57 protein-coding genes and 1 pseudogene (1 of these 58 running past the window's edge) are annotated in these 55,124 nt (G+C 73.0%); 31 read left to right on the forward strand and 27 right to left on the reverse strand.

Features of this window, described 5'->3' with window-relative positions; genetic code table 11:
• Positions 1-107 precede the first annotated feature (107 nt).
• The 9 genes from ABZ576_RS27800 (at position 108) to ABZ576_RS27840 (ending at position 7,873) form a co-directional block, all read left to right on the forward strand.
• A complete protein-coding gene (locus tag ABZ576_RS27800; protein WP_360746467.1) occupies positions 108-752 on the forward strand; it encodes an HAD family hydrolase in 645 nt (214 codons plus the stop codon).
• A gap of 92 nt (positions 753-844) precedes the next feature.
• Entirely contained in the window at positions 845-1,555 is a 711-nt protein-coding gene (locus ABZ576_RS27805) for a VC0807 family protein (protein WP_360746470.1), read from the forward strand.
• A 169-nt stretch (positions 1,556-1,724) separates the two neighbouring features.
• On the forward strand, positions 1,725-2,945 hold the full coding sequence (locus tag ABZ576_RS27810) for an MFS transporter (protein ID WP_360746473.1): 1,221 nt from the start codon (positions 1,725-1,727) through the stop codon (positions 2,943-2,945).
• Positions 2,896-4,068, forward strand: a complete 1,173-nt coding sequence (locus tag ABZ576_RS27815; RefSeq protein WP_360746476.1) for an acetoin utilization protein AcuC — start codon at positions 2,896-2,898, stop codon at positions 4,066-4,068. The genes ABZ576_RS27810 and ABZ576_RS27815 overlap by 50 nt, the downstream gene beginning before the upstream one ends.
• 92 nt (positions 4,069-4,160) lie before the next feature.
• Positions 4,161-4,976 carry a phosphatase gene (locus tag ABZ576_RS27820; RefSeq protein WP_360746478.1) on the forward strand — a complete coding sequence of 272 codons (816 nt, stop codon included), beginning with the start codon at positions 4,161-4,163 and terminating at the stop codon, positions 4,974-4,976.
• Positions 4,977-5,105: 129 nt separating this feature from the next.
• Positions 5,106-5,318, forward strand: a complete 213-nt coding sequence (locus ABZ576_RS27825) for a helix-turn-helix domain-containing protein (RefSeq protein ID WP_157847082.1) — start codon at positions 5,106-5,108, stop codon at positions 5,316-5,318.
• A gap of 136 nt (positions 5,319-5,454) precedes the next feature.
• The gene (locus ABZ576_RS27830; RefSeq protein WP_003948845.1) at positions 5,455-5,553 is read left to right on the forward strand and encodes an AURKAIP1/COX24 domain-containing protein; all 99 of its coding nucleotides are present in this window, start codon (positions 5,455-5,457) and stop codon (positions 5,551-5,553) included.
• Positions 5,554-5,736: 183 nt separating this feature from the next.
• Positions 5,737-6,798 carry an NAD-dependent epimerase/dehydratase family protein gene (locus tag ABZ576_RS27835; protein ID WP_360746481.1) on the forward strand — a complete coding sequence of 354 codons (1,062 nt, stop codon included), beginning with the start codon at positions 5,737-5,739 and terminating at the stop codon, positions 6,796-6,798.
• A gap of 13 nt (positions 6,799-6,811) precedes the next feature.
• Complete coding sequence (locus ABZ576_RS27840) at positions 6,812-7,873, forward strand: lysophospholipid acyltransferase family protein (protein ID WP_360746484.1); 1,062 nt, start codon at positions 6,812-6,814, stop codon at positions 7,871-7,873.
• Between the two features lie 108 nt (positions 7,874-7,981).
• On the opposite strand, the gene ABZ576_RS27845 is transcribed toward ABZ576_RS27840, so the two are convergent.
• The 3 genes from ABZ576_RS27845 to ABZ576_RS27855 all read right to left on the reverse strand — a co-directional run bounded on the left by ABZ576_RS27845 (position 7,982) and on the right by ABZ576_RS27855 (position 11,647).
• Positions 7,982-9,214 carry a DUF5667 domain-containing protein gene (locus tag ABZ576_RS27845; protein WP_360746487.1) on the reverse strand — a complete coding sequence of 411 codons (1,233 nt, stop codon included), beginning with the start codon at positions 9,212-9,214 and terminating at the stop codon, positions 7,982-7,984.
• Positions 9,215-9,450: 236 nt separating this feature from the next.
• On the reverse strand, positions 9,451-10,230 hold the full coding sequence (locus ABZ576_RS27850) for an ECF subfamily RNA polymerase sigma factor, BldN family (protein ID WP_360746490.1): 780 nt from the start codon (positions 10,228-10,230) through the stop codon (positions 9,451-9,453).
• A gap of 496 nt (positions 10,231-10,726) precedes the next feature.
• Positions 10,727-11,647, reverse strand: a complete 921-nt coding sequence (locus ABZ576_RS27855) for an HAD-IB family hydrolase (protein ID WP_360746493.1) — start codon at positions 11,645-11,647, stop codon at positions 10,727-10,729.
• A 126-nt stretch (positions 11,648-11,773) separates the two neighbouring features.
• Here ABZ576_RS27855 and ABZ576_RS27860 point away from each other — a divergent pair, with 126 nt between their 5' ends.
• The 5 genes from ABZ576_RS27860 to ABZ576_RS27880 all read left to right on the forward strand — a co-directional run bounded on the left by ABZ576_RS27860 (position 11,774) and on the right by ABZ576_RS27880 (position 17,516).
• A complete protein-coding gene (locus ABZ576_RS27860; protein WP_360746496.1) occupies positions 11,774-12,046 on the forward strand; it encodes a glutaredoxin family protein in 273 nt (90 codons plus the stop codon).
• Between the two features lie 280 nt (positions 12,047-12,326).
• Complete coding sequence (locus tag ABZ576_RS27865; RefSeq protein WP_360746498.1) at positions 12,327-13,091, forward strand: redox-sensing transcriptional repressor Rex; 765 nt, start codon at positions 12,327-12,329, stop codon at positions 13,089-13,091.
• Positions 13,088-14,818, forward strand: a complete 1,731-nt coding sequence (locus ABZ576_RS27870; RefSeq protein WP_360746501.1) for a glutamyl-tRNA reductase — start codon at positions 13,088-13,090, stop codon at positions 14,816-14,818. Before ABZ576_RS27865 ends, ABZ576_RS27870 begins: the two co-directional genes overlap by 4 nt.
• Positions 14,815-15,810: a hydroxymethylbilane synthase gene (gene hemC / locus ABZ576_RS27875; protein WP_360746504.1), complete on the forward strand. Its 996-nt coding sequence runs from the start codon at positions 14,815-14,817 to the stop codon at positions 15,808-15,810. Before ABZ576_RS27870 ends, hemC begins: the two co-directional genes overlap by 4 nt.
• Positions 15,807-17,516 carry a bifunctional uroporphyrinogen-III C-methyltransferase/uroporphyrinogen-III synthase gene (locus ABZ576_RS27880; protein WP_360746507.1) on the forward strand — a complete coding sequence of 570 codons (1,710 nt, stop codon included), beginning with the start codon at positions 15,807-15,809 and terminating at the stop codon, positions 17,514-17,516. Before hemC ends, ABZ576_RS27880 begins: the two co-directional genes overlap by 4 nt.
• A gap of 137 nt (positions 17,517-17,653) precedes the next feature.
• Here ABZ576_RS27880 and ABZ576_RS27885 read toward each other — a convergent pair whose 3' ends face one another.
• Both ABZ576_RS27885 and ABZ576_RS27890 read right to left on the reverse strand, forming a co-directional pair.
• Positions 17,654-18,220 carry a hypothetical protein gene (locus tag ABZ576_RS27885; RefSeq protein WP_360746510.1) on the reverse strand — a complete coding sequence of 189 codons (567 nt, stop codon included), beginning with the start codon at positions 18,218-18,220 and terminating at the stop codon, positions 17,654-17,656.
• Positions 18,220-18,648: a hypothetical protein gene (locus ABZ576_RS27890; RefSeq protein ID WP_360746513.1), complete on the reverse strand. Its 429-nt coding sequence runs from the start codon at positions 18,646-18,648 to the stop codon at positions 18,220-18,222. Before ABZ576_RS27890 ends, ABZ576_RS27885 begins: the two co-directional genes overlap by 1 nt.
• Before the next feature lie 287 nt (positions 18,649-18,935).
• Here ABZ576_RS27890 and hemB point away from each other — a divergent pair, with 287 nt between their 5' ends.
• Positions 18,936-19,928 (forward strand): porphobilinogen synthase, encoded by a 993-nt coding sequence (gene hemB / locus ABZ576_RS27895; protein ID WP_360746517.1) that lies wholly within the window; start codon positions 18,936-18,938, stop codon positions 19,926-19,928.
• Positions 19,929-19,953: 25 nt separating this feature from the next.
• Here the strand turns inward: hemB and ABZ576_RS27900 are convergent.
• From ABZ576_RS27900 to ABZ576_RS27910, 3 genes and pseudogenes are all read right to left on the reverse strand, one after another.
• A pseudogene (locus ABZ576_RS27900) lies at positions 19,954-20,277 on the reverse strand (TetR/AcrR family transcriptional regulator); the annotation flags it as partial.
• A gap of 111 nt (positions 20,278-20,388) precedes the next feature.
• Entirely contained in the window at positions 20,389-21,222 is an 834-nt protein-coding gene (locus ABZ576_RS27905; protein ID WP_360746520.1) for a DUF4253 domain-containing protein, read from the reverse strand.
• A 69-nt stretch (positions 21,223-21,291) separates the two neighbouring features.
• Positions 21,292-21,681 (reverse strand): VOC family protein, encoded by a 390-nt coding sequence (locus ABZ576_RS27910; protein WP_360746523.1) that lies wholly within the window; start codon positions 21,679-21,681, stop codon positions 21,292-21,294.
• Positions 21,682-21,755: 74 nt separating this feature from the next.
• Between ABZ576_RS27910 and ABZ576_RS27915 the strand changes: the two genes are divergently transcribed.
• On the forward strand, positions 21,756-22,727 hold the full coding sequence (locus tag ABZ576_RS27915) for a YafY family protein (RefSeq protein ID WP_360746526.1): 972 nt from the start codon (positions 21,756-21,758) through the stop codon (positions 22,725-22,727).
• 34 nt (positions 22,728-22,761) lie between these two features.
• Here ABZ576_RS27915 and argS read toward each other — a convergent pair whose 3' ends face one another.
• Positions 22,762-24,528 carry an arginine--tRNA ligase gene (gene argS, locus ABZ576_RS27920; RefSeq protein ID WP_360746529.1) on the reverse strand — a complete coding sequence of 589 codons (1,767 nt, stop codon included), beginning with the start codon at positions 24,526-24,528 and terminating at the stop codon, positions 22,762-22,764.
• A gap of 128 nt (positions 24,529-24,656) precedes the next feature.
• Between argS and lysS the strand changes: the two genes are divergently transcribed.
• Positions 24,657-26,399, forward strand: a complete 1,743-nt coding sequence (gene lysS, locus ABZ576_RS27925; RefSeq protein WP_360746532.1) for a lysine--tRNA ligase — start codon at positions 24,657-24,659, stop codon at positions 26,397-26,399.
• Between the two features lie 82 nt (positions 26,400-26,481).
• On the opposite strand, the gene ABZ576_RS27930 is transcribed toward lysS, so the two are convergent.
• The 3 genes from ABZ576_RS27930 to ABZ576_RS27940 all read right to left on the reverse strand — a co-directional run bounded on the left by ABZ576_RS27930 (position 26,482) and on the right by ABZ576_RS27940 (position 29,775).
• On the reverse strand, positions 26,482-27,744 hold the full coding sequence (locus ABZ576_RS27930) for a DUF2637 domain-containing protein (protein ID WP_360746535.1): 1,263 nt from the start codon (positions 27,742-27,744) through the stop codon (positions 26,482-26,484).
• Between the two features lie 120 nt (positions 27,745-27,864).
• Positions 27,865-28,779 carry a DUF3558 family protein gene (locus tag ABZ576_RS27935; RefSeq protein ID WP_360746538.1) on the reverse strand — a complete coding sequence of 305 codons (915 nt, stop codon included), beginning with the start codon at positions 28,777-28,779 and terminating at the stop codon, positions 27,865-27,867.
• A gap of 126 nt (positions 28,780-28,905) precedes the next feature.
• Positions 28,906-29,775 carry a DUF3558 domain-containing protein gene (locus ABZ576_RS27940; protein WP_360746541.1) on the reverse strand — a complete coding sequence of 290 codons (870 nt, stop codon included), beginning with the start codon at positions 29,773-29,775 and terminating at the stop codon, positions 28,906-28,908.
• 216 nt (positions 29,776-29,991) lie between these two features.
• Between ABZ576_RS27940 and ABZ576_RS27945 the strand changes: the two genes are divergently transcribed.
• The gene (locus tag ABZ576_RS27945; protein WP_360746544.1) at positions 29,992-31,185 is read left to right on the forward strand and encodes an RtcB family protein; all 1,194 of its coding nucleotides are present in this window, start codon (positions 29,992-29,994) and stop codon (positions 31,183-31,185) included.
• Between the two features lie 91 nt (positions 31,186-31,276).
• Here the strand turns inward: ABZ576_RS27945 and ABZ576_RS27950 are convergent, their stop codons facing one another.
• Positions 31,277-31,873: a TetR/AcrR family transcriptional regulator gene (locus ABZ576_RS27950; RefSeq protein ID WP_360746547.1), complete on the reverse strand. Its 597-nt coding sequence runs from the start codon at positions 31,871-31,873 to the stop codon at positions 31,277-31,279.
• A gap of 82 nt (positions 31,874-31,955) precedes the next feature.
• On the opposite strand from ABZ576_RS27950, the gene ABZ576_RS27955 reads away from it, so the two are divergent.
• On the forward strand, positions 31,956-32,801 hold the full coding sequence (locus ABZ576_RS27955) for an NAD(P)H-binding protein (RefSeq protein WP_360746550.1): 846 nt from the start codon (positions 31,956-31,958) through the stop codon (positions 32,799-32,801).
• 82 nt (positions 32,802-32,883) lie between these two features.
• Here ABZ576_RS27955 and ABZ576_RS27960 read toward each other — a convergent pair whose 3' ends face one another.
• The 3 genes from ABZ576_RS27960 to ABZ576_RS27970 are packed head-to-tail and all read right to left on the reverse strand — an operon-like array spanning position 32,884 to position 34,218.
• Positions 32,884-33,057 carry a hypothetical protein gene (locus tag ABZ576_RS27960; RefSeq protein WP_360746552.1) on the reverse strand — a complete coding sequence of 58 codons (174 nt, stop codon included), beginning with the start codon at positions 33,055-33,057 and terminating at the stop codon, positions 32,884-32,886.
• The gene (locus tag ABZ576_RS27965; protein WP_360746555.1) at positions 33,054-33,827 is read right to left on the reverse strand and encodes an SDR family NAD(P)-dependent oxidoreductase; all 774 of its coding nucleotides are present in this window, start codon (positions 33,825-33,827) and stop codon (positions 33,054-33,056) included. Before ABZ576_RS27965 ends, ABZ576_RS27960 begins: the two co-directional genes overlap by 4 nt.
• 52 nt (positions 33,828-33,879) lie before the next feature.
• The gene (locus ABZ576_RS27970; RefSeq protein ID WP_360746558.1) at positions 33,880-34,218 is read right to left on the reverse strand and encodes a YnfA family protein; all 339 of its coding nucleotides are present in this window, start codon (positions 34,216-34,218) and stop codon (positions 33,880-33,882) included.
• A gap of 120 nt (positions 34,219-34,338) precedes the next feature.
• Between ABZ576_RS27970 and ABZ576_RS27975 the strand changes: the two genes are divergently transcribed.
• Positions 34,339-34,815: a hypothetical protein gene (locus tag ABZ576_RS27975; protein WP_360746561.1), complete on the forward strand. Its 477-nt coding sequence runs from the start codon at positions 34,339-34,341 to the stop codon at positions 34,813-34,815.
• Positions 34,816-35,070: 255 nt separating this feature from the next.
• Here ABZ576_RS27975 and ABZ576_RS27980 read toward each other — a convergent pair whose 3' ends face one another.
• Positions 35,071-35,475, reverse strand: coding sequence for a helix-turn-helix domain-containing protein (locus tag ABZ576_RS27980; protein WP_360746564.1), 405 nt, complete (start codon positions 35,473-35,475; stop codon positions 35,071-35,073).
• 137 nt (positions 35,476-35,612) lie between these two features.
• Between ABZ576_RS27980 and ABZ576_RS27985 the strand changes: the two genes are divergently transcribed.
• From ABZ576_RS27985 to ABZ576_RS28000, 4 genes are all read left to right on the forward strand, one after another.
• A complete protein-coding gene (locus ABZ576_RS27985; RefSeq protein WP_360746567.1) occupies positions 35,613-36,503 on the forward strand; it encodes an NADP-dependent oxidoreductase in 891 nt (296 codons plus the stop codon).
• A 77-nt stretch (positions 36,504-36,580) separates the two neighbouring features.
• Positions 36,581-37,669 (forward strand): LLM class flavin-dependent oxidoreductase, encoded by a 1,089-nt coding sequence (locus tag ABZ576_RS27990; protein WP_360746570.1) that lies wholly within the window; start codon positions 36,581-36,583, stop codon positions 37,667-37,669.
• A 113-nt stretch (positions 37,670-37,782) separates the two neighbouring features.
• Positions 37,783-38,610 carry a response regulator transcription factor gene (locus ABZ576_RS27995; RefSeq protein ID WP_360746573.1) on the forward strand — a complete coding sequence of 276 codons (828 nt, stop codon included), beginning with the start codon at positions 37,783-37,785 and terminating at the stop codon, positions 38,608-38,610.
• The gene (locus ABZ576_RS28000; protein WP_360746576.1) at positions 38,611-40,056 is read left to right on the forward strand and encodes a HAMP domain-containing sensor histidine kinase; all 1,446 of its coding nucleotides are present in this window, start codon (positions 38,611-38,613) and stop codon (positions 40,054-40,056) included.
• Positions 40,057-40,229: 173 nt separating this feature from the next.
• Here ABZ576_RS28000 and ABZ576_RS28005 read toward each other — a convergent pair whose 3' ends face one another.
• Complete coding sequence (locus ABZ576_RS28005; RefSeq protein WP_360746579.1) at positions 40,230-40,502, reverse strand: hypothetical protein; 273 nt, start codon at positions 40,500-40,502, stop codon at positions 40,230-40,232.
• A 213-nt stretch (positions 40,503-40,715) separates the two neighbouring features.
• Positions 40,716-41,606 carry a LysR family transcriptional regulator gene (locus ABZ576_RS28010; protein WP_360746842.1) on the reverse strand — a complete coding sequence of 297 codons (891 nt, stop codon included), beginning with the start codon at positions 41,604-41,606 and terminating at the stop codon, positions 40,716-40,718.
• A 79-nt stretch (positions 41,607-41,685) separates the two neighbouring features.
• On the opposite strand from ABZ576_RS28010, the gene ABZ576_RS28015 reads away from it, so the two are divergent.
• From ABZ576_RS28015 to ABZ576_RS28030, 4 genes are all read left to right on the forward strand, one after another.
• Entirely contained in the window at positions 41,686-42,612 is a 927-nt protein-coding gene (locus ABZ576_RS28015; RefSeq protein ID WP_360746582.1) for an EamA family transporter, read from the forward strand.
• Positions 42,609-43,265, forward strand: a complete 657-nt coding sequence (locus ABZ576_RS28020; RefSeq protein WP_360746585.1) for an NAD(P)H-binding protein — start codon at positions 42,609-42,611, stop codon at positions 43,263-43,265. Before ABZ576_RS28015 ends, ABZ576_RS28020 begins: the two co-directional genes overlap by 4 nt.
• Before the next feature lie 87 nt (positions 43,266-43,352).
• Positions 43,353-44,171: a hypothetical protein gene (locus ABZ576_RS28025; RefSeq protein ID WP_360746588.1), complete on the forward strand. Its 819-nt coding sequence runs from the start codon at positions 43,353-43,355 to the stop codon at positions 44,169-44,171.
• Positions 44,172-44,611: 440 nt separating this feature from the next.
• A complete protein-coding gene (locus ABZ576_RS28030) occupies positions 44,612-45,220 on the forward strand; it encodes a sigma-70 family RNA polymerase sigma factor (protein ID WP_360746591.1) in 609 nt (202 codons plus the stop codon).
• A gap of 24 nt (positions 45,221-45,244) precedes the next feature.
• Here the strand turns inward: ABZ576_RS28030 and ABZ576_RS28035 are convergent, their stop codons facing one another.
• The 5 genes from ABZ576_RS28035 to ABZ576_RS28055 form a co-directional block, all read right to left on the reverse strand.
• Positions 45,245-46,138, reverse strand: a complete 894-nt coding sequence (locus tag ABZ576_RS28035; protein WP_360746594.1) for a phosphorothioated DNA-binding restriction endonuclease — start codon at positions 46,136-46,138, stop codon at positions 45,245-45,247.
• Between the two features lie 149 nt (positions 46,139-46,287).
• The gene (locus ABZ576_RS28040; protein WP_360746845.1) at positions 46,288-47,574 is read right to left on the reverse strand and encodes a diacylglycerol kinase family protein; all 1,287 of its coding nucleotides are present in this window, start codon (positions 47,572-47,574) and stop codon (positions 46,288-46,290) included.
• A 68-nt stretch (positions 47,575-47,642) separates the two neighbouring features.
• Positions 47,643-48,086, reverse strand: a complete 444-nt coding sequence (locus ABZ576_RS28045; RefSeq protein ID WP_360746597.1) for a hypothetical protein — start codon at positions 48,084-48,086, stop codon at positions 47,643-47,645.
• Between the two features lie 31 nt (positions 48,087-48,117).
• On the reverse strand, positions 48,118-48,582 hold the full coding sequence (locus ABZ576_RS28050; protein WP_360746599.1) for an SHOCT domain-containing protein: 465 nt from the start codon (positions 48,580-48,582) through the stop codon (positions 48,118-48,120).
• A gap of 127 nt (positions 48,583-48,709) precedes the next feature.
• On the reverse strand, positions 48,710-49,369 hold the full coding sequence (locus ABZ576_RS28055; RefSeq protein WP_360746602.1) for a DUF308 domain-containing protein: 660 nt from the start codon (positions 49,367-49,369) through the stop codon (positions 48,710-48,712).
• 448 nt (positions 49,370-49,817) lie between these two features.
• Here ABZ576_RS28055 and ABZ576_RS28060 point away from each other — a divergent pair, with 448 nt between their 5' ends.
• Positions 49,818-50,453 (forward strand): potassium channel family protein, encoded by a 636-nt coding sequence (locus ABZ576_RS28060; protein WP_360746605.1) that lies wholly within the window; start codon positions 49,818-49,820, stop codon positions 50,451-50,453.
• A 26-nt stretch (positions 50,454-50,479) separates the two neighbouring features.
• Complete coding sequence (locus tag ABZ576_RS28065; RefSeq protein WP_360746848.1) at positions 50,480-51,889, forward strand: DUF2252 domain-containing protein; 1,410 nt, start codon at positions 50,480-50,482, stop codon at positions 51,887-51,889.
• A 49-nt stretch (positions 51,890-51,938) separates the two neighbouring features.
• On the opposite strand, the gene ABZ576_RS28070 is transcribed toward ABZ576_RS28065, so the two are convergent.
• From ABZ576_RS28070 to ABZ576_RS28080, 3 genes are all read right to left on the reverse strand, one after another.
• On the reverse strand, positions 51,939-52,136 hold the full coding sequence (locus ABZ576_RS28070) for a hypothetical protein (protein ID WP_360746851.1): 198 nt from the start codon (positions 52,134-52,136) through the stop codon (positions 51,939-51,941).
• Between the two features lie 127 nt (positions 52,137-52,263).
• Entirely contained in the window at positions 52,264-52,785 is a 522-nt protein-coding gene (locus tag ABZ576_RS28075) for a hypothetical protein (protein WP_360746608.1), read from the reverse strand.
• Positions 52,786-52,807: 22 nt separating this feature from the next.
• Entirely contained in the window at positions 52,808-54,436 is a 1,629-nt protein-coding gene (locus ABZ576_RS28080) for an MFS transporter (protein ID WP_360746611.1), read from the reverse strand.
• A gap of 339 nt (positions 54,437-54,775) precedes the next feature.
• Here ABZ576_RS28080 and ABZ576_RS28085 point away from each other — a divergent pair, with 339 nt between their 5' ends.
• On the forward strand, positions 54,776-55,124 hold the beginning of the coding sequence (locus ABZ576_RS28085; protein WP_360746614.1) for a hypothetical protein. The gene runs 530 nt beyond the window's last position; only the first 349 of its 879 coding nucleotides appear in the window; it begins with the start codon at positions 54,776-54,778; its stop codon lies off the right edge, out of view.

Genomic DNA, 55,124 nt, shown 5'->3' on the forward strand with positions numbered 1-55,124 from the left:
TGGTACTGCAGGGGGGACCCTGTGGGAGAGTAGGACGCCGCCGAACAATCTTTGAGAAAACCCCCGCACCTCACGGTGCGGGGGTTTTCTGCGTTTAGGGTGTGCCCATGCGCTATGACCTGGTCATCTTCGACAACGACGGCGTCCTCGTGGACAGCGAGCCGATATCCAACCGGCTCCTGGCCGCCTATCTGACCGAGCTGGGCCACCCCACCTCGTACGAGGACTCCATCCGGGACTACATGGGGTCGGCGATGCACCGGATCCACGAACTCGTCCTGGAGCGGACGGGACAACGGCTGCCGGACGACTTCGACGACGTCTTCCACGCGCGGGTGTTCGCCGCGTTCGAACGGGAGTTGAAGCCGGTGACCGGGGCGGCCGGCGTACTGGAGAAGCTGGCGGCGGACGGCGTGCCGTACTGCGTCGCCTCCTCCGGGAGCCACGCACGGATCCGGGTGGGGCACCGGACGACCGGGCTCGACCGGTGGTTCGGCGAGGAGCGCATCTTCAGCTCGGAGGATGTGGGACGGGGGAAGCCCGCGCCGGACCTGTTCCTCCACGCGGCCGAGCGGATGGGGGTCGCCCCCGAGCGGTGCGTCGTCGTCGAGGACTCACCGCTGGGCGTACAGGCGGCCGTGGCGGCCGGAATGGACGTGTACGGGTTCACCGCGATGACGCCGGCGGAGAGGCTCGCGGGCGCGGGCCGGCTCTTCTGCCGCATGGAGGACTTGACCGGCCTGCTGGCATGACCCCGGTCGGGCATCCGGGCTGACAATTGTCACGCGGACCTCCGGACGTTCGTTCCTACTGCCCGACCCCGCCCTGCGGCGAAACTGAGGGCATGACGAAGAAGACGGGGGCCCAGGGCGCCGACCCGAGCGTGCTGGACGGTTTCAGGCCGCTGCTCATCGACGTGGCGTTGCCGCTCGGCGCGTACTACCTGCTGAAGGACGGGTTCGGGATGAGCACCTTCGCGGCGCTCGCCGGGAGCAGCATGGTGCCGGCGGTGCGGACCGTGTGGAGCCTCGCCCAGGAACGCCGGGCCAATCCGCTGGCCGCTCTCATCCTGGTGGTGAACGTCGTCTCGCTGGTGCTGAGTTTCGTCTCGGGTGACCCTCGGCTGATGCTCGCCAAGGACGGCGCGGTCAGCAGCACCGTCGGGATCGGCATCCTCGTCTCCGTGGCGCTCGGCAGGCCGATGATGACCCCGGTTGTGAAGCCCTTCCTGGTCAAGGGGGACGCGGCGCGGGAGGCCGCCTGGGAGCGGCTGCTGTCGGGCCGTGCGGCCGGCTCGGAGGCGTTCCGGCGCAAGGAGCGGGCCTTCTCCCTGGTGTGGGGCGGCGCGCTACTGCTGGAGTGCGTGGCCCGGGTGGCCGGCGCGTACACGGTCCCCGTGGACACCATGGTGTGGCTGGGCGGGGTCATGGTGGCCGTCGTGCTGGGCGCCGCGTTCGTGGTCGGCGGCGGTGCGGCCGCCGAGCCGATGGGCCGGCTGCTCGTGGCCGAGGTGGCGGCACGGCCCGAGCGCCGCGAGCCGGCCGTCACCGTCTGACCATCGCGGGCCGGCCGTCGCCGTCTCATCACCGGGCGCGGTCGTCACCGCCCGGCCACCGAGTCCGGCCGGCGCCGTCCCGCCGCCGGAGTCGGCCGGTCGAAGGTGAGGGGAATTCATCTTTGGCCGGATCTACCCACAGGTAGTCAGGGGCCCTACCCTCGCCGCCATGACTGATGTGCTGCGGCGCGGCAGGGCCTCGCTGGCGTTCGCCTTCTTCGCCCAGGGCGTGGCCTTCGCACTGCTGGTGACGCGCATCCCGGCCGTACAGGACCGGTACGGGGTCTCCGACGCGCTGCTGCCGGTCTTCCTCGCGGCCGTACCGGTCCTCGCCGGGGTGGGCAGCGTGACCACCGAGCGGCTGGTGAGGCGGGTCCCGCCCAGCCGGCTGCTGCGCTGGTCGCAGCCGGTGGTGCTGCTGGCGCTGCTCGGCGTCGCGGTGGGCGGGCCCGGGCAGGTGGCCGCGCTGGCGGTGGCGCTGGGCGGTTTCGGCCTGGCGGTGGGTGCGCTGGACGCGTCCATGAACATGCTCGGCGTGAGCCTGCAGCGGTCGTACGGGCGCAGCATCATGCTCGGTTTCCACGCCGCCTACAGCCTCGGCGGGATCGTGGGTGCCTCGCTGGCCTGGGCCGGGGCGCACTGGCACCTCGCGCTGTGGGTGTCGTACCTGCCGGTGGCGGCGGTTCTGGTGCCGGCGGCGCTGGTGGGGAGCCGGTGGTACGTCGACGGGGGTGCCGTCTCCGGCGCCGCGGGCGGACCGGGCGGGGGCGGGAGTCCCGCGTTCCGGCTGCTGCTGCCGCTGTGTCTGGTGATGACCTTCGCCTACATCGGGGACTCGACGGTCTCCAACTGGAGCGCCAAGTACCTGGAGGACGTGCTGGGCGGCTCGGAGCAGCTGGCGACCGTGCCGTACAACGTGTACATGGTGACCACGCTGCTGGGGCGGGCCGTCGGGGACTTCGGGGTGCGGTGGCTGGGGGCCGCGGCGGTCGTGCGGCTGGGGGCGCTGGTGGCGGCCGGCGGGTTCGCGGTGGTGGCCGCGGCGCCCGGCGCGTGGGTCGGGATGCTCGGGTTCACCCTGGTAGGGCTGGGGTTGTGCGTGCTGGTGCCGCAGACGTTCGCGGCGGCGGGCAGACTCTTCCCGGGTGCTTCGGACGCGGCCGTCGCGCGGCTGAACATCTTCAACTACGTGGGTTTCCTGGTCGGTTCGCCGCTCGTGGGGGCCCTGGGCGACGCGTGGAGCTACCGCGGGGCAATGCTCGTGCCGATGGTGCTGGTGCTGGTGACCTCGGGGTACGCCAGGTCGTTCGCCGGTCAACCGGACCGATACGGTGGCGGGCATGAGCGGCCGCGCACAGCTGATGTGGGACGAGGCAGTAACGGGCTATGACTTCGGCCCGCAGCATCCGATGGATCCGGTCCGGCTGGAACTGACCCGCAGGCTGGTCGGTGCCTTCGGGCTGGACCGGGAGCTGGAGGTGGTGGCGGCGAAGCCGGCCGGCGAGTCGACGCTCCGGCTGGTCCACCGGGAGGACTACATCGACGCCGTGAAGGCCGCGTCGGAGGATCCGGCGGGGGCCGACGGGTCGTACGGGCTCGGGACCGTCGACGACCCCGCGTTCGCGGGGATGCACGGGGTGTCCGCGCTGATCGCCGGGCAGTCGGTGGGGGCGGCGGAGGCGGTGTGGCGGGGGGACGCCGACCACGCCGTGAACTTCGCGGGCGGGCTGCACCACGCGATGCCGGGCGGTGCGTCGGGGTTCTGCATCTACAACGACGCGGCGCTCGCGATCGCGCGGCTGCTGGAGCTGGGGGCCGAGCGGGTCGCCTACGTGGACGTCGACGTCCACCACGGCGACGGGGTGCAGGCGGCGTTCTGGGAGGACCCGCGGGTGCTGACGATCTCCCTGCACGAGCACCCCCGTACGTTGTTCCCGCAGACGGGGTGGCCCCAGGAGACCGGCGCGGGTGCCGGGGAGGGGGCCGCGGTCAACGTGGCGCTGCCGGCCGGCACCGGGGACGCGGGGTGGCTGCGGGCGTTCCACGCGGTGGTGCCCGAGCTGCTCGCCGATTTCCGGCCGCAGGTGCTGGTGTCCCAGCACGGGGCCGACACGCACTTCGAGGACCCGCTGGCGCATCTGGCCGTCTCGCTGGACGCGCAGCGGGCGGCGCAGGTGGCCTGCCACGAGCTGGCGCACGAGTACGCGGGCGGGAAGTGGGTCGCGCTCGGCGGGGGCGGGTACGCGGTGGTGGACGTCGTCCCGCGGTCCTGGACGCATCTGGTGGGCATCGCGGCGGGCCGGCCGGTGGCTCCGGAGGCGGTGATCCCCGAGGGGTGGCGGCGGGACGTGTTCGCCCGGACCCGGCAGTTGGGGCCGCAGCGGATGACCGACGGCCGGTGGCCGGTGAGCTGGGCGTCGTGGGAGCAGGGATACGATCCCGCCGACCGCCTGGACCAGGCCGTGCTGGCGACGCGGCGGGCGGTCTTCCCCCTGCGGGGGCTGCTGCCCTGAGTGGCGCGCCGTCCCGCACGGATTAGGCCAACCGTGCGGAGTTCCCGCGTTTTCCGCCCCGCGCCCGCCCCCGGTGGGTCACCATCGCACCCGTGCCGACCCCCGCCCGACTCCGTGCGTACCTGCTGGCCGTCCGGCTGGCCGGGGTGGTGGCGACCTCGCGGGAGGACAGTCTGCGCAGTTACCGGCTGTTCGCCGCGCGGGATCCGCGTGCGCTGATCGGGATCGATCCCGAAGGGGCCTGGGGGCAGCGGGAGTTGCTCGCGTTGATGGCACGCAGGTGCGGGGTGCCGGCCGACCCCCGGTACACCTCCGGACCGGACGTGATCGATCCGGCGCGGACGCTGGCGGCGCTGGACGCGTTCGCCGGGCGGCTGCGGGAGGCGGCCCGGCGGCGGGCGCCCGTGCTGCTCGGCACCGGGCACCCGCAGCGGCTGCTGGGCTTCTACGCCGGTTTGGCGGGCGCGCTGTCGGCGGCGGGATGTGAGGTCCTCACCCCGGCGCAGGGTCGCTGTGTCGACATATTGACCCGGTTCGGTCTACGCACCCTTCGCCTCGACTACGTACGAGGGGTTGCCCTGGTGCGGGAACCGGAGGGCGAGCGCCCCGGTTGTGAGCCGGGGGTCCACAGCCACTCGCCGCTCCCGGTTCGGGTCGCGCTGGAGGCCGCGGCGGAGGCCGGCGGACCGCTGCCCGAGCTGGTCGTGGGCGACCACGGCTGGGTCTGCGGCGCTGGTCAGCTGGGGTTCGAGACCATCGGCCTGGCGGACACCGACGATCCCGCGCTGTTCGTGGGGGAGGCCGAGGGGCGGGTGGCCGTCGTCGTTCCGGTTGATGACGCGGTGCGGTCTAGTTACTACCTGCCGCTGACCCGCTACGTACTCAATCGAGCGTGTCTGTCACAGTAGGCCGCCGATGGGTGCACCTCTTCCCCACTCGCATCACCCGCCCCTAGTCTGGGGAGTGAGCACGCAACGACGAAGAGTCACCGGAAGGGGAAGCCGGTGGCCGTCGAGTGCGGAAGGTTCAGGTGTGTCATGGCTGCAGCTGGCGAGAGGCCTCTGAACGAGGTTCAGTTCCTTACCGTGGCGGAGGTCGCTGCGGTGATGCGAGTGTCGAAGATGACCGTGTACCGCCTGGTGCACAGCGGTCATCTGCCCGCCATCCGGGTCGGACGCTCGTTCCGCGTTCCGGAACAAGCGGTACACGAGTACCTCCGCGACAGCTATGTGGGGGTGGAGACAGCCTGACGGCGACCCCCGGGTGACCCGGGGGAAGCCCCTCGATTACGACCTCGGCGCTCGGTTGGGTAGGCTAGCCCCTCGTAGGTCGTGTGGGCCCATGGCGCCCAAACAACCGAGTGATGAGAAGTGAGCGAGGGTAGTCGTGGGCTCTGTTATCAAGAAGCGGCGCAAGCGGATGGCCAAGAAGAAGCACCGCAAGCTGCTCAAGCGCACGCGCGTCCAGCGCCGCAACAAGAAGTAAGCGGCGACACGAGCGTGATCTGTGGCCCCCCACCAGCACTGGTGGGGGGCCACAGGCATATACCGAAGGGGGAATTTCCGTCCCCTGGTGCCCACGGGGTCGTCACAGCGCGACATCGACCGGCTAGGTTGGCCGCACAGGGGAACGCGGGATACCGGTAACGCGGGAAGGAAGGCGCTGATCTTGGGAAGGGTCGTGCTCGTCACCGGAGTGGCCCGGCAGCTGGGCGGCCGGTTCGTGCGACGGATCCAGCGGGACCCGGAGGTCGACCGGGTGATCGCCGTGGACGCGGTGCCCCCCGCCCACCACCTGGGCGGAGCCGACTTCATCCAGGCCGACATCCGCCAGCCGGCCATCGCCCGGGTGCTCGCCGAGACGGGCGCCGACACGGTCGTCCACCTCGACGTCACCGGCACCGCACTGGGCGGCGGCAGCCGGGCCACGGTCAAGGAGACCAACGTCATCGGCACCATGCAGCTGCTCGGCGCCTGCCAGAAGTCGCCGACCGTGCAGCGGCTGGTGGTGAAGTCCAGCACGAACGTCTACGGCTCGGCGCCGCGCGATCCCGCCGTGTTCACCGAGACCACCCCGCCCAAGTCGCTGCCCAGCGGCGGCTTCGCGAAGGACACCGTGGAAGTCGAGGGGTACGTGCGCGGATTCGCCCGGCGGCGGCCGGACGTCGCCGTGTGCGTGCTGCGCTTCGCCAACATCCTCGGACCGGCCGCGGACACCCCGCTCGCCTCGTACTTCGCGCTGCCCGTGCTGCCGACCGTGTTCGGCTACGACCCGCGGCTCCAGTTCGTGCACGAGGACGACGTGATCGAGGTGCTGCGGATCGCCTCGCACGAGCCGCGCCGGGGCACCCTGAACAGCGGCACCTTCAACATCGCCGGGGACGGCGTGCTGCTGCTCTCGCAGTGCTCCCGGCGGCTCGGGCGGCCCACCGTGCCGCTGCTGCTGCCCGCGGTCACCTGGGCCGGCTCGCTGGTCCGTACGCTGGGTATGACGGACTTCTCACCGGAGCAGATCCGGCTGCTCACCCACGGGCGGGTGGTGGACACCGCCCAGATGCGCGAGACGCTGGGCTTCACGCCCAAGTACACGACGGCCGAGGCCTTCGCGGACTTCGCGCGCGGCCAGGCCCCCGGGCTGCTGCCGCCGGAGGTCCTCGCCGGGGCCGTCGACCGGGTGGCCGCGCTCACCGCGAAGGCGGGCGGCCACCCCCAGACGCACAGCGCCAACTGAGGAGAGCGGCACGATGGCGGACGCCAAGGTCATTCCGTTCGACGACGACCGGTCCCGCGGGAGCGCCGCGCAGCGCCCGGCCCGCCGCCGGAGCGGGGGCGGCCGGCGCGGGCTCGGTGAGCCGGGGGAGATCGGCGCCGTCCAGCCCCTGCCGGGCCGGGAACGGGCGCGGGAGGGCGGGCCCGCGGGCCGCGAGGAGGAGCCGGCGGAGCCGGCGGGGACCGGTGGGCGGGACGGCGGCCTGGAGCGGCGGGTGGCGGCCGGGCTGGCCTTCCTGCGGCGCCGGCTCACCGGGGACTACGAGGTCGACGACTTCGGCTACGACGAGGAGCTGACCGACCAGGTCCTGATGTCGCTGCTGCGGCCGGTGTACGAGAAGTACTTCCGCGTCGAGGTGAAGGGCGTCGAGAACATCCCGGCCGAGGGCGGGGCCCTGATCGTCGCCAACCACTCCGGCACGCTGCCGCTGGACGGGCTGATGATGCAGGTGGCGGTGCACGACCACCACCCGGCCGGCCGGCACCTCCGGCTCCTCGCCGCCGACCTGGTCTTCGTGCTGCCGGTGGTCAACGAGCTGGCCCGCAAGCTGGGGCACACCCTCGCCTGCGCGGAGGACGCGGAACGGCTGCTCGGGCAGGGCGAGCTGGTCGGGGTGATGCCGGAGGGCTTCAAGGGCATCGGGAAGCCGTTCAGCGAGCGCTACAAGCTGCAGCGGTTCGGCCGGGGCGGCTTCGTCTCCACGGCGCTGCGCCAGGGCGCGCCGATCATCCCGTGCTCGATCGTCGGGGCCGAGGAGATCTACCCGATGATCGGCAACGCCAAGACGCTGGCCCGGCTGCTGGGCTTCCCGTACTTCCCGCTGACGCCGACCTTCCCCTGGCTGGGTCCGCTGGGTGCCGTCCCGCTGCCGACGAAGTGGACGATCCAGTTCGGGGAGCCGATCGCGACGGACGGCTATCCGCCGGAGGCGGCCGAGGATCCGATGCTGATGTTCAACCTGACCGACCAGGTCCGCGAGCAGATCCAGCACACGCTGTACAAGCTGCTGGTGCAGCGGCGGTCGGTGTTCTTCTGAGTTCTACCGGCTCCTTCTGAGTTTCTCCGACGGGGGCGCGCCCGGGTGTGCGTCGAGGGGCGCCCCTGCTCGGAAAGGGGCGCCCCTCGACGCGGTGGCCGCAACGGGTCAGTCCGTGTCCTCGCCCTCGATGCCCAGGCCCGGGAGCAGGTCGGGGATGAGCGGGGGGATCGTGACGTCCGGCTGGTCCGGGGTGTTGCCGGCGGACGGGCTGCTGCTGTCCGTACCGGTCTTCGGCGGGTCGAGCAGGCCGCCCGTGTCGCCGCCGATGAGGCCCTCGCCGCTGCTGCCGGTGGCCGGGCCGCTCGGGGCGCCGGTGCGGGCGTGCTTGCCTGCGGACGGGGTGCTGCCGGCGGAGCTGGGCGCGGTCGACCGGTCGCTGCCGGTGGAACCCGTGGACGCCGACCCCGGGCCGCTGTGCCGCCCGTCGTCGCCGGAGCGGGCCGGCGGCTGGGGCAGCAGCGACTGGAGTGGGGCGACCTCTTCGTCTATGGCGTCGAAGACCGAGGAGACCTGTTGTTTGACGTCTCCCAGCTGCACGGGCAGCTTGTCGCTGAGGGCGCTCCAGGCCTCGCGGTGCGATCTGGAGAAGGCCGACAGTGCCTGGATGGGCCCCAGGGAGTCGGGATCGGCCTCATAGGCGGCGTGCAGCAGCCGGTGGCCCTCGGTGACGTCGTGCTGCATCCCGGACAGGGTGCGGCGGATCTCGCCGATGGACTCGTGGTCGAGGTGGCCGCCCCGGCCCCGTTCCAGCAGCCGGCGGGCCTCGCTCAGCCGGGTGGACGCCTGGTCGAGGTAGGTCTGGCCGCGCTGGTCGTCGCCGTCGGCCAGATAGTTGAGCTTGAAGTCCTCGATGCCGCGTTTGAGGCCGTAGAGCGAGTCGCCGGGCAGGGCGTCGGAGCTCGCGGCGGCGACCCCGCCGAAGGCCCCGGCGGCCACGCCCACGCTCAGCCCGCCGGCCGCGAGCCCCTTGGTCAGTCTCGAACGCGGGCGGAACTTGCCCAGTGGGCTCGCCCGGTGCGCGCCCCTGCCCCGGTGCGTGCGCTGTTCCGGTACCGACGCGTCCGCCGCCCCCGTGCCTTCCTGGAGCATGGCCTCCATCGCGGCCACCAGCTGGGCCCGCTGGACGACCTTGACGTCCGGGTCGAGCTGCGGCTTGGGCAGCGCGCCGAGACCCGCCGCCAGGGCCAGCAGCTCGCCCTGCCCGGCGTGATCCTCGGCGGCCGACGGTGATTCCGCCGGTGCTGCGGACTGCTCGGCCGCCGTGTCCGGGTCGGACTGCTCGTCCAGGGCCTGGGCGAAGGCGTTCGCCCGCCGGTGCGCCGATACGTTCGCGATCACTGGCGGCACCTCCTCTCGTCATGACGGTCGACTCCCCAGGGGGTCCTGAGGGTTGCACGCCCGCGACCGGGTCCCACGATCGAGCGATCGGGGACGGCCGGGACGTGACCACAGGGAGCCTGTATCCCGCACAACGACTGGCGCGGCACTTGGGTTACGGACGGCGGATGATCGGATCAGAAAGGCAACGGGCCTTCACTCCGCGTGAGTTGGGGGTGGCCCTCCGTTGCCCCCGCTCAGCGCGCGTCGTCCGGCAGCAGCCGGGCGAGGGTGCGGACGGCGCGGTACTGGAGGGTCTTGATGGCGCCCTCGTTCTTGCCCATGACCCGGGCGGTCTCGGCGACGGAGAGGCCCTGGAGGAAGCGGAGCGTCACGCACTCCTGCTGCTGCGGGTTGAGCCGCCGTACGGCGTCGAGCAGGGCGGCGTTCGACAGGGACTCCAGGACGGAGTCCTCCGGGGAGCGCTCGACCTCGTTGGCGTCGAGCATCTCCCCGGTGGTGACCTCCAGCCGGAAGCGGCTGGACTTGAAGTGGTCGGCGACCAGGTTCCGGGCGATCGTGACGAGCCACGCGCCGAAGTCGCGGCCCTGCCAGGTGAAGGTGCCGATCCTTCTGAGCGCCCGCAGAAAGGTCTCACTGGTGAGGTCCTCGGCGGTGGCGCGGCTGCCGACGCGGTAGTAGATGTACCGGTACACGGTGTCGCTGTACTGGTCGTAGAGCCGTCCGAACGCCTCGGCCTCACCGGCCTGGGCGCGTTCGACGAGATCCATCATCCGGGCGCTGTCGCTGTCGGCGGCAGGGCGGCGGGCGGCGGCCGCGCCGGTGGCACGCCCTCGTCTGCCGACGGCGGCGCTGCCGTCGGCCAGTGCGTAGCACGGGCTTGCGGGCGCGGCGGCGGCGAAGGCGGGGACGGCGTACGCGGTGGGGACGAAGCCGCGCAGCGTCTCTTTGACCGTCGCGACCGTTGCGCGCAGCGTAGCCAGGCCCGAGGCGTCAACCCCGACGTGTGGGTACACGGGACTCCCAGAGGCAGAGCTTCCATCACGTGCAGTGCGGGACCTTTCACCCGTCGTAGCGACGGAGGGGTACCGGATTGCGTCTGAGGAGAATAACGCTTCGTGCAGGCACTGCTACACCGAGTTGCTCAAACTATCGATTGCGTCGCATCTATAGCCGTTTGATGCCCGGTCAAGTGCCTCATAGTGATCGGTTGTTGAGCGAAAAGGGGCGTGTTTCGGTGAAGTCCGGGGCGTGTTGAAATGGCCGCGGCATAATTCCGGCGCGCGGGGCAAGGCGCGGGCTTGACGGGCCGAGGGCGCGGAGGGGCTCCCGACGCGCGGGCAGGGGTGCCGGCGCGGACGGGGGAGCGGTGTCGCGGGGCAGGTGGCGCGGGCCGGGCAGTGGTGCCGGCGGCGCGGGCAGGGCGGGTGGGGCGGCGGGCCGGTGGCGCCGGCAGGGGTGGCGGTGCGGGCCCGGGGTGGCGCCGGCAGGGTCGGTGGTGCGGGTCCGCAGCTAGCGGCGCCGGCGGCTGAGTGCGATGGCGGCCGCCGTGCCGCCGGCGACCGCTCCCACGCCGGCCGCCGCCGGAATGCCGACCTTCGCCGCCTTGCGGCCCGTGCGGTAGTCCCGCAGGCGCCAGTCCTTCTCGCGGGCGTGCCTGCGCAGCTTGGCGTCGGGGTTGATCGCGTACGGGTGGCCGACCAGGGACAGCATCGGGATGTCGTTGTGGCTGTCGCTGTAGGCCGCGCAGCGGGTCAGATCGAGGCCCTCGGCCGCGGCCAGGGCGCGGACCGCCTCCGCCTTGGCGGGGCCGTGCAGCGGCTCGCCGACCAGCTTGCCGGTGTAGACGCCGTCCACCGACTCGGCCACCGTGCCGAGGGCGCCGGTGAGCCCGAGGCGGCGCGCGATCACCTGGGCGATCTCGACGGGCGCCGCGGTGACCAGCCAGACCTTCTGGCCCGCGTCCAGGTGGGCCTGGGCGAGGGCGCGGGTGCCGGGCCAGATGCGGTCGGCCATGTACTCGTCGTAGATCTCCTCGCCGATCGACTCCAGCTCGGCGACCCGGTGGCCCTTGACGATCGACAGGGCCGAGTCGCGGGCGTCCTGCATGTGCTCCGGGTCCTCGACGCCGGCCAGCCGGAACCACGCCTGCTGCCAGGCGAACCGGGCCAGGTCGCGGGTCTCGAAGAACTTCCGCTTGTACAGGCCCCGGCCGAAGTGGAAGAGCGCGGCGCCCTGCATGACGGTGTTGTCGAGGTCGAAGAAGGCGGCGGCCCTGTCGTCGCCCATCACCGGGAACTCGGGTTCCTCGGGTGTGGCGCGCGGGGCCTCCTGCGAGGACTTGCGGGCGGCCTCCGCCGAAGCCTCGCCTGCCAACACGCTCCGCGCCGTGGCGGAGCGCCTACGGTGAGTGAGCCATCCGAGAGCGGCCATGACGTGAGCATAGCCAGTCGGCCAGGCGGTTCCGGATTCCAGCGGCGGGCACGGTGTGAACTCCGCGCGACAAGGCCGGCGGCGAAGCGATCCGGAACGGGTGCCGAACGCGCGAGAATGGCCGTCATGAGCCCCCTCTTCCGACGCAAGGCGGAGCCGCGCGCGCGGCTCGTCACGCTCATCCGCAAGCCCGGCTGTCACCTGTGCGACGACGCGCAGCTGGTCGTGGAGAAGGTGTGCGGCGACCTCGGCGTGCCGTGGGAGCCGAAGGACATCACCGAGGACCAGGACCTCCACGACCGCTACTGGGAGCAGATCCCGGTCGTCCTCGTCGACGGTGAACAGCACACCTTCTGGCGCGTGAACGAGGAGCGACTGCGCCGGGCACTGACCGAGTAGTCCAAACCGGGCGGAAAGTCGCTTAGGATCGACGGCGGTTTGGTCTCGGGGGCGGGATTCGTGAGGAGTGTGTGCGGTTTTGCCCCCAGTAATGAAGGAGTACCGGTGCGTGTGCGCCGGTTCCCGCCGAGGTCGCGAAACCCGCGTGACCCCGGTCACTTCTGCCGGGCAAATCGGACACCATCTTTGTGCACGCGTTCACAAAGACATAGCCTGCTGTCGACGGGGCGGTCTGGGGACGTATGACCGCCTACAGCCCCGCTCTACCCGCAGGAGCACCGTGGCAACTGGCCGAACTCACCGACCGGCGACCCGTAGCCGAGGAATTCCCGAGGCCACCGTCGCCCGGCTTCCGCTGTACCTCCGAGCCCTGACCGCGCTGTCGGAGCGCTCGGTACCCACGGTCTCCTCCGAGGAGCTGGCCGCGGCGGCGGGGGTCAATTCCGCCAAGCTGCGCAAGGACTTCTCGTACCTGGGTTCCTACGGAACGCGCGGTGTCGGCTACGACGTCGAGTATCTCGTCTACCAGATCTCCCGCGAACTCGGCCTGACCCAGGACTGGCCGGTCGTCATCGTCGGTATCGGCAACCTCGGCGCCGCTCTCGCCAACTACGGCGGGTTCGCCTCCCGCGGGTTCCGGGTGGCCGCGCTGATCGACGCCGACCCGGCGATGGCCGGCAAGCCGGTCGCGGGCATCCCGGTGCAGCACACCGACGACCTCGAGAAGATCATCAAGGACAACGGGGTCTCGATCGGCGTGATCGCCACCCCCGCCGGTGCCGCCCAGCAGGTCTGCGACCGGCTCGTGGCCGCCGGTGTGACCTCCATCCTGAACTTCGCGCCGACCGTGCTGTCCGTCCCGGACGGCGTCGACGTGCGCAAGGTCGACCTCTCCATCGAGCTGCAGATCCTCGCCTTCCACGAGCAGCGCAAGGCCGGTGAGGAGACCGCCGCGGGCGACGGCGCGCTGCCCGCCGCCACCGCGCGCGAGGACTCCGCCGACCAGGGACCCGACGGGGACGTACCCGCCGTGATGCCGGCATGAGCCTCCTCGTCGTCGGACTGAGCCACCGCAGCGCCCCGGTCAGCGTGCTGGAGCGGGCCGCGCTGAGCGCGGACGCCCAGATCAAGCTGCTCCAGGACACGGTCGCCGCCGAGCCCGCCACCGAGGCCGCGGTGCTCGCCACCTGCAACCGCATCGAGCTGTACGCGGACGTGGACAAGTTCCACGCCGGTGTCGCCGAGCTGTCCACGCTGCTGGCCCAGCACAGCGGCGTCGGCCTCGACGAGCTGACCCCCTATCTCTACGTGCACTACGAGGACCGGGCCGTCCACCACCTGTTCTCGGTGGCCTGCGGCCTGGACTCGATGGTCGTCGGCGAGGGCCAGATCCTCGGCCAGATCAAGGACTCCCTGGCCCGCGCCCAGGAGCTGCACACCGCCGGCAAGCTGCTGAACGACCTGTTCCAGCAGGCCCTGCGGGTGGGCAAGCGCGCCCACTCCGAGACCGGCATCGACCGCGCCGGCCAGTCCCTGGTCACCTTCGGCCTGGAGCAGCTGGCCGCGGGCGGTGACGTGCGGCAGTGGGCCACGGGCCGCACGGCGCTGGTCATCGGTGCCGGGTCGATGTCGTCCCTGGCCGCCGCGACGCTCGCGCGCGCCGGGGTCGCCGAGGTCGTCGTCGCCAACCGCACCTTCGAGCGCGCCGAGCGGCTCGCCCTCCTGCTCGAGGAGCAGCACGGACACGGCGTCGCCGAGGATGAGGACACCGCGGGCGTGACGGCCCGCGCGGTGCGCATGGACGCGGTGGCCGACGAGCTGACACGTGCCGACGTCGTCGTCTCGTGTACCGGGGCGACGGGTCTGGTGCTCACGGCGGAGACGGTCGCGCAGGCGGTCGAGGGCCGCACCGGCGCCCCCGCCGCCGAACTCGACGGCAGCGGCGACGGCGCCTCCACGGCCGGCAGGACCAAGGCCGCGCTGCCGCCCACCAGCGTCGGCACCGAGGAGAACTGCCCGCTGGACCTCGCCGCCGTACAGCCCGGCTTCTCGCTCATGGGCGAGGCCGCCGTGGCCGGCATGGACGCGGCCACCCTGGAACAGCACGCGGCCTGGGCCGCGGGCGGCGCCGTGGACCGCCGTGAACGCCGGGGCCCGGAGGCCGACGCCGAGCTGATCACCGCGCTCGCCGTGACCGCCGCCACCGTCGGCCGCATCCCCGAGCGCCGCAGGCCGGAACCGGTCGCCGAGATCCCGCGCCCGGCCCCGGCCGTCTTCCTCCTCGACCTCGCCATGCCCCGTGACATCGACGCGGCCGTGCACCGGCTGGCCGGGGTGCGGCTGGTGGACATCGAGTCGCTGGCGGAAGCGTCCGCCGACGCGCCGATGGCGGCGGACGTGGACCAGGTCCGGCGTATCGTCTCCGACGAGGTCGCGGCCTTCGGCGCGGCCCAGCGGGCGGCGCACATCACGCCGACCGTGGTCGCGCTGCGCACCATGGCCGCCGACGTCGTCGCCGGTGAGATCGCCCGCCTCGACGGCCGGCTGCCCGGCCTGGACGAACGCCAGCGCAGCGAGATCCGGCAGACCGTGCACCGGGTCGTGGACAAGCTGCTGCACGCGCCGACCGTACGGGTGAAGCAGCTCGCGGCCGAGCCCGGCGGCGCCGGGTACGCGGACGCGCTGCGCACCCTGTTCGACCTCGACCCCGAGACGGTGGCTGCCGTCTCCCGGGCCGGGGACAGCACAGAGAAGAAGGACCGACCGGCATGACTGAGAAGGCTTTGAGGCTGGGGACCAGGCGCAGCAAGCTCGCCATGGCCCAGTCCGGCCAGGTGGCGGAGGCCGTCCGCCGGGTGACCGGGCGGCCCGTCGAGCTGGTCGAGATCACCACGTACGGTGATGTCTCCCGCGAGGCGCTCGCGCAGATCGGCGGCACCGGCGTGTTCGTCACCGCGCTGCGGGACGCGCTGCTCAAGGGGGAGGTCGACTTCGCGGTTCATTCGCTGAAGGACCTGCCGACCACGCAGCCCGAGGAGCTGGTCCTGGCCGCCGTACCGGTGCGCGAGGACCCGCGGGACGTGCTCGTCGCGCGCGACGCGCTGAAGTTCACCGACCTGCCGCGCGGGGCCCGCATCGGCACCGGCTCGCCGCGCCGCATGGCGCAGCTGAACGCGTACGCCCGCGCCCACGGCCTGGACATCGAGACCGTCCCGATCCGCGGCAACGTCGACACCCGGATCGGATACGTCCGGGCCGGCGAGCTGGACGCGGTGGTGCTGGCCGCCGCCGGACTGAACCGGATCGGCCGGATCGACGAGGTGACCGACTTCCTGTCGGTCGACACGGTTTTGCCCGCCCCCGGCCAGGGGGCCCTGGCGATCGAGTGTGCCGCGGACCGCGCGGACCTGATCGCGGCGCTCGGCGCGCTCGACGACCCGTACACGCGGGCCGCCGTCACCGCCGAACGGTCACTGCTCGCCGCCCTGGAGGCCGGCTGCTCCGCCCCTGTGGGCGCGCTGGCCGACCTTCCCCCGCTCTCGGCTCCGCTGGAGCGGGGGGACCCCCAGGCCGACCGGCAGATTGTCAAGGAAATGCGCCTGCGCGGCGTCGTCGGCACGACCGACGGCACTCGCATGGTGCAGCTGTCCACCACCGGTCCCGTGCCCCAGACGCACGACCAGGCGTGGGTACTCGGTCGCGAACTCGCCACCGAGATGCTCGCCCAGGGCGCGGCCGGTCTGATGGGGGAGCGAGCACATTGAGCCCCACCACCCTTCCCGCCGGTCCGGAACACGGGCACGTCACCTTCCTCGGTGCCGGACCCGGGGATCCGGGACTGCTGACTCTGCGCGCCGTGGAGGCGCTGTCGCACGCGGACGTCCTGGTCGCCGAGCACGAGGTGCTCGACGTCATCCGGACGCACGCCCGACAGGGCGTCTCCGTGGTGCAGACGGACGCGGACTCCTCTGCGGTGTCCCCGCCGGGCACGGGCACGCCCCAGCTGACGGTCGTTGACGGCACGTCAACACCCGCCGCTGTCCCGGCTGCTGCCCGGGATGCCGCTCATCTTGTCATGGAGGCCGCGCGGGGCGGCAGGCGGGTCGTCCGTGCCGTGTCCGGGGACCCGGGACTCGATACGTACGCGGCCGAGGAGATGCTCGCCTGCGCCGCCGCCGGGGTGCCCTTCGAGGTCGTCCCCGGTGTGGCGGCGGCGGTCGGCGTGCCCGCGTACGCGGGTGTGCCGCTGCGGGACGCGGAGGGCGCGGACGTCCGGTTCGTGGACGCCCGTACCGCCTCCGACCGCTGCTGGACGGAGGTGGGCGCGTCGGACGGCACGGTGGTCGTCTCCACGACCCTGGACTCCGTGGCGGCCGCGGCGGGCGAGCTGGTCTCGGCGGGCCGCAAGCCGGACACCCCCCTCACGGTGACGATCGCCGGTACGACGACCCGCCAGCGGACCTGGACGGCGACCCTCGGCACGATCGCGCAGACCCTGAAGCAGGCGAAGGTCCTGCCGTCGCCCGACGGCGGCCGGCCGGTGATAGCCGTGGTCGGTGAGCGCAGTGCCGCCGCCCGGCGCGACCAGTTGTCGTGGTTCGAGTCCAAGCCGCTGTTCGGCTGGAAGGTGCTCGTACCGCGGACGAAGGAGCAGGCGGCGTCGCTCTCCGACCAGCTGCGGTCCTACGGCGCGGTGCCGCACGAGGTCCCGACGATCGCGGTGGAGCCCCCGCGCACCCCGCAGCAGATGGAACGCGCGGTCAAGGGCCTGGTGACGGGCCGCTACGAGTGGATCGCCTTCACATCCGTCAACGCGGTGAAGGCGGTCCGGGAGAAGTTCGAGGAGTACGGCCTCGACGCCCGTGCCTTCGCGGGCATCAAGGTGGCCGCGGTGGGCGAGCAGACGGCGAAGGCCCTGATCGCCTTCGGTGTGAAGCCGGACCTGGTCCCGAGCGGCGAGCAGTCGGCGGCCGGCCTCCTGGAGGACTGGCCCCCCTACGACCCGGTCTTCGACCCGATCGACCGCGTCTTCCTGCCCCGCGCCGACATCGCGACCGAGACCCTGGTCGCCGGTCTGATCGAGCTGGGCTGGGAGGTCGACGACGTCACGGCGTACCGCACCGTGCGCGCCTCGCCGCCCCCGGCGGAGACCCGCGAGGCGATCAAGGGCGGCGGCTTCGACGCGGTCCTGTTCACGTCGTCGTCCACGGTGCGGAACCTGGTGGGCATCGCCGGCAAGCCGCACAACGTCACGGTGATCGCGTGTATCGGCCCGGCCACGGCGAAGACCGCCGAGGAACACGGCCTGCGCGTCGACGTCATGGCCCCGGAGCCGTCCGTGCACAAGCTGGCGGAGGCGCTGGCCGACTTCGGGATGCGCCGTCGCGCGGCGGCCCTGGAGGCCGGCGACCCCGTGACGCGTCCCAGCGAGCGCCGGCCGGGAGCGCGGAGGCGTCGTACGACGACGTGACCGTCGGCCGCCGCCGTCATCAGGGGTGCCAGGGCTTCGGCCCGGGCACCCCTGCGGCGTTCCGCGCCGTCAGCGCTCCGAGGCGTACGGCGGGAAGGTCGCCCGCACCGTGCGGGTGAGGGCGAGGCCGGGGGGCGTCACGACCATCCTGCGACCTCCCAGCACGGAGACCACCACGCGGCCCGGTCCCGGTCCGCTTTCCGTCGTGCGTCCGACAGGGCGCTCTCATCGCCCCGGGCATAGGCCCGCTGGGCCGCCTCGACATCCTCGATGGTGTACCGGATCGACCGGGCGATCTCGGGATCACCCACGGTCGAAGCCGCCTCTTGCAGTTGTTGGACGTACCTCTTGACCGACAGGTCATCGGGGAACAGCAGTGACACGGGAAGTCCGCCTTGATAGAAGGCGTGCAGTGCTTGCTCGCAGCCTGCGTGTTTGGCGTGGGTCTTCTGGTTCTTCTTCTGCACGTGGTCGTAGGCCCACCACGCTCCAGCGCCGAGGATTCCCACCACGATCAGGGTGACGATCCCCTTCTTCACCGACGTGACGACGGCACCCCACGGGATGGCCACGGTGCGCTTGCCGGGGGCGTGGAAGTGGTTGTTCTGGACGCTGTGGTTCCCGTCCTGCACGGCGGCCGGGCCGTGGAATGCACGATGCGCGGGACTGCCGCGGCCGTGGTCATCGCGCTGCGGTGCGGTCATCAGCTGTGGCCGAAGTGGTTGTCCTGACGGTTGTTGTCGCCCGTCTGGATCGCGGTCGGACCGTGGAAGGTACTGCCCGCGAACGGGGCTGAGGCGTCACGTGGAGCGAGGGGACCGCTGTCGATCAGCGCGCGGAGCTCCGCGACCGCGGCGTGCAGCTCGGCACCTTCCAGCCGCGTCAGCAGAACCACGAACCCAGCCTGCCAGGCGGCGGCCTGGCCGCGCGCCGCTTCCCCGTCGGGGCTGTCCGCCAGGGCTGCCGCGGTCCGGTCCAGACGTCGCCTCTCCGCTTCCTCGCTCTCGTGGCTCCCCCGGGCCATCAGGCGCGCGGCGCGGTCCCGGATCGCATGCCATCCATCCGTGCCGGCCGCCTGCACCATGGATGCGCCCCCGGCGGAGGCCAGCGCCAACAGCGACTCCGAGATCATCCGTCCACTCCCTCCGGCGAGGGCCCTTCACGATGGGCCCGCGTCCCCCCGACCGCCAGCGAAACCAGGCTAGGCGACCGGGCGTGCGACGCGGTGCGAAACGGGTGTATCCGCCTCGGTACGCCGACGGACACCGGCGGTACGGGAGCGCGGCGGGCCGGAGGCAGTACTTCCGCCGCAGGGCGTGGATCAGGTGCCCGGCGGCTTCCCCGGATGGTTCCGGGCCGCCCACCCCGTCCGACTCCGCGTCGGCAAAGGCACCGCTCGGGCGGGCGTAGCGTAGGGGCATGACGAAGTACGGATCCTTCCCCGGTACGCGTCCCCGGCGGCTGCGGACCTCGCCCGTCATGCGGCGGATGGTCGCCGAGACGCGGCTGCACCCCGCCGACTTCATCCTCCCGGCGTTCGTCCGGGAGGGCGTGAGCGAGCCGGTGCCGGTCGCGTCGATGCCCGGGGTCGTGCAGCACACCCGGGACAGCCTGAAGAAGGCGGCGCTGGAGGCGGTGGAGGCCGGGGTCTCCGGGATCATGCTGTTCGGCGTGCCGGAGGAGGCCAAGAAGGACGCCCTGGGCACACCCGGCACCGACCCGGACGGGATCCTCCAGGTCGCCATCCGGGACGTGCGCGCCGAGGTCGGCGACGACCTTCTCGTCATGTCGGACCTGTGCCTGGACGAGACCACCGACCACGGGCACTGCGGTGTGCTGGACGCCGAGGGGCGCGTCGACAACGACGCCACCCTGGAGCGGTACGCGGAGATGGCGCAGGTGCAGGCCGACGCCGGGGCCCATGTGGTCGGCCCCAGCGGGATGATGGACGGCCAGATCGGCGTCGTTCGCGACGCGCTCGACCAGATCGGGCGTGAGGACGTCGCGATCCTCGCCTACACCGCCAAGTACTCCTCGGCCTTCTACGGTCCTTTCCGCGAGGCCGTCGCCTCCTCGCTGCAGGGCGACCGCAAGACCTACCAGCAGGACCCGGCCAACTGGCGGGAGTCCCTGCGGGAGCTGGAGCTGGACCTGGCCGAGGGCGCCGACATGGTGATGGTCAAGCCGGCCGGGCCCTACCTCGACATCCTCGCCCGGGTCGCGGACGCCGTGGACGTGCCCGTCGCCGCCTACCAGATCTCCGGCGAGTACGCGATGATCGAGGCCGCCGCCGAGAAGGGCTGGCTGGACCGGGACCGGGCGATCCTCGAGACCCTGACCGGCATCAAGCGGGCCGGGGCGCGGAACATCCTCACCTACTGGGCCACCGAAGCGGCGCGGAAGCTGCGCTAGGGGAGTCTCGCCGACCATCCCGGGCTCACGCGAGGTCTTCGGCGTCCCGCACGATGCGTTCCACCGCGGCCGTCGCCAGTCGGTCCCGTTCCTCCTCCGTGAAGACGTCCGGCAGGGTGAGCTGCTCGGTGATGAGCCAGTTGAGGGTCAGGATCAGCAGCTTGACGGCCATGGCGTCGCCGGGCAGGCCGGACTCCTGGTGGTAGGCGACGTTGGCGTCGATGTCGGCGCGGACCCGCTCGGTGAGGACCCTGCGCAGCTCGGGGCGGCGGGTGGCCTCCAGGCGGAGTTCGAGCAGGGCCAGGTGGCCGGTGCGGAAGGAGGCGACCCGGCCGATCAGTTCGCGCATCGAGGGCGGCGCGCTGCTGGTCGTTCCGCCTCACCACTGACACCACTCCCACCCCGGCACCCGGATCGAACCACTACAAGTAGAGTTCTACTGCCCGGGGGCGCACCCGCGTCACTCCCACCAGAAGGACCAACTGGCCGCTCCCACCAGCTCCTCGGCGTACGCCCGCACGCTCCCCGGACCGCCCCGCACGACCGCGTCCGGGCACAGCGCGTAGTGCTCGGCGGCCAGCACCTCGGCCGCCTCGGCGCTGCCGGGCGGCGCCGCCACCGACATCACCAGGGTGTCCGTGCCGAGCGCCACCACCCGGGCGCCGAACCGGTCTTCCCACGAGCGCAGCACCGCGCAGATCCGCGCCACGTCGTCCTCGTAGTTCCACGGCCCCGTCCAGCCGATCACCGCCGGTATGTCGGCGGACCGGCGGGCCGGGACCAGCGCCAGATGCGGCTCCTCCACCCACTGGGCCCACCTGTCCCGGTCGCCGGTCAGCGCGTCGGCGACCTGCGCGGCCCGCGTCTCGGGGGCGGCCGACAGCACCCCGGCCGGTGCCGGTCCCGGCCACTGCGTGCCGAACGGCTCCGTCTCCCGCGTCGCCTGCTCCTCCGTCTCCTCGGCCCAGTACTCCGCGAGCACCTCCTCGGCATCGTGGTCCCCCGGGTACGACGCCTCGTCCGGCAGCAGCATCCAGTCCTCGGCGCCGGCCCGGCACCCGGCCAGGTCCACCAGCACCGGCAACAGCCCGGCCCGGGCCGCCGGCGCCCCCAGCGCCTTCCACGCACCGGGCGCACACGCCTTCTCCGCGTGCCACAGCAGCGGCTCGGGCCGGCGTCCGCCGTCCGTGCCGTCCGTGCCGTTCACCAGTCTGCCGGGCGGCAGTCGGAGTCCGAGGGAGCGACCACTGGGGTCGGTGGCCAGCCTGGGCAGCGGGTTGGGAAGAGTCGCCATGCCGGTGAGCGTAGGAGCAGCCACTGACAATCGGCCGGGGTCCCGCGACGGCCCCCGGTGCGGGCCCCGTCAGACCAGGGTCGTGATGCAGAACGGGTGGCCGGCCGGGTCCAGCAGGACGCGCCAGCGGTCCGGTTGCGGCTGCGTCTCGGCCTTGGACGCGCCCCGTGCGAGCAGGTGGGCCTCGGCGGTGTCCAGGTCGTCCACGCCCACTTCGATGTGGGCCTGCTTCTCCTGGGCCGGGTCCGGCCAGGTGGGCCGGCGGTAGTCGGGCAGGCGGTGGAAGCCCAGCCCCGGCCCCCCGTCCCCGCCGGTGAGGAAGACGAAGTCGGCGGAGGAGTAGGCGACCGTCATGCCGAACATCTCGGCGTAGAAACGGGACAGTTCGGCGGGGTCCGCGCAGTCGAAGGTGACGGCGGCACAGCGGAACGCGGGTGTGGAAGTGGTCTGCGTGGTCATGGGGAGGACCGTAGGACGTGACCCGGACAGATCCGGTCCTGGTCGTGGGAGGCCGGTGTGGAAAACTTCGGCTCGTGCTCAGCGCGTCCGCCCGTCTGCTGCGCCTGCTGGCGCTGCTCGCCGCCCGCCCCGCCTGGACCTGCGCCGAGCTGGCCGACCGCATGGCCGTCACCGACCGCACGGTGCGCCGGGACATCGCCCGGCTGCGGGAACTCGGCTACACCGTCGACTCCGACGCCGGCCCCTGGGGCGGCTACCGGCTCCGGGCCGGCTCCCGCGTGCCGCCGCTGATCCTCGACGACGAGGAAGCGCTGGCCGTCGCCGTCGGCCTGCGGGAAGCGGCCCTCGGCGGCGCCCTCGGCGGCGACCAGGCCGCGCTGTCGGCCCTGCTGAAGCTCCGCCAGGTGCTGCCGCCCCGGGTCGCCGAACGGCTCGCCGAGTGGGACGACGCCCTCGTCCGGCTGCCCTGGTCCGAGGAGCCGCGGATGCGGCCCGGCATGCTGCTGGAGCTGGCCGCCGCCTGCCGGCGCGGCGAGCGCGCCCGGCTGTCGTACCGCGACGGGCAGGACCGGCACACGGTCCGCGACGTCGACCCCTACCGGCTCGTCCACACCGGACGGCGCTGGTACTTCGTCGCCCGGGACGTCACCCGGGGCTGGCGCACCTTCCGCGCCGACCGCGTCGAACGGCTGCGGCCCACCGGGCGTCCGGTCGAGATCACCGACCCGCCCGACCCGGCGCAGCTCGTCTCCCGCAACACCGCCAACGGGCCCTACCCGCTCTCCGCCACCGTCCGGCTGCCGCTGCCCCTGGCGGACGCGCTGCGGGCCGTACCCGCCACCGTCGGCACCCACCGCCCCGACGGCCCGGACGCGACGATCGTGGACATCGGCGGCCCCGACGCGGACGGGCTCGCCCGCTACCTGCTGGGCCTCGCCGTGCCGTTGCGCGTCCTCGCCCCCGACTCCGTACGGCAGGCCCTGGTCCGCCGTACCCGCGCCCTCCTCGCCGCCCACACGGACGACGACGGCCCGCCCCCGGGATGAGGGCGGGCCGTCGGTGGCGTGCTGCGTCGCCCGGTCAGAGCTTCTCGGGCGTCCTGATGCCCAGCAGGGCCATGCCCCGGTGCAGGGTGCGGGCCGTGAGGTCGGAGAGGAAGAGGCGGTTCTCGGCGATGTCCTTCGGCGGCGCGGGCTTGATCACCGGGCACTTGTCGTAGAACGACGTGAACAGGGACGCCAGCTGGTACAGGTACGCCGCCAGCTTGTGCGGGGCGTACTCCGCGGCCGCCTCCCGGACCGTCTCCGCGAAGGAGTCCAGGTGGAGGCCGAGGGCCCGCTCGGCGTCGGCCAGGGCCAGCTCCGGGTGGGCCGCCGGGGAGACGTCGCCGGCCTTGCGGAGGATCGACTGGATACGGGCGTAGGCGTACTGGAGGTAGACGGAGGTGTCGCCGTTCAGCGAGACCATCTGGTCCAGGTCGAACTTGTAGTCGCGGTTCGCCGACGTCGACAGGTCCGCGTACTTCACCGCGCCGATGCCCACCTGGGCACCCCGCTCGGCGATCTCCTCCTCCGACAGGTCCTGCGCCTTCTCCCGGACCACGGCCGACGCGCGGTCGATCGCCTCGTCCAGCAGGTCGACCAGGCGGACCGTCTCGCCCTCACGCGTCTTGAACGGCTTGCCGTCCTTGCCGAGGACCGTGCCGAAGGCCAGCTGCACCGCCGTGACGTCGTCGTTCAGCCAGCCGGCCCGGCGGGCCGTCTCGAAGACCATCCGGAAGTGCAGCGCCTGCCGGGCGTCCACCACGTACAGCAGGGTGTTCGCCTTGAGGTTGAAGACGCGGTCGCGGATCGCGGACAGGTCGGTGGCCGCGTAGCCGTAGCCGCCGTCCGACTTCTGCACGATCAGCGGGACCTGGTTGCCGTCCGGACCCTTGATGTCCTCGAAGAAGACGCAGAGGGCGCCCTCGGAGCGGACCGCGACGCCCGACTCCTCCAGGAGCCGGCAGGTCTCGGCGAGCATGTCGTTGTAGCCCGACTCGCCGACGATGTCGGGGTCCCGGATCTCCATGTCCAGCTTCTCGAAGACGGAGAAGAAGTAGATCTTCGACTCGTCCACGAACTTCTGCCACATGGCGAGCGTGGCCGGGTCCCCCGCCTGGAGGTCCACCACCCGGCGCCGGGCCCGCGTCTTGAACTCCTCGTCGGAGTCGAAGAGCTTGCGCGCGGCCTTGTAGAGGCGGTCGAGGTTCGACATCGCCTCCTCACCGCTCACCTCGGACTCCTTGTGGTCCAGCTCGTGCGGGTGCTCGTCCAGGTACTGGATGAGCATGCCGAACTGGGTGCCCCAGTCGCCGATGTGGTGACGCCGGACCACGTTCTCGCCGGTGAACTCCAGCAGCTGCACCACCGAGTCGCCGATCACCGCGGACCGCAGGTGGCCGACGTGCATCTCCTTCGCCACGTTCGGCTGGGCGTAGTCGATCACCGTCGTACCCGGCTGCCCGGCGAGCGGCACGCCGAGGCGGCCCGACTCGTCCGTGTACCGCGCGGCCAGGTTCTCCGTGATCGCCCGGTCCGCGACCGTGATGTTCAGGAAGCCGGGGCCGGAGACCTCGACGTCCGCGATCACCTCACCCGTCACCACCTGGGAGACGACCTGCGTCGCCAGCTCCCTCGGGTTCGCCTTCGCCTTCTTGGCCAGGGCCAGGATGCCGTTGGCCTGGAAGTCGGCCCGGTCGCTTCGTCGCAGCAGCGGGTCCGCGCCGGCGGCCTCCGGCAGGGTGGCCGAGAGGGCGGACGCGAGGTGCTGCTGGACGTTGTCGCTGAGGGACGTGACCGAGGCCATAGGAATGGGTGCCGTTCTCCTCGTGGGGATGGATAGACCCGCCCAGTATCCCACGGGGGGTAAAGCCGTTTTCCCGGGCGCGAGCCGGTCTGTGAGAATGGGGTGTCACCCCGTTCAGAAAGAAGGACGTGCCGATCGTGGCTCAGAGCACCGAGACCACCGACTGGGTCTCCCGTTTCGCGGATGAGGTCATCGAGGAATCGGAGCGTCGGGCCCCGGGCAAACCGGTCGTCGTCGCGTCGGGACTCTCCCCCTCCGGCCCGATCCACCTCGGCAACCTCCGCGAGGTCATGACCCCGCACCTGGTCGCCGACGAGATCCGCCGCCGCGGCCACCAGGTCCGTCACCTGATCTCCTGGGACGACTACGACCGCTACCGCAAGGTGCCCAAGGGCATCGCCGGTGTGGAAGAGGACGTCTTCAAGGAGCACATCGGCAAGCCGCTGACGTCCGTTCCGGCGCCGGCCGGGTCGCCGCACCCGAACTGGGCCGAGCACTTCAAGGCCGCGATGATCGAGTCGCTGGCCCAGCTCGGCGTGGAGTTCGACGGCATCAGCCAGACCGAGCAGTACACCGGCGGCGCCTACCGCGAGCAGATCCTGCACGCCATGAAGCACCGCGGTGACATCGACGCGATCCTCGCCCAGTACCGCACCAAGCAGAAGCCCGCCAAGAAGCAGCAGAAGCCCCTGGACGAGGCCGAGCTGGAGGCCGAGGAGGGCTCCGGCGCCGCGTCCGAGGACGACGGCAGCTCCGGCTCCGCCGGCTACTTCCCGTACAAGCCGTACTGCGGCGGCTGCGGCAAGGACCTGACCACGGTCACCTCGTACGACGACGACACCACCGAGCTGGCGTACACCTGCAACGAGTGCGCCTTCGCGGAGACCGTCCGGCTGACCGAGTTCAACCGCGGCAAGCTCGTCTGGAAGGTCGACTGGCCCATGCGCTGGGCCTACGAGGGCGTGATCTTCGAGCCCAGCGGCGTCGACCACTCCTCGCCCGGCTCCTCCTTCCAGGTCGGCGGCCAGATCGTCGGCATCTTCGGCGGGCAGCAGCCGATCGGCCCGATGTACGCCTTCGTCGGCATCAGCGGCATGGCGAAGATGTCGTCCTCGCGCGGTGGCGTGCCCACCCCGGCCGACGCGCTGAAGATCATGGAGCCGCAGCTCCTGCGCTGGCTCTACGCCCGCCGCAGGCCCAACCAGTCCTTCAAGATCGCCTTCGACCAGGAGATCCAGCGGCTCTACGACGAGTGGGACAAGCTCGCCGCCAAGGTCGCCGACGGCTCCGCCCTGCCGGCCGACATCGCCGCCTACTCCCGGGCCGTCGGCACCGCCGCCGGCGAGCTGCCCAGGACGGCGCGCCCGCTGCCGTACCGCACCCTCGCCTCCGTCGCCGACATCACCGCCGGTCACGAGGACCAGGCGCTGCGGATCCTCTCCGAGCTCGACCCCGAGCAGCCGCTGGCCTCACTGGACGAGGCACGGCCCCGCTACGACCGGGCCGAGGAGTGGATCAACACCCAGGTCCCCGCCGACCAGCGCACCATCGTCCGCGACGAGCCCGACGCCGAACTGCTGAAGTCCCTCGACGAGGCGTCCCAGCAGTCCGTGCGGCTCCTGCTCGACGGGCTCGCCGACCACTGGTCGCTCGACGGGCTGACCCACCTCGTCTACGGCGTGCCGAAGGTGCAGGCGGGGTTCTCCGCCGACGCCACGCCCAAGGAGCTGCCGCCGGAGATCAAGACGGCCCAGCGCTCCTTCTTCGCCCTGCTGTACCACCTGCTCGTCGGCCGGGACACCGGGCCGCGCCTGCCCACGCTGCTGCTCGCGGTCGGGCAGGAGCGCGTACGGCGCCTGCTCGGCGAGTAGCGGTCCGGCGGGAAGCGGCGAGCCGGCGCTCGTGAGAAAAGGGGCCCTCCGATCCGGAGGGCCCCTTCTTCCCTTCACGGCCTCACGCGATGTGGTCCTCTTCCAGCTCCGCCGAGTGGCGCTGCTGGAAACGGTCCACGAGGGCCTTCAGCTCACCGGGGCTGAGCTGCGTGCCGTAGGTCGCCTGGATGTTGTCGCCCAGGACCCGCGGCGTCGGGTAGCTGCCGTCGATCGACTGCCGGAAGACCTGGTAGAAGCCCTCCTCGTCCGGCTCGACGGGCGGTGTGCCACCGCCTCCGCCCAGCTCCCGGGTCCGGTTCGGGCCCACCGGGATGGGGAAGCTGCCGGTCTCCTCCGGGGAGGGCTGCTGGAAGTCCTCCGGCTCCTGCTCCTCGTACCACTCCTCGTACTGCTCCTCCGGGGCGTACTGGGGCTCCTGGAGCATCGGGTCGTACGTCGGGTCGTAGCCGCCGTGGTACTCGATCTCGCGCTGCGCCTGGAACCACGGGCTCTGCTCGTCGGCACCGGGGTCCCCGGCGGGCCGCTCCCTGGGCGGAGCCGTCCGTGCCGGGGCGGGCGCCGCCCCGGCGGCAGGGCCGGCCGTGGCGGCGGCACGGCCGCCCGCGGCGCCGGTCTCGGCCGCCACCAGCTGCGGCTGGGCGGCCGGAGGCAGCAGTACCGGCTCGATGCCGGCCGCCGCCAGCCCCGCCGGAGCCGTCTCCGCCAGGGGGACGCCGTACCTCGCCAGCCGCAGCGGCATCAGGGACTCCACCGGAGCCTTCCTGCGCCACGCCCGGCCGAAGCGGGACCGCAGCCTCGCCTGGTAGACGAGACGTTCCTGCTCCAGCTTGATGACCTGCTCGTACGAACGCAGTTCCCACAGCTTCATACGGCGCCACAGCAGGAACGTCGGCACCGGGGACAGCAGCCAGCGGGTGAGACGCACCCCCTCCATGTGCTTGTCCGCCGTGATGTCCGCGATCCGGCCGATGGCGTGCCGGGCCGCCTCCACCGCCACCACGAACAGCACCGGGATCACCGCGTGCATGCCCACGCCCAGCGGATCCGGCCAGGCGGCGGCGCCGTTGAACGCGATCGTCGCCGCCGTCAGCAGCCACGCCGTCTGGCGCAGCAGCGGGAACGGGATGCGGATCCAGGTCAGCAGCAGGTCGAGGGCGAGGAGGACGCAGATGCCCGCGTCGATGCCGATCGGGAACACATAGGAGAAGTTCCCGAAGCCCTTCTTGATCGCCAGTTCCCGGACGGCGGCGTACGAACCGGCGAAGCCGATGCCGGCGATGATCAAAGCGCCGGTCACGACCGCGCCGATGAGAACGCGGTGCATCCGAGTCAGCTGCGGTGGCGCGGCCACTCGTACTCCCCTCCCCTTGCGTGATGTTGCGCGCAACAGAGTGGCACACGTGTGCGGCGAACGTGGCGCCGGTCAGCCGCCGGGAGCCTCCGGTCAGCTCTTGCGGGCGGCCGACCTGGACGGGGACGCGTCGGCGGAGGCCGACCCGGACGGGGCCTTGGAGGAGTCGCCCGACGGCGACTTCGAAGCCGGCTTCGACGGGCTCGCCGGGGCCGTCGACGGCGAACTCGCCGTACCGCCCGCCCCGTTGGCCTTCGACACCGACGCCACGGCCTCCTTCATGGCCTTCTGCGCGGCCTTCGTGAGATCGTCGGCGTCCGGCGTCTTCTCGCCCGCCAGACCGGCACCGTTGTAGTCGAGCGTGACGACCACGTTCTCGACCCGGGCGACGACCGTCTGCTGCTTGAAGAGGCCTTCCTTCTTCTTCAGGTCGTACCGCACCACCGACGCCTCGGCGCCCGTGCCGGTCAGCGGCACCACCTTGGTGTTCTTGGCGCCGTCCACCGCCTGCGCGTCCTTGACCTGCCGGCCGTAGTACGTGTGCGCCTGGTCCTCGGCCGAGCCGCGCGTGACGTCCGAGTCGAAGCGCAGCAGGGAAACGTTCAGCCAACGGAACTGCGAGCCCTTGACGCCGTTGTTGTCCAGGCTGTTCCACGAGCACGAGGCGCGCGACGACGGATCGTCGGAGCTGCCCTTCTTGCCCGACTTGGAACCCTTGGGCACCAGGTCGGACAGCGTCTCCTTCGCCAGGACGGCACACGGGTCGGGGAGCTTCGCGTAGGCCGCGGCCTGCACCGTCGGCGACGCGCTCGCCGACGACTGCGTGTCGCCGCCCGCCGACTGCGGGGCGCTCGCACCGGACTTGGCCTCGGAGTCGCCGGAGTCCGAGGAGCACGCGGCGGTGATCAGGACCGCGGGGACGGCTGCCGCGCAGACAAGAGCGCGGCGGAGGCGCTTGGCTCGCATGGCTCGCTGGGCACGGACGTCTCGCTGGGCTGCTCGCTGCATGGTTCCTTCACTCATGACGCTCGGTGTTCGTGCGGGTTCCTGCGGGGCCACGGTACGCGGTGGGGGAGCTGCGCGGTTTCCGTTCGCGCCCTTCGCGGACAGGGGCCGGTGGCACGCGCGCGGCCGTCAGCCGCCCAGCGCGTCGTCCAGTTGAGAGGCCAGTTCACGCGCCCTGTCCTGCATTTCCTTGCTGTCCGGGACCGTTCCGGTGGCCATCGGCTGCTCCTCGTACTGGATGGTGACCACCACGTTGGACGTGCGGAACACCACAGTCACCGTCCGCTGTTCGGCCGTCGAACCGGACGTGCTCAGCCGGTCGTCCAGATACGCCTCGTCACCGAGGTCGGAGAGCGTACGGGGCTGGAGATCGGTCGGCGCGGCATCCGGCGCGGACCCCGCCGGCCCCGACCCGGACGATCCGGCCGCCGGGGACTGGGAGGAGGACGCCGCCGGTCCCGTGGCGGACGCGGACGCGTCACCGCTCGGGCCGCCCTTGCCCGAGGGGGTCGCCGACGGCGACTGCGCCGGCACCGAGGAGCCGCTGGGCACCGGCAGGTCGGCGGCCGTCTCCTTCTCCAGGAACAGCTTCTGCGCCTGGTCGTCGTCGCTGACCGTGTTGTCGTACGACACCACACGCTCGAAGTCGACCGAGAGGCGGTCGGTGGCGGCGGCCGACTCGACCTTCCAGTGGCAGCCCACCTTGCGGTCGGTGTCGTAGGTCAGTGCCGCCTCGCCCTGGTACGCCTTGTTCCGCTGCACGGTGTCCGTGATCTGCTGGATGCCGGGCAGCAGCGCGTCCAGGGTCTCGTGGCCGACCGCACCGCAGGGCTCGGGGAGCGTGCGGTACCTGCCGGGCTGGGCGGCGGCGGTCACCGTGCCGGCGTCACCGGGATTGGCGTTGTCCGTCGCGCCGTCGTCCCCCGAGCCGCTCGTGCAGCCGGCCAGCAGCGCCGCGAGGAGGGCGGCGGTGCCGGGTACGTACGCCTTCCGCTGCACGGTCGGGCTCCTCTCGACGGATGACTCGGTGCTCGGTGGTCCGGGGGGCCCGCTGGTTATTCGCTTGCCGCGGCGGGGCGCCCCCTGGAGACAATGTGTATCGCACGCACTGCCGTGGACGCCGGTCCCTTGTCCCTTTTCAACGACCTTGGCGCCGCTTTTGCGTTTTGCTTCCTATAAGCCTTTTGTTGTTGCTTCCGGGGGAATGAGGAATACATGTCGTACGTGGAGATGCCGGGCGCGAAGGTCCCGATCCGGATGTGGACGGACCCGGCGACGGTCGAGGACGTGGCCCTGCGCCAGCTCCAGAACGTGGCCACCCTGCCCTGGATCAAGGGCCTGGCCGTGATGCCCGACGTGCACTACGGCAAGGGCGCGACGGTCGGCTCGGTCATCGCGATGCAGGGCGCGGTGTGCCCGGCGGCGGTCGGGGTGGACATCGGCTGCGGGATGTCGGCGGTGAAGACGTCACTGACCGCCGACGACCTCCCCGGGGACCTCTCCCGGCTGCGGTCGAAGATCGAGCAGGCGATCCCGGTGGGGCGCGGGATGCACGACGAACCCGTGGCGCCGGGGGACTTCCACGGGCTGGCGACGGCCGGGTGGGAGGACTTCTGGGGGCGGTTCGACGGGATCGCCGAAGCGGTCAGGTTCCGTCAGGAGCGTGCGCACAAGCAGATGGGCACCCTCGGCGGCGGCAATCATTTCGTCGAGGTCTGCGTCGACGTGTCCGGCTCGGTGTGGCTCATGCTCCACTCCGGGTCCAGGAACATCGGCAAGGAACTCGCCGAGCACCACATCGGCACGGCCCAGAAGCTCCCGCACAACCAGGGTCTGGTCGACCGGGACCTCGCGGTCTTCGTGTCGGACACCCCGCAGATGGCGGCCTACCGCAACGACCTGTTCTGGGCGCAGGAGTACGCCAAGTACAACCGCACGCTGATGATGGCGCTGCTCAAGGACGTGATCCGCAAGGAGTTCAAGAAGGCCAAGCCGGTCTTCGAGCCGGAGATCTCCTGCCACCACAACTACGTGTCGGAGGAGCGGTACGCCGGCATGGACCTGCTCGTCACCCGTAAGGGCGCGATCCGGGCCGGCTCCGGCGAGTACGGGATCATCCCGGGCTCGATGGGCACGGGGTCGTACATCGTGAAGGGGCTCGGCAACGAGCTGAGCTTCAACTCGGCCTCGCACGGCGCGGGTCGGCGGATGAGCCGCAACGCGGCCAAGAAGCGCTTCTCGACCAGGGACCTGGAGGAGCAGACGCGGGGCGTGGAGTGCCGCAAGGACTCCGGTGTCGTGGACGAGATCCCGGGCGCCTACAAGCCGATCGACCAGGTCATCGACCAGCAGCGGGACCTGGTCCAGGTGGTGGCCAAGCTGAAGCAGGTCGTCTGCGTCAAGGGCTGACGCGTCCGGCCCCCGTCCGAGGCCCCCGGCTGCGGCCGGGGGCCTCGCCGTGTCCGGCCGTCGCGTCCGGGTGCCGTCTGGGGACGCGGCGTCAGCCCTCGGCCGGCTCCAGCGAGTCCAGCCAGCGCAGCAGGCGTTCGCCCTCGCGGGTCATGACGTCCGGGTCGCGCAGGGCGTTGGCCAGGAGGGACATGCCCTGGTAGGCGGCGACCAGGGTGAGGGCGTGGCCGTCCGGGTCCTCGACGCCCCAGGCGCGGAACTGGGCGGCCGCCCAGTCCAGCAGGCGGCGGATCACCGCGCCGGCCTCGGCGTCGAGGGTGCCGTCCGTGCGCTTGTCGAGTTCGACGGCGAGGGTGCCGGTGGGGCAGCCGTGGCGGGCGGCGGTCTCGCGCTGGCCGACCCAGCACCGGACGAGGTCCCCGAGCCGGTCGCGCGGGGTCGCCAGCCGGTCGAGCCGGCCGGTGAGTTCGTCCAGGTGCGCGCGGTGTTCCGCGAGTGCGGCCTGGACCAGTTCGTCCTTGGTCTTGAAGTAGTAGTAGACGTTCCCGACCGGGACGTCGGCCTCGCGCGCGATGTCCGCGAGGGTGGTCCGCTCGACGCCCTGCCGGTGCAGGACGTGTGCGGCGGCCGCGGTGAGTCGCCGGCGCTTCTGTGACGCCCGCGCGCGCCGGTCCACTGAGTTCGTCACCTGACTGACTATAGACAGGGCCCCTCGGGGGCGTGCTAGGTTCCCTGTTAGTTAGCCGACTAACTCAGAGGGTGGGTGCGTGATGATCGTGGTGACCGGGGCGACCGGCAATGTCGGGCGGGCTTTGGTGGACGTGCTGGCCGGGGCGGGGGAGGACGTCGTGGCCGTGTCGCGGCGGGCGGACCCCGGCCGGCCGGCCCCGGGGGTGCGCTGGGCCCGCGGCGGTGTCGGCGACCACGCGAGTATGCGGGGCGCGCTGGAGGGCGCGCGTGCGGTGTTCCTGGTGCTGGGCGGTGAGCTGAACCTGCGCGGGGAACGCCCCGAGCTGCTGCTCGACGTGGTCGCCGAGGCCGGGGTCGAGCGGATCGTGCTGGTGTCCTCGCAGGTCGTCGCGGTCAGGCCGGACGCGCCCTCGCACGCGCGGCTGCGCGCGTACGAGGCGGCGGTACGGGCGTCCGGGCGGGAGTTCACCATCCTGCGGCCCGGCGGATTCGCCTCCAACGCCCTCGCCTGGGCCGAGTCGGTCCGCACCGGGCGCACCGTCTACGCGCCGTTCGGGGATGTGGCGCTGCCCGTGGTGGACCCGGCGGACATCGCCGCGGTGGCCGCCGCCGCGCTGCGCGAGGACGGGCACGCGGGCCGGGTGTACGAGCTGACCGGGCCGGAGCCGGTCAGTCCGCGCGGGCAGGCGGCGGTGCTGGCCGCGGCCCTGGGCGAGGAGGTGCGGTTCGTGGAGCTGTCGCGCGAGGAGGCGCGGGCCGGGATGGAGCGGTTCATGCCGGCGGAGGTCGTCGCCGGCACGCTGGACGTGCTGGGGGCGCCGCTGCCGGCCGAGCGGCGGGTCGGCCCCGACGTGGAGGCGGTCCTGGGCCGGCCGGCCGCGCCGTTCGCGGCATGGGTCGCGCGCTGTCTGCCGGCGTTCGTCTAGGGGGTGTCTCGCCGATCGTCCCGGGCTCCCGGCGCTCGCCGATCCGGCCTGATCGACGAGACACCCCCTAGCGTGCGGTGCGCTACTTCGCGTGCCGTACGGCGTAGATCATGACGAACGCCACGAAGTGGATGCCGAAGAGGAAGTAGGCAAGGAAGTACCAGACCTTGCGTTCGTCCTTGGTCTCCTGCTCCAGGCGGCGCCGCTCGGCGGCCTGCGCGCCGGCGGACGCGGCCGGCTCCCCGGCGGTCGTCACAGTTCCCGGTGGACCTTCGTGTTGGACGCCTGGGCGCGCGGGCGCAGGACGAGGAGGTCGACGTTGACGTGGCTGGGACGGGTCACCGCCCAGGTGATCGTCTCGGCGACGTCGTCCGCGGTGAGGGGCTCGGCGACCCCCTCGTACACCTTCGCGGCCTTGTCGGCGTCGCCGCCGAACCGGGTGAGGGCGAACTCGTCGGTCTTCACCATGCCGGGGGCGATCTCGATGACCCGCACCGGCTGCCCGACGATCTCCAGGCGCAGCGTCTCGGCGAGGACGTGGGCGCCGTGCTTGGCGGCGACGTAGCCGCCGCCGCCCTCGTAGGTGCCGTGGCCCGCGGTGGAGGAGACCACGACGACGACGCCGTCGCCGCCGGCCACGAGCTTGGGCAGCAGGGCCTGGGTGACGTTGAGGGCGCCGATGACGTTGGTCTCGTACATCGAGCGCCAGTCCGCGGGATCGCCGGTGGCCACCGGGTCCGCGCCCAGGGCGCCGCCGGCGTTGTTGACGAGGACGCCGATGGCCTGGAAGGCGGTGGCGAACTCGTCCACGGCCGCGCGGTCGGTGACGTCCAGCTGGTAGGCCACCGCCGAGTGGCCGGCCCGGGTGAGCTCCTCGGCCAGGGCCTCGATCCGGTCCTTGCGGCGGGCGGTGAGGACGACCCGGTAGCCGGCCGCGGCGAGCTGCCGGGCCGTGGCTGCACCGATGCCGCTGCTCGCGCCGGTGACGACGGCGATCCGGGAGGCGGACGGGGCGGCGGTGGCCATGGCTGCTCCTGAGGTCGGTGCGGGGTCGGGCTCCGTCCAGCCTAGGCGAGCCTCATCCGCCGTTCCGCGGCGCCCACATGATGGTCGCCATGCCGGCGAGGCAGATCAGGGCACCGGCGATGTCCCAGCGGTCGGGGCGGTAGCCGTCGGCGACGACGCCCCACAGGAGGGAGCCGGCCACGAAGACGCCGCCGTAGGCGGCGAGGACCCGGCCGAAGTGGGCGTCGGGCTGGAAGGTGGCGACGAAGCCGTAGGCGCCGAGGGCGAGGACGCCCCCGGTGATCCACAGCCACCCGCGGTGTTCGCGTACGCCCTGCCAGACCAGCCAGGCGCCGCCGATCTCCAGCACGGCGGCGACGGCGAAGAGGGCGGCGGAGCGCAGGACGGACATGGGGGAAGCTTCGCACGCCGGGGTGGTGTCACCTGTTGGAGGGCGCCTGGCGGGCGGCTCGCGTGGCATACATCCGTACGGCAGTCGGAGCGCGAGCGGGAAGTGGTGAGGGGCGTGCGGATGCGGGCGTGGGTGTCGGCCGGCGTGTGTGCCGGTGTCGTGCTGGTGCCGGGGAGCACGGTGGCCGCGGCGGCCGCGGTGGCCGCTCCGGTTCCCGAGGCCGACCTGGCCTTGCACGGCACCGCGGTGATGGACGGGGACCGGGTGGAGGTGCGGCTGACGCCGCGCAACAACGGGCCCGCGGAGATCGCGGACGCCACGGTCCGGTTGCGCTGGTCGGCGGAGCTCGCCGACCGGCAGGAGCTGCCCGCCCGCTGTGCCCGGGAGGACGAGCGGACGGTGCTGTGCGGGACCGGGGTGCTCGCCGCGGACGGGACGGGGGAGCAGCTGCGGGTGCCGGTGCGGCTGCGGGACCGGCCGCAGGAGGTGACGCTGGAGGTCGACACCGCCTGGAGCGCGGGCGTGGTGGACAACGACCGGACGAACGACCGGGTGAAGGTGCTCGTCCTGGCCACGGGGGACGGCTACGCCTTCTGAGCGGGGGCTGGTGAGCCGGTAACGGTGGTTCGTGGTTCGGCAGGCCTGTCTGCGGGTCTGCGGGTCTGCGGGTCGGTGGGTCTGCGGGTCGGTGGGCCGGGGGAGGTGGTGGACCGACGGGGCCGACGGGCCGGGGGAGGTGGTGGACCGACGGGGCCGCGGGCCGGTGGAGGCGGTGGGCCGGGAGGCCGCCGCGGAGGTGGCCCGGCGGCCGGCGGTGGCCGGCGGTGGCCTCCCGGCAGCGGCTGACGGCCGTCAGGCGGGGGGCTGTGCGTCGTAGTGCTCGCGGGCGGCGCGGACCTCGTCGAAGTGGGTCTCCGCCCAGTCCTTCACGGCGGTGAGCAGGCCGGCGAGGCTGGCGCCGAGCGGGGTGAGCGCGTAGTCGACGCGGACCGGGACGGACGGGGTGACGGTGCGGCTGACGATGCCGTCCCGCTCCAGGGCGCGCAGGGTCTGGGTGAGCATCTTGGGGCTCACGCCCGCGATCCTGCGGCCGATGTCGCTGTAGCGCATGGGGCCGGTGGACAGGGCGGAAACGACGAGCGAGACCCACTTGTCGCTGAGCCGGCCGAGGAGCTGGTTGGTGGGGCACTCGCGCAGGAACGCGTCGTAGTCGGCGCGGGCCTGTTCGCGCCGCTGGGCCGCGGTCGTGGTCGCCATGGGTCCTCACCTTCGGGTCGGCTACGCACTCTGAGGTAACTACTTACCATTCGATAGTAGCTCTCCTACGGTTGGTGCTGCGGCGAAGAAAGTCGCCGCGATGACCATCACCTTCGTTTCTTCCAGGGAGAGTTGTCATGCGTGCTGCTGTGGTGAGGGCGTTCGGCGGTCCGGAAGCGGTGGAGATCGTGGAGGTGGCGATACCGGAGCCGGGTCCGCGCCAGGTGCGGATCAAGGTGGCCGCGGGGGCGCTGAACCCGGTGGACGCGGCCGTGCGCGCCGGTCTCTTCGGCGGGGCCGGACGGACCCTCGGGCTCGGCTGGGACGTGGCCGGGACGGTGGACGCGGTGGGTGTGGCCGCCGCCTGGCGGGTCGGGGATCCGGTGGTGGCGCTGGTGCCGGGGGTGGCCGAGCCGCTGGGCGCGCACGCCGAGTACGTCGTGGTGGCCGCGGACGCGGTGGCCGCGGCGCCGGTCTCGGTGGACGCGGTGCACGCGGGCACCCTGCCGCTCAACGGGCTGACGGCGGTGCAGGCCCTGGATCTGCTGGACCTCGCGCCGGGCGGTTCGCTGCTGGTGACCGGTGCGGCGGGGGCGGTCGGCGGGTTCGCGGTGCGGCTGGCCGCGCACCGGGGGATCGAGGTGACCGGGCACGCCCGGGCGGGCGACGAGGAGCTGGTGCGCTCGCTGGGTGCCGTCCGCTTCACGGCCGGCGGGGTGGAGCCGGGCAGTGTGGACGCGGTGCTGGACGCGGCGGTGCTCGGCGAGCCGGCGCTGCAGTGGGTGCGGGACGGGGGAGCGTACGTCGGGGTGCACCCGGGGGCACACCCCGCGCCGGTGCGCGGGGTGCGGACGGACGCGGTCGAGGTGGCCGCGGACGGGACGGGGCTGGCGGAGCTGGTCCGGCTGGTGGACGCGGGGGTGCTCACCCTGCGGGTGGCGGCGGCCTACCCCCTGGAGAAGGCGGCGGAGGCGCACGGCCGGCTGGCCGAGGGCGGGGTGCGGGGGCGCCTGGTGCTGGTGCCGTAGGGGGCCGGAACAACCGGGCCGGGGTGACCGTTGGAAGGCTATAGTTGAACGGTCAACAACCTGGAGGGTGAGTGGCCATGCAGTTCGGGATCTTCACGGTCGGCGACGTCACGCCGGACCCCACGACGGGACGGACCCCGACCGAGGGCGAGCGGATCAAGGCCATGGTCGCCATCGCGCTGAAGGCCGAGGAGGTCGGCCTGGACGTCTTCGCGACCGGCGAGCACCACAACCCGCCGTTCGTGCCGTCGTCCCCGACCACGATGCTCGGCTACGTGGCGGCGCGCACCCGGCGGCTGATCCTCTCCACCTCCACCACTCTGATCACCACCAACGACCCGGTGAAGATCGCCGAGGACTTCGCGATGCTGCAGCACCTGGCCGACGGGCGCGTCGACCTGATGACGGGCCGGGGCAACACCGCGCCGGTGTACCCGTGGTTCGGCCAGGACATCCGGCAGGGCATCAACCTCGCCATCGAGAACTACGCCCTGCTGCACCGCCTGTGGCGCGAGGACGACGTCGACTGGGAGGGCGCGTTCCGCACGCCCCTGAAGGGCTTCACCTCCACCCCCCGCCCGCTGGACGGCGTACCGCCGTTCGTCTGGCACGGCTCCATCCGCTCCCCGGAGATCGCCGAACAGGCCGCGTACTACGGCGACGGCTTCTTCCACAACAACATCTTCTGGCCCGCCGACCACACCAGGCGGATGGTCGAGCTGTACCGGAACCGGTACGCCCACTACGGGCACGGCACGCCGGAACAGGCGATCGTCGGCCTCGGCGGCCAGGTGTTCATGCGGAAGAACTCCCAGGACGCGGTACGCGAGTTCCGGCCGTACTTCGACAACGCGCCGGTCTACGGCCACGGGCCCTCGCTGGAGGACTTCACCGCGCAGACCCCGCTGACCGTGGGCTCCCCGCAGCAGGTCATCGAGAAGACGCTGTCCTTCCGCGAGTACGCCGGCGACTACCAGCGCCAGCTGTTCCTGATGGACCACGCGGGACTGCCGCTCAAGACCGTGCTGGAGCAGCTCGACCTGCTCGGCGAGGAGGTCGTGCCGGTCCTGCGCGAGGAGTTCGCCAAGGGCCGCCCGGCGGACGTGCCCGAGGCGCCGACCCACCGGTCGCTGCTCGCCGCCGCGCGGAGGGAGACCGCCGCCTGAGTCACGACCGTACCGGGCGGGGTGCCGGTGTGACGGTGAGAGGGCGGTGAGAAGGGTGGTCGCCGGCCCCGCGCGCCCGGCCCGACCGCCGGCGGCCTTGGCAGACTGGGGACGTGCCCCAGACTGTGCTGCTCGCCGAAGACGACCGCGCCATCCGCCATGCCCTGGAGCGTGCCCTCACCCTGGAGGGCTACGCGGTGACGGCGGTCGCCGACGGCGTGGAAGCGCTGGCGCAGGCCCACAGGAACCCGCCGGACGTCCTCGTCCTGGACGTGATGATGCCGGGCATCGACGGTCTCCAGGTCTGCCGCGTGCTGCGCGCCGAGGGCGACCGCACCCCCATCCTCATGCTCACCGCCCTGGTGGAGACCGCCGACCGCATCGCCGGCCTCGACGCCGGCGCCGACGACTACGTGGTCAAGCCCTTCGACGTCGAGGAGGTCTTCGCCCGGCTGCGCGCCCTGCTGCGCCGCACCGGCCCGGCGCCCGCCGCCGGCACCGGCGCGGGTCCCGGGAGCGGCGCGGTCACCGGCACCGGCGCGGGCCCTGGCACCGGGGCCGTTCCCGGCACCGGGGCCGGCCGGGTCCCCGGCGCGGGCACCGGTTCGGACGGCCCGGCACGGGAGGTGCCGGCCGGGGCGCGCCCGCTGGAGGCCGCCGGCCTGCGCATGGACCCCCAGGCCCGCCGGGCCTGGCGCGGCCGGCGGGAGCTGGAACTGACCCGCACCGAATTCGAGCTGCTGGAACTGCTGGTGCGCAACGCGGGCATCGTCCTCGACCACGGCACGATCTACGACCGCATCTGGGGCTACGACTTCGGCCCCGGCTCCAAAAACCTCGCCGTCTACGTCGGCTACCTGCGCCGCAAGCTCGACGAGCCCGGCGCACCCCAGCTGATCCACACCGTGCGGGGCGTGGGTTACGTGCTGCGGGAGGACTGAGTGGGCCGCCGGCGGCCGCCGGCCGGGTCCCGGCCGAAGCTGGTCTCCCTGCGCACCACCTTCGCGGTCTCCTTCGCCGCCGTCACGGCCGCCGTCACCATCCTCGTCGGCATCGTGTCGTACGGCTCCGCCGCGGGGCTCGTCCGCGTCGACCAGCAGTCGGTGTTCACACAGGTCGTGCAGGACGTCCGGGACGAGGTGCGACGGCAGGCCATGGGCCCGGAGGACTTCTCCTCCTCCCGGCCCGGACACGACCTGGTCCGCCCCGCCCGTACCGACGTCCAGGTGCTGGGCACCCGGGGCGAGATCGTGGACCAAGGCAGCCCGGTGCTCCCCGTCACCCCTCGGGACCGGGCCGTCGCCGTCGACCCGTCGGCCGGTCGGGTCGTACAGCACAAGGACGTACGGGTGGACGCGGACCTGTTCCGCATCGCCACCGTCTCCTTCGGCCAGGGGCGGGGCGCGGTGCAGGTCGCGCAGGAGTTCAGCGACACCGAGGACCTGCTGCGGGCCCTCCAGCGGCGGACGCTGATCCTGATGGCGGCGGTCGTGGTGGCGGCCGGACTGTTCGGGTGGTGGCTGGCCCGGCGGATCACCCGGCGCCTGGTGATCCTCACCTCGGCGGCCGAGAACGTGGCCCGCACCCGGCAGCTGGGCATCCAGGTGCCGGTGACCGGGCTGGACGAGGTGGGCAGGCTGGGCCGCGCCTTCGACCGGATGCTGGGGCGGCTCGCGCAGTCCGAGGAGGACCAGCGCAGGCTCGTGCAGGACGCGGGCCACGAGCTGCGCACACCGCTGACCTCCCTGCGCACGAACATCTCGCTGCTGCGGCGGATCGACGAACTCCCGCCCGCCAGCCGGGAGGAGCTGGTCGCCGACCTCTCCCAGGAGGCCCGGGAACTCACCGACCTCGTCAACGAACTGGTCGACCTCGCCGCCGGCCAGTCCGACGCCGAGCCGCCCCAGCGGGTGGACCTCGCCGACCTCGCCGAGGACGTCGCCGGCCTGGCCAGACGCCGTACCGGCCGGGACATCGTGCTGCGCGCCAACGGTGACACGACGGCCGAGGGGCGGCCCGGGCTGCTCCAGCGGGCCATCTCCAACCTGGTCGAGAACGCCGCCAAGTTCGACCGGGGCGGCAAGGCGCCGATCGAGGTCTGCGTCACCGGGCCGGCGCGGCCCGGCACGGTACGGGTGGAGGTGCGGGACCGGGGGCCCGGGATCGCCGACGGCGACCTGGTCCGCATCTTCGACCGCTTCTACCGCGCCGCCGACGCGCGCTCCCTGCCCGGCTCCGGCCTCGGCCTGTCCATCGTGCGGGAGATCGCCATGGCGCACGGCGGAGCGCCGTTCGCCTTCCGGCGCGAGGGCGGCGGAGCGGTGATCGGGTTCACGGTGGGCGGGGGCGTCGTGGGCGACGAGACGGACCCGCACGGCGACGACTGACCGCCCCACGGCTCCGCCGCGGGCGGCCGGGTCACCCGCCGGCGGGCGTCGGGCGGCCGGGTCACCCGCCGGCGGGCGTCGGGCGGCCGGGTCACCCACCGGCGGGCGTCGGGAGGCCGGCGCGCCGCGGTCAGTCGCCGCCGCCCCGGCGTCGGGAGGCCGGTGCGCCGCGGTCAGTCGCCGCCGCCCCGTCTCGCCGCCGTCAGTGTCCAGGCCAGGTTGCCCGCCGCCGCCCCGGCGGCCACCGTGGCGGCGATCACCCCGCCGGTGGCGAGGCCGTCGCTGAACAGGTGCGGGCGCCGGGCGAGGCTGTGCAGGCCGAAGCCGCACAGCTCGTACACGCCGACGGCGGCGATGACCAGGCTGACGACCAGCACGGTCAGCGTGGGCGCGAGGCTGCGCGCGCACACCTGCGTGCCGGGCTCCGATCGCGTGGTGTCCTGCATGGGTCCCCCGTTGAACAGAAGTGTGAACAGCCCTACGGCACTCGGCCGTTGGGAACCTACAATACGTAGGGTCGATCGGGCCGACGCCGTGCGGATCCCCGTGCGTCGGCCGTGGGACCAGTGCAGCGGGGAGGCGGCCGGGGCGAGGGTGAGCGCGTCGTTGAGGGCGGTGAGCGCCGGCCGGGGCGGGTTCGCCGGCGACGGCCACCGCGGCTACCGCCGCTGCCGGACCCCGAGGACGTCGAGCATGGCCAGGGTGGCCGGGCTGGGGTGGAAGCTGCTCCAGGCCAGGTACTCGACCCGATGCGGCCCGTCGACCACCGGGACCAGCGCCAGTGCCGGGTCCGCGGCGGCCAGCGGCCCGATGAAGGCCGAGGGCAGCAGCGCGATGCCGAGCCCGCGCGTGATCAGCCGGGTGATCAGGTCCACCACGCCGGCCTCGTACGCGACGTCACGGACCAGACCGGCCGCGGCGAACGCCTGGTCGGACTGGGCCCGGGCGGGGGTCCCCGTCATGAAGTCCACGAACGTCTCGTCCGCGATCTCCCGCAGCGTGACCCGGGAAGCCCCGGCCAGCCGGTGCCCGGCCGCCACGACCAGCACGTGCTCGTCGTGATCGAGCACCTCGCTCTCCACCCCGACGGGCCGCTCCCCCTCCGGCAGCCCGAGGAAGGCGATGTCCAGGTCACCGGCGCGGATCGCGGCCGCCAGTTCGTCACTGCGCCCGGACCGGAGCATGACGCGGACCTCCGGGTGCCGGTCCCGGTACCGCTGGAGCACCTCCGGTACGTCCACGGCGGCCGCGGTCACGATCACGCCGACGGCGAGCCGGCCCCGGACCACCCCGGTCGCGGCGGCGGCGTCGGCCATCGCGCGGTCGGCGGCGGCCAGGCACTCCCGCGCCCGCGCCACGAACGCCTCGCCGGCACTGGTCAGTTCGACCCGCCGGCTGGACCGCGCGAACAGCCGCACCCCCAGCTCCCGCTCCAGGCCGGCGATCCGGTGACTGAGCGACGACTGCACCACGAGACAGCGCTCGGCGGCGCGGGTGAAGTTACGGGTCTCGGCTACGGCGACGACGTACCGCATCTGCTGGAGGTCCACGAGATGCATCGTCACCATTCATGGCTGCGATGACAACCATGCGTTGGTTTCATGGCCGTACCGGCCGAGACTTCCTCCCATGCCCACCGCCTCGACCCCACAAGCCCAGGCACCGCCACGGGCCCTGCCCCGGGCCCGGGCGGCGACCGTCGCCCTGACCGCCCTCGCCCCCGCCGCCTGGGGCACGACCTACGTCGTCACCACCGAACTCCTGCCGCCCGGGCACCCGTTGTTCGCCGGTCTCATGCGCGCCCTGCCCGCCGGGCTGCTCGGTCTCGCGCTCACCCGGGTGCTCCCGCGCGGCGACTGGTGGTGGAAGGCCGCCGTCCTCGGCGCGCTCAACATCGGCGCCCTGTTCCCGCTGCTGTTCCTGGCGGCCGAACGGCTCCCCGGCGGCGTCGCCGCCACCCTCAGCGCCGCCCAGCCGCTGCTGGTCGCCGCCCTGGCCATCGCCGTACTCGGCGACCGGCCGACCGCCTGGCGCTGGACCTGGGGCGTGCTCGGCGTCGCCGGCGTCGGACTCGTCGTCCTCGGCCCGGCCGCCCGCCTGGACACCGTCGGCGTCCTCGCCGGTCTCGGCGGTACGGCCGCCATGGCCGCCGGAGTCGTCCTCACCAAGAACTGGGGCCGCCCCGCGGGGGTCGGCCCCCTCACCCTGGCCGGCTGGCAACTGACGGCCGGCGGCCTGCTGTTGCTGCCGCTCACGCTCGCGGTCGAGGGGGTGCCGCGGATCGACGCCGGCGCGGCCGCCGGCTACCTGTGGCTCGGCAGCATGGGCGGTCTGATCGCGTACACGCTGTGGTTCCGCGGCATAGCCGCCCTCCCGGTCGGCGCGTCCGCACCCCTGGTGCTCCTGTCGCCGCTGGTCGCCGCGGTCATCGGCACCGTCATGGGCGAGTCCCTGAGCCTGCCGCAGACGCTCGGATTCGTCCTGGCACTGGCCGCGATGCTGGCCGCACAGCTCGATCCACCGAAGAACCGCCGAGGAAGGAGAACCGCACGATGAAGGCGGACATGAGGATCGCCGTGCTCGGTGCCACCGGAATGGTCGGCAGCCGGGTCACCGCCGAGGCCGGTGCGCGCGGACACCGGGTGCTCGCCCTGTCCCGGACCCCGGCCGGCGGGGACGGGCACGTGACGCCGGTCCCGGTCGACGCGTACGACACCACCGCCGTACACCAGGCGCTCGCGGAGGCGGGTGCGGACGCCGTCGTGCTGGCCGTACGGACCTACCCCGTGGACCGGGACTTCCTGCTCGGCGCCACCCGGGCGGTGCTCGACGCGGCCGCCCGCACGGGCAGCCGGGTCCTGGTGGTCGGCGGCGCCGGCGCCCTGCGCAGCCCGGCCGACCCGGGACTGCTGGTGGCCGACGACCCCGCCTACGTGCCGGCGGAACTGCGGCCGGTCGCGACGGCGGGGGTCGCCCAACTGCGCACCTGCCAGGCGCACCCGCACCCCGACTGGGTCTACCTGAGCCCGCCGGCCCTGCTCGAACCGGGAGCCCGGACCGCCCGTTACCGGCGCGGCACGGACACCCTGCTCACCGCGGCCGACGGACGCTCCTGGATCAGTGCGGAGGACCTGGCCGTGGCCGTGCTGGACGAACTGGAGGACCCCGGAACCGACCGGCACATCACGGTCGTCCACGGCGTGAGCTGAATCACGCCCGACGCGCTGAGCGGGCGGCCGCCGCGATTGCGTACCGTCCGCCGACGAGGCGAGCGCGGATGCGAGGATGAGGTCGCCATGACAGTCGGGTGGTGTTCTCGCACGATACGGGCCGCGGTGTTCGCGGCCCTCTGCGTGCTGCTCGCCGCCCTGGGCCATGTCCTGATGTCGGAGACCTCAGTGCCCTGGTGGGCGCTGACCGCGGGCGCGGTGGCGACCGGCGGCACGGCCTGGTGGCTGGCCGACCGGGAACGCGGACCGCTTCTCGTCGTCTCCCTCGCGGTGGTCACCCAGGCGGTGCTCCACACCGCGTTCTCCTTCGCCCAGTCCGCCGCACGCCCCACGGCGTGGCCCATGCCCGCCATGGGCCACGGCATGAGCGCCGTGCACCCGGTGCACCACATGGGGTCCATGGGGCATCCCGGCGCGGCGGGTGCCACGGGTTCCATGGGTTCCATGGGTTCGGGTTCCATGGGTTCCATGGGTTCCATGGGTCCGGATTCCATGGACTCGATGGGCGGCTCGATGGGCTCCATGGATCCGATGGGGTCGATGGACTCCATGGGGTCGATGGACGCCATGGGACCGATGGACTCCATGACCGGCATGTCGTCGATGACCGGCATGTCGTCGGCGGGCATGTTCCTCGCCCATCTGCTGGCCGCGGTCCTCTGCGGCCTGTGGCTCGCGTACGGCGAACGCGCCGCGTTCCGCATCATGCGGGCCCTCGCCGCCCGGCTCTTCGCGCCGCTGCGCCTGCTGCTCCGGCTGCCCGAGCCCCCGCACCGGCCGCGTGTCCGGCCCCGCCGGGCGGAGTCGGACCGGGCGCCGCGCCGCCTGCTCCTCACCCACGCGATCACCTCTCGGGGCCCGCCCACGGGGACCGCTGTCGCCTGACGACAGCCGGTTCCCCGAGGCGTACGACGGGCTACGGCCGTCGGGCCGCCGCGCCGAGGCCTGTCCACCGGCGACGGCGTCGCTGCCGAACCGCAGCGCTGCCGCTGCCGCTGCCGAGCGGTCGAGCTGCTGACCTGCTGACCTGCTGAGCTGTTCTGCCGGCAGGCCGCCGTGCCGACGAGCGTCCAGCGCACGAACGTGGAGCCCACGACGTGCAGCCCACGAGCGTGCAGCCCACGAGCGTCGAGCCGACGACCGTCGGGTCCGGCGCCGCCGTGCCGACGTCCCGGCGCGCCCTCGTTTCGCCGCCTCGGGCAACGGCCGTGCGCTCCCGCGCCCGGCCGCCTCCTCCTTCACCGGTTGTGCCGTGCTGCCCCGCCGCCCGCGGCGCGGGCCGGCCGGACACCGGACACCTGCTTCCCGAGAAGGACAGATCCCAGGTGATCACTGCTGCCCTGACTCCAGCGCGCGAACGTACCGAGGAAGAGTCGATCACGGCATGGGCGCTCGCCGCCCGTGGTGGCGACCCCGACGCCGTCGACCTCTTCGTCCGCGCCCTGCACCGAGACGTCCGCCGCTACGTGACCTACCTCGGCGCCGACCCGCACAGCGCCGACGACCTGACCCAGGAGACCTTCCTGCGGGCGCTGGGCAGCCTGCACCGGTTCGAGGGCGGCTCGTCGGCCCGCACCTGGCTGCTCTCCATCGCCCGCAGGGCGGTGATCGACAGCCTGCGCAACCGCTCGTGCCGGCCGCGGCTCTGCGACACGGACGACTGGCAGTCGGCCGCCGAACGCGCCCAGCCGTGCGACCTGCCCGGCTTCGACGACGGCATCGCCCTCACCGAACTGCTGGACACGCTCCCCGCCGAGCGCCGCGAGGCATTCGTCCTCACCCAGCTGGTCGGGCTCCCCTACGCGGAGGCGGCCCTCGTCAGCGACTGCCCGGTCGGCACGGTCCGCTCCCGCGTGGCGCGCGCCCGCACCACCCTGGTCACCTGGCTGACGGAGGCGGAGCACACCACCCGGATGTTCGGGGGAGAGACCTGACGGGAGCGGGGTAAGGCCGCCGGGTCAGGCCGCCGCGGCGGGCCGTGGTTCGCCGTGGAAGACGTGCCGGGCATGCCAGTCTCGGTGCGCTCCGGCAACGGGGCGCGAGCCGGGCCGCGGGCCGATGAGCGGGCGGCCCGCGAGGGCCGTGACGTGCTCGCGGGCGGCGGGGCTGTGACCGACGAAGCGCTGGGAGACGAGAACGCGTTGATCGTCTCCCACGCCGAGGACGCCCTTGTCGAAGAGCTTGTGGTGCAGCGCGCACAGGCAGAGCCCGTTCTCGACCTCGTCGGGCCCGCCGAACGCCCACCAGCGCACGTGCGCGGCCTCCAGCCCGACCGGTACCGCGCCGATCCTGCCGTCGTATCCGCAGAAGGCGCACCGGTACTCGTAGGCGGTCAGGACCAGTTCCCGCATCTTCCGGTCCCGCTGCCTGCCTACCGCCGAGAGCCGCTCGGTCCGCGCCGGCTCCAGGTCCAGCCCGACGGCCTCGCACAGCTCCCCGTGGAGGGAGGGCGGGAAGTGCAGGTCGAGCAGCAGTCGCGCGATTCTGCCGAGCAGGTCCGGTTCACGGCGCAGGGCCGCCCTCAGGTCCGGCGCGAGCTGCCCGGTGGCGCCCGTCTCCCGCAGGTCCCGTATCCCGCTGCCGGGGCTGCCCGGTCCGCGATCGGTGCGGACCTCCCACACGCCGTCGCTGACCAAGTGGTGGAAGGGATACGCGGGCGTGGTCCTGTGCGGCGGGCCGTACTCGGTCAGCAGGCGCTGCAGGTCGTGCTCCACCGCGGTGTACCGCAGGCCGCCGCCGGCGTCCTCCTGGAAGCGGCCGAGCGCGTACAGCAGCAGCAGCGGCTTGTGCGGAGCGCGGGTACCGCTCCTGGTCCACTGCCTCAGCTTCGCCATCCGCTCCAGCCAGTCCACGAAGGCTGATCGTAGACGCGCCCCGCGGCTCACGGCCGGGCGGGCCGGTGCGGTCGATGTGCCGTCCCTGACGGTGACGGCTGGGCTTCCGGCGTTGGGTGGGAGCGGTCGGGTGGGAGCGGTCGGGGTGGTCTCCGGTGTCGGGTCACTCATCCGTGGCCCGGCAGGCGTCCCAGGGCCAGCCGGGCCACGTGGGGCCAGTCGGCCGGTCCGCCGACGGCGCGCGCGGCGTGGGGGCGGTGGCGGGGCACCCGTACCCGCAGGGCGCCGGGTGCGCTGCGGCACACGACGGGTGAGGGCAGGACGACGTGCTCTCCGTCGATGCCGACCGGGAGGGTGCCGGTGCCGGCCTCGACGACGACTTCCCCGGCGGTCATCCGGACGAGTCCCCCCGCGCGCGGGCCGCGCACCAGGCCGGCCGCCTGAGCGGTGTTGCCGACGCGCACGCACACCACGCCGAGGAGGCCCGAGTCCAGCCGTGCCCGGCGTCCCGGACAGGCCGCGTCGACGGCCCGCCCGTAGGGGTTGTTGCTGACGAGGAGCGCCTGCAGTCCGTCGACGTGCCTCCCGTCGGCCCGCGCCCGCAGTCCGGGGGCGTCCTCGCCCGTGAGGAGGCCGGGGAGGGTGCGCAGGGTCGTGCGGGCCTTGGCGTCCCGGTACGCGGGGTCGGTGACGACGGACGCGTACGTGCCGAACGAGGCGTTGTTGACGAAGACCCGGTCCGCGGCGTACCCGAGGTCGACGCGGAGTTCGACGCCGTGGGTGAGGCCTTCCAGGGCCGCCGCCGGATCGTCGCGGTCGAGGCCGAGGTCCAGGGCGAAGTGGTTGCGGGTCCCGGCGGGGATCACCACGAACGGCAGGTCGTGGCGTGCCGCGACCTCGGCCACCAGTGCCTGGGTGCCGTCGCCGCCCGCCACCGCCAGCAGATCGGCCCCGTCGGCGACGGCCTGCCGGGCCAGTGCGGCGACATCCCGGCCGCCTTCGAGCAGGACCACCCGGCAGCCGGCCGCCCGGGCCCTGTCGGCCAGGTGGAAACGGCCCACCTTGCCGCCGCCTGACCGCGGATTCATGAGGACCCAGGGGTGGCGGGGCGCCTCGGCGACCTCCCGCCCGACCCGCTCGGCGGCGGTGTGCCCGGGGCTCAGGGCCCTGCGCGCCGCCGTGACGGCCAGGACCCACAGCGCCAGGGACAGCACGGCCGGCCCCAGCATGCCGGACGCGGCGTAGAGGGCCAGGACGGCGACCGGTGCCGCCACCGACAGCACGGCCCCGAGAGCACGGAGCGCTCCGGTGTGCGCCAGGGCCCACCACACCCCGACGGCGGCCAGCGCCAGTCCGGCGAGGCCCGCCAGCACCCACAGCACGCTCCGCAGACCGGCGGCGACGAGCGGCACCAGGACGCTCCCCAGCAGGGCGAGCACGGCGAGGCGGGCCAGTGCCGTACCACCCGTGGGTACGGCCGGGGCCGCCCCTCCCGGTTCCCTCGTGCCGCCGTCGCGTCGCACTAGGCCGGAGGCCGCTTCTCGGACAGGTCGAAGAGGTTGCCGCGCTGCACCACGCACAGGGCCCAGATGATGAAGCCCGAGATGGTGATCATCACGACCGACCACACCGGGTAGTACGGCAGCGAGAGGAAGTTGGCGATGATGACGAGTCCGGCGATGGCCACGCCGGCGACGCGCGCCCAGGTCGCTGTCCTGAGCAGTCCGTAGCTGACGATCATGGCGACCACGCCCAGGACCAGGTGGATCCAGCCCCAGCCGGTCAGGTCGAACTCGAACACGTAGTTGCGCGTCGTGAGGAAGACGTCGTCCTCGGCGATGCCCATGATGCCCCGGAAGAGGTCGAGCAGGCCGACGAGGAAGAGCATCACGGCCGCGAAGGCCGTCAGGCCGGTCGCCCATTCCTGCTTCGCCGTGTGTGCGGACCGGGTGTGTGCCGTGGTCATCTTGCGCCTCGTTTCGTGTGATTCGGGATGCTCAGCGATGGGCTGTGGGGGAGGTGGGCCCCGACTGCTCCGCCGGACCGTGGCCGCTCAGGACCAGGTCCTTCGCCCGGCGGAACTCCTCGTCCGTGATGTCGCCGCGGGAGCGGATCTCGGACAGCCTGGCGAGTTCGTCGACGCTGCTGGGCCGGCCGCCGGCCGCGGTCTGCCTGATGTAGGCGTTGAACTCCTCCTGCTGGGCGCGCGCCTGCGCGATCTCGCGGCGGCCCATGTTCTTGCCGCGGGCGATGAGGTAGACGAAGACGCCCAGGAAGGGCAGCAGGATGGTGAACGCCAGCCAGCCGGCCTTCCCCCAGCCGCTCAGGTCGTCGTCACGGAAGACGTCGACGACGACCCGGAAGAGCAGGACGAACCACATGATCCACAGGAAGAACAGGAGCATGCTCCAGAAGACGCTCAGCAGGGGATAGTCGTAGGCCAGATACGTCTGCGCACTCATGTCTCTCCTCCGTCCCGGCGCCCGCCCGGCCGCCGTCGCGTGCTGTCCTCAGCGTGGGCGCGGCAAGGGGCGGGCGGCCTCACCCGATGCGGGTGAGCGTGCGGCGGCCGTGCTCCGCTCGTTCCCCTCAGACCGTCGCCGCGGGGGCGCGCGGCCCCGCGGGGCGCGCCTTGCGGAGCGCGGCCCGCCACGCGAGGGCGACCACCGCCTCGGCCAGGCCCAGCAGGACGAGCCACAGACCGAGCAGGCGGGTCAGGGCGCGGGCCGACTCCGCGGGCAGGGCGAGCACCACGATCCCCGCGACGATGCCGAGTACCGCGGCGACCGTGAGGACGCCGCGGTGCGGCAGGTCCTCGGCGGAGACGGCCGTGTAGAGGGTGAGGGCGCCCGACACGAGCCAGACGGCCCCGGTGATCAGCGAGAGCGCGGCGATCGTCTGCAGCGGGTTGCGCAGGCACAGCACCCCGGCCAGGACGTACAGCACGGCCAGGAGCAGCCCCGGCAACCGCTCGTGCCCCTCCCGCGCGAAGACGGCGACGAACCGGAACGCCCCGGTGACCAGCAGGTACAGGCCGAGGAGGACCGCCAGGACGTGCAGGGTCGCCTCCGGCCACACCAGCACCAGGACGCCCGGCACCAGCGTCGAGACGGCCGACCCCAGGAGCCAGGTCCAGGAACGGCCCAGACGCGCGAGCACGTCTGCACAGTCCCCCAGGGGGCCGGGGGCCGCCCCGCCGGGCTCGGGTTCCCGCCCGGTACGCGACGCCGGACCATGCGGCATGGTCATGGCTCCTCCTCGCATGGTCAGCCGTCGCCTCCGGAAGCCGACGGGGCGGGGTGGGGGGCCGGTGCGCGAGCGCCCGACCGCTTCAGGGTCACGCCCGCCGCCCGGTGACCGGCTCACCCACCACGGGTGATCCATCGCCGCCGCGGGCGGGGGTGAGCTGGACATCTCCCGGCGCCCGGCCCACCCGCCTTCCGGGGCCGGAGGGAGCGAGCCGACACAGCCGAGACAGCGAGCCGACACAGCCGGAGGGAGCGAGCCGACACAGCCGAGACAGCGAGCCGACGCAGCCGGAGACAGCGAGCCGACGCAGCCGGAGACAGCGAGCCGGCGCAGCCGGAGAGAGCGAGCGGGCACGGCCGTGCGAACGAGCCGGCAGGGCCGGAGCAAGCGAGCCGGCCCGGCTGGAGGGCGCGGGAGGACACGGCCGGAGGGAGCGGGAAGGCACGACATGAGCGATCCGCACACCGGACGGGCGGACCGGTCCCGGTCCGGGCCGGACGCGGGCCGGCCGCTCCGGCGGCTCCGCCCCCGTCACTGGGCGGCGGTCGTCGCCGTCGCCCGCGCCGTGCTCATCACGGTCGGCCTCGTCGCCGCCTACTACCTGCTGCCTCTGGACGAGCGCGGCACGGTCGGCGCGTCGGCGCTGCTCGTGTGCGGCCTGCTGGCGGTGCTGCTGGTGTTCGGATGGGAGGTGCGGGTCATCGCGCGCTCACCGCACCCGCGGCTGCGGGCCGTCGAGGCCCTGGCCGCCACGCTGGCGCTGTTCCTGATCCTCTTCGCCGGCGCCTACCACCTGCTCGACCGCACCGCCCCGGGCTCCTTCAGCGAGCCGCTGACCAGGACGGATGCCTTGTACTTCACTCTGACCACCTTCAGCACGGTCGGCTACGGGGACATCACCGCCCGGTCCCAGACCGGGCGTGTGCTCGTGATGCTGCAGATGGCGGGAGGGCTGCTGCTCGTCGGCGTCGCGGCCCGGGTGCTGGCGAGCGCGGTCCAGGCGGGGCTGCGCCGGCAGCGCCGCGGACCCGCGGCGCGGGCGGGCTCCGGCACCGGAACGCCGGACGAGGAGGCGGAACCATGACCGTGCCGGGCGCTTCCACCGGAACCATGACCGTGCCGAGCGCTTTCACCGCGTCCCTGTCCCCGTCCGAGCGAGCGGCGTACGGCAGGAACGCGCGCCGACGGGCGTCGCGCTCGTCGCACGGCCGGTACGAGACCGCGCGGTGCCGACCCGACCCGGTCGAGGTGGTGGAGCGGCAGTCGGCCGAGCGGGTGCCCGAGCTGGTGCCGATCCGCTACGGCCGCATGCTGGAGTCGCCGTTCCGCTTCTATCGCGGCGCCGCCGCGATCATGGCGGCCGACCTGGCACCCCTGCCCCGCACCGGGCTCCAGGTGCAGCTCTGCGGGGACGCCCACCCCCTGAACTTCCGGCTGCTCGCCTCGCCGGAGCGCCGCCTGGTCTTCGACATCAACGACTTCGACGAGACCCTGCCCGGACCGTTCGAGTGGGACGTCAAACGGCTGGCGGCCGGTTTCGTGACGGCGGCCCGGGCGAACGGCTTCTCGCTGAAGGAGCAGAACGGCATCGTGCGCGCCTGCGTGCGGGCGTACCGGGAGCGGATGCGCGAGTTCGCCGGGATGCGCACCCTGGACATCTGGTACGCCCAGGACGACGCCGACCGGCTGCGGGAGCTGATGACCTCGTCGAGGGAGGCGGCGGCGGCACTCCGTGGCGCCCGGGCGGCGGAGCGGGCCCGTGCGCGTACCCATCTGCGCGCCTTCGCCAAGCTCACCGAGACCACGGCACAGGGTCGCCGCATCACCCCCGACCCGCCACTGGTCACTCCGCTCGGCCAGCTGCTGGACGATCCCTCCGAAGAGGGGCGCGAGGACGAGCTGCGGACCCTGGTGGACGGGTACGCGCGCACCCTGCCGCCCGAACGCCGCCACCTGCTGCGCCACTACCGCCTGGTGGACATGGCCCGGAAGGTGGTGGGCGTCGGCAGCGTCGGTACGCGCTGCTGGATCCTGCTCCTGCTCGGCAGGGACGACGACGATCCGCTGCTGCTCCAGGCCAAGGAAGCCCAGGAGTCGGTGCTGTCCGCCCACACGGGCGGCGACCGCTACGGCAACCAGGGGCGACGCGTGGTCACCGGACAGCGGCTGATGCAGACGACCAGTGACATCTTCCTGGGCTGGACGCGCGTGACCGGCCTCGACGGGCGGGAGCGGGACTTCTACGTGCGCCAGCTGTGGGACTGGAAGGGCATCGCCCGGCCGGAGACCATGGAACCGGGCCTGCTCGCCCTCTTCGGCCGGCTGTGCGGGGCGTCCCTGGCCCGGGCGCACGCCCGCTCGGGCGATCCCGTCGCCATCGCCGCCTACCTGGGCGCCGGCGACCGCTTCGACCGGGCGCTCACGGAGTTCGCCCAGTCCTACGCCGACCAGAACGAACGGGACCACCGGGCGCTGGAGGCCGCCTGCCGATCCGGCCGGATCAGGGCGGAGCGGCTCTGAGCGCCCCGGTCCGAGAGGGCCGGACGCGGGCGCCCGCACCGGGCCCCCGTCACTCCGGCAGCTGGCGCATCTCCACGACCCTGAGTCCCAGTGACTGGCAGCGGGCCAGCAGCCCGTAGAGGTGCGCTTCGTCCACGACAGGGCCGAACAGGATGGTCTGGCCGGACATCACGACGTGGCCCAGCTCGGGAAACGCCTTGGCCAGCGTCTCCGACAGGTGTCCCTCGATGCGGATCTCGTAGCGCACGAGCTGTCCCTCCATGGACTGCCTCGGTGCGGCGGACGGCGCCCCTCCATGCGATCGTCCGCCTCCGTGGCCCCGTCGGACCTCACCCGGTACAGGTGACCGCCGCCCGGCGAGCGGACACCGGGGGTCAGTGCTTCAGCACGATCTTGAAGGAGATGATCAGCAGCCCGAGCACCAGGTTGACCGCCGCGGTGGCGGCCGTCAGCCGCGGCGAGGCACCGGCGCGGCGGGCTGCGGCCACGGACCAGCCCACCTGGCCGGCCACGGCGACGCCGAGAGCCAGCCAGAGAGCACCTCGCACGTCCAGTCCCAGCAGCGGGCTGACGGCCACCGCGGCGGCCGGCGGAACGGCGGCCTTGACGATCGGCCACTCGTCCCGGCACACGTGCAGGACGACGTGCCGGTCCAGCGCCCGTTGCGCCAGGCGCGCCCCGAACAGCTGGGCGTGCACGTGCGCGACCCAGAACACCACTCCGGTCAGCAACAGCAGCAGCACCAGCTCGGTGCGGGGGAACGAGCCCAGGGAGCCCGCGCCGATCACCACGGAGACCGCGAGCATGGACCCGTAGACGCCGCCCGTGTAGTCCGCGTGGGCACGGCGCTCGGCACGGCGCTCCGCGCGGGTCGCGGCCGGACCGTTCCTGGACACGGCTGACTCCCTCCCTCGCGCCTCAGCGCGTCGATCCGGTCGCCCCGGGCGGAGCTTCGGTGTCCGGCCGCCGCGGACGGCCCGCCCGGGCGGTGGGCAGGTGGGGCGTGACCAGGAAGCCGGCGAGGGCGACGCCGCCGGTGGCCAGGATCGCCGCCTTCAGGCCGTCCAGCTGCGCGGAGGCGTAGGAGTCCGTGACGGCGCCGACCTCGGACGGCGGCAGCCCGGCACGCTCGGCCGCCGAGCGCACCTGATCGGTGGGGACGAAGGTGACCCCGGCCTCCAGGGCGACACCGACCTGGTCAGCGGTCTGTTCGGACAGCCGCGGATGGTCGTCCACCTGCGTGGTGAAGGCGTGGGCCAGCGCACCGATCAGGATGGACCCGATGAGCGCGGTGCCCAGCGCGGAGCCCAGGTTCTGTGCCGTGAACTGGAGCCCCCCGGCCTCACTGCGTTCCTCCTCGCCGACGCTCGACTGGACGACGTTGCCCAGCTGCGAGGCGAGCAGGCCGACGCCGACGCCCAGCAGGGCCATGGCTCCGGCGAACTGCGCGTCGTCGATGGCCGGCTCGATGGTGGCCAGCAGCCACACGATCGCCACCGCCAGGATCACCAGGGCCAGCCGGACCACCCGGCGCGGTCCCATGACCCGCCCCAGCGACGAAGCGGACAGCGAGGTCACGAACATGGTCACGGACACCGGGAGCAGCCGCAGGCCCGTCTCGAAGGCGTCGAAGCCCTGCACCACCTGCAGATACAGCGGGATGGTGAAGAACAGCCCCAGCAGGATGAGGTTCTGGCTCAGCAGCGTCAGCAGGCCGGACCGCAGCACCGGTCTGCCCAGCAGGGACAGGTGCACGAGGGGGGCGACGCCCTGCTGCTCCCGCCGTACCTCCCAGTGCCGGAAGAGGGCGAGGACGGCCGCTCCGGCGCCGATGACGAACAGCGTCGGGGCGAAGCCGAGGACGGTGAAGGGAGGGTTGCGGGGCTGCACCCATCCCCAGGTGCTGCTCTGCAGCACCCCGAGCACGCCCAGCCCCAGTCCGGCCGCGGAGAGCACCGCACCGACCAGGTCCAGCCGGGGACGCGGACCGCTCGGGGCGGGCGTCGCGATCACCCGGCGGCACAGCAGGACGGCCATGACGACCACGACCTCGCCGGCGAAGACCAGCCGCCACGTCAGGTACGTCGTCACCCAGCCGCCCAGCAGCGGACCGACCGCGATCCCGGCGCCGGCGAGCCCGCCGATGACCGCGTAGGCGACGGCCCGGTCCTTCCCGCGGTACGACTCCGCGACGAGGGCGGCCATGGCGGGCAGCACCATGGCGGCTCCGATCCCCTCGATGACGGACCAGCCCAGCATGAGGACCCCCAGGGTGGGTGCCAGGGCCGTCAGGGCGGACCCCACGCCGTAGACGACCAGCCCCAGCAGGAACATGCGGCGACGCCCCAGAATGTCCCCGAACCTGCCACCGATGAGCATGAAGGCGGCCATGACCAGCGCGTACAGCGTGATGACGGCCTGGATGGCGGTGACCTCCGTGTCGAAGTCCTCGACCAGCTGACTGATGGACACGTTCATGACGGAGGTGTCCAGGACCATCAGGAACTGGGCGGTGCCGAGGACGATCAGAGCCCGCCACTGCTTCACGCTGTCCACCTCGCAGAGTCGTCCCGGCTCGGACACGCGGCCGCGGACGGCGGGGCGGCCGGGCCGGCGCCCGCCTCGCCGCTCTCTCCATCGCATCCCACGCCCGGCCCCCGTGCCTCACCCGCCACGGGGGAAGGGCCGCGCCGCGTCGGTGTGCGGCCAGGCGCCGGTTCCGGCGGTGCGGTGAGCCGGGCGGCCGCCCGGCGAAGGCAGGGAGGACCGACGTTCGCCCCTGTTCGGGGTGATTCGTGGTAGATACGACATGTGCCGCACCGGGATCATCCGAGAACCGCGGGCGCCCGCGAGGAGCCCTCCCACGCACGCCCGCTGCTGGCTCTGGTGATCACCGATCCCGGGCACCTCCCCGAACTCCTCGCCGAGTTCGCCGTACGCCGCATCGGCCCGGCCGTGCCCGAGGCGATCGCCTCGCTCCGGCGGAGCCACCCCGACGCCGGTGAGGCGGAGCTCCGGGCCCGGGTGGTCGCTCGTGGCCGACGGACCGTCGTGGCGGAGGGGTCCGTCGTCGGCGGCCCGTTCCTCGTGCTCATCCCCCTCGCGTTCTGTGCGGCACTGCTCCGCCAGGCACGTACGGTCCTGGAACTCGCCGCCCTGGACGGCCGCGACCCCACGGCGAGCGCCCGCGCCGCGGAACTCCTCGTCCTCCAGGGCGTGTACGAGACCACCCGCC

This window comes from Streptomyces sp. NPDC013455 (assembly GCF_040632975.1).
Taxonomy (GTDB): domain Bacteria; phylum Actinomycetota; class Actinomycetes; order Streptomycetales; family Streptomycetaceae; genus Streptomyces.

Coding starts and splice junctions, on each gene's coding strand:
- ABZ576_RS27800 (WP_360746467.1), top strand. CDS start 108: ATGCGCTATGACCTGGTCATCTTCGACAACGACGGCGTCCTCGTGGAC.
- ABZ576_RS27805 (WP_360746470.1), top strand. CDS start 845: ATGACGAAGAAGACGGGGGCCCAGGGCGCCGACCCGAGCGTGCTGGAC.
- ABZ576_RS27810 (WP_360746473.1), top strand. CDS start 1,725: ATGACTGATGTGCTGCGGCGCGGCAGGGCCTCGCTGGCGTTCGCCTTC.
- ABZ576_RS27815 (WP_360746476.1), top strand. CDS start 2,896: ATGAGCGGCCGCGCACAGCTGATGTGGGACGAGGCAGTAACGGGCTAT.
- ABZ576_RS27825 (WP_157847082.1), top strand. CDS start 5,106: ATGGCTGCAGCTGGCGAGAGGCCTCTGAACGAGGTTCAGTTCCTTACC.
- ABZ576_RS27840 (WP_360746484.1), top strand. CDS start 6,812: ATGGCGGACGCCAAGGTCATTCCGTTCGACGACGACCGGTCCCGCGGG.
- ABZ576_RS27855 (WP_360746493.1), bottom strand. CDS start 11,647: ATGGCCGCTCTCGGATGGCTCACTCACCGTAGGCGCTCCGCCACGGCG.
- ABZ576_RS27860 (WP_360746496.1), top strand. CDS start 11,774: ATGAGCCCCCTCTTCCGACGCAAGGCGGAGCCGCGCGCGCGGCTCGTC.
- ABZ576_RS27870 (WP_360746501.1), top strand. CDS start 13,088: ATGAGCCTCCTCGTCGTCGGACTGAGCCACCGCAGCGCCCCGGTCAGC.
- hemC (WP_360746504.1), top strand. CDS start 14,815: ATGACTGAGAAGGCTTTGAGGCTGGGGACCAGGCGCAGCAAGCTCGCC.
- ABZ576_RS27885 (WP_360746510.1), bottom strand. CDS start 18,220: ATGACCGCACCGCAGCGCGATGACCACGGCCGCGGCAGTCCCGCGCAT.
- ABZ576_RS27890 (WP_360746513.1), bottom strand. CDS start 18,648: ATGATCTCGGAGTCGCTGTTGGCGCTGGCCTCCGCCGGGGGCGCATCC.
- hemB (WP_360746517.1), top strand. CDS start 18,936: ATGACGAAGTACGGATCCTTCCCCGGTACGCGTCCCCGGCGGCTGCGG.
- ABZ576_RS27905 (WP_360746520.1), bottom strand. CDS start 21,222: ATGGCGACTCTTCCCAACCCGCTGCCCAGGCTGGCCACCGACCCCAGT.
- ABZ576_RS27910 (WP_360746523.1), bottom strand. CDS start 21,681: ATGACCACGCAGACCACTTCCACACCCGCGTTCCGCTGTGCCGCCGTC.
- argS (WP_360746529.1), bottom strand. CDS start 24,528: ATGGCCTCGGTCACGTCCCTCAGCGACAACGTCCAGCAGCACCTCGCG.
- ABZ576_RS27930 (WP_360746535.1), bottom strand. CDS start 27,744: ATGCACCGCGTTCTCATCGGCGCGGTCGTGACCGGCGCTTTGATCATC.
- ABZ576_RS27935 (WP_360746538.1), bottom strand. CDS start 28,779: ATGCAGCGAGCAGCCCAGCGAGACGTCCGTGCCCAGCGAGCCATGCGA.
- ABZ576_RS27945 (WP_360746544.1), top strand. CDS start 29,992: ATGTCGTACGTGGAGATGCCGGGCGCGAAGGTCCCGATCCGGATGTGG.
- ABZ576_RS27955 (WP_360746550.1), top strand. CDS start 31,956: ATGATCGTGGTGACCGGGGCGACCGGCAATGTCGGGCGGGCTTTGGTG.
- ABZ576_RS27965 (WP_360746555.1), bottom strand. CDS start 33,827: ATGGCCACCGCCGCCCCGTCCGCCTCCCGGATCGCCGTCGTCACCGGC.
- ABZ576_RS27970 (WP_360746558.1), bottom strand. CDS start 34,218: ATGTCCGTCCTGCGCTCCGCCGCCCTCTTCGCCGTCGCCGCCGTGCTG.
- ABZ576_RS27975 (WP_360746561.1), top strand. CDS start 34,339: ATGCGGGCGTGGGTGTCGGCCGGCGTGTGTGCCGGTGTCGTGCTGGTG.
- ABZ576_RS27980 (WP_360746564.1), bottom strand. CDS start 35,475: ATGGCGACCACGACCGCGGCCCAGCGGCGCGAACAGGCCCGCGCCGAC.
- ABZ576_RS27985 (WP_360746567.1), top strand. CDS start 35,613: ATGCGTGCTGCTGTGGTGAGGGCGTTCGGCGGTCCGGAAGCGGTGGAG.
- ABZ576_RS27990 (WP_360746570.1), top strand. CDS start 36,581: ATGCAGTTCGGGATCTTCACGGTCGGCGACGTCACGCCGGACCCCACG.
- ABZ576_RS28005 (WP_360746579.1), bottom strand. CDS start 40,502: ATGCAGGACACCACGCGATCGGAGCCCGGCACGCAGGTGTGCGCGCGC.
- ABZ576_RS28015 (WP_360746582.1), top strand. CDS start 41,686: ATGCCCACCGCCTCGACCCCACAAGCCCAGGCACCGCCACGGGCCCTG.
- ABZ576_RS28020 (WP_360746585.1), top strand. CDS start 42,609: ATGAAGGCGGACATGAGGATCGCCGTGCTCGGTGCCACCGGAATGGTC.
- ABZ576_RS28025 (WP_360746588.1), top strand. CDS start 43,353: ATGACAGTCGGGTGGTGTTCTCGCACGATACGGGCCGCGGTGTTCGCG.
- ABZ576_RS28045 (WP_360746597.1), bottom strand. CDS start 48,086: ATGACCACGGCACACACCCGGTCCGCACACACGGCGAAGCAGGAATGG.
- ABZ576_RS28050 (WP_360746599.1), bottom strand. CDS start 48,582: ATGAGTGCGCAGACGTATCTGGCCTACGACTATCCCCTGCTGAGCGTC.
- ABZ576_RS28055 (WP_360746602.1), bottom strand. CDS start 49,369: ATGACCATGCCGCATGGTCCGGCGTCGCGTACCGGGCGGGAACCCGAG.
- ABZ576_RS28060 (WP_360746605.1), top strand. CDS start 49,818: ATGAGCGATCCGCACACCGGACGGGCGGACCGGTCCCGGTCCGGGCCG.
- ABZ576_RS28065 (WP_360746848.1), top strand. CDS start 50,480: ATGACCGTGCCGAGCGCTTTCACCGCGTCCCTGTCCCCGTCCGAGCGA.